Annotated in this window: 46 protein-coding genes and 1 pseudogene (2 of these 47 only partly in view); 26 read left to right on the top strand and 21 right to left on the bottom strand. The window is 71.1% G+C overall.

The features are described from left to right. Nucleotides 1-953: the 5' portion of an NAD(P)/FAD-dependent oxidoreductase gene (locus ACVGV0_RS14515; protein ID WP_459156214.1), read on the bottom strand. Its footprint begins 211 nt before the window's first position; 953 of the gene's 1,164 nt are visible here — the first part of the coding sequence; it begins with the start codon at nt 951-953; its stop codon lies beyond the left edge, outside the window. Then, a complete protein-coding gene (locus ACVGV0_RS14510) occupies nt 953-1,309 on the bottom strand; it encodes a bifunctional 3-phenylpropionate/cinnamic acid dioxygenase ferredoxin subunit (RefSeq protein ID WP_459156213.1) in 357 nt (118 codons plus the stop codon). The genes ACVGV0_RS14515 and ACVGV0_RS14510 overlap by 1 nt, the downstream gene beginning before the upstream one ends. Nucleotides 1,310-1,758: 449 nt before the next feature. On the opposite strand from ACVGV0_RS14510, the gene ACVGV0_RS14505 reads away from it, so the two are divergent. Beyond that, on the top strand, nt 1,759-3,198 hold the full coding sequence (locus ACVGV0_RS14505) for an MFS transporter (RefSeq protein WP_459156212.1): 1,440 nt from the start codon (nt 1,759-1,761) through the stop codon (nt 3,196-3,198). A 235-nt stretch (nt 3,199-3,433) separates the two neighbouring features. On the opposite strand, the gene ACVGV0_RS14500 is transcribed toward ACVGV0_RS14505, so the two are convergent. The 4 genes from ACVGV0_RS14500 to ACVGV0_RS14485 all read right to left on the bottom strand — a co-directional run bounded on the left by ACVGV0_RS14500 (nt 3,434) and on the right by ACVGV0_RS14485 (nt 9,966). Continuing rightward, a complete protein-coding gene (locus ACVGV0_RS14500; protein ID WP_459156211.1) occupies nt 3,434-4,579 on the bottom strand; it encodes an aromatic ring-hydroxylating oxygenase subunit alpha in 1,146 nt (381 codons plus the stop codon). A 543-nt stretch (nt 4,580-5,122) separates the two neighbouring features. Beyond that, nucleotides 5,123-5,971, bottom strand: a complete 849-nt coding sequence (gene purU, locus ACVGV0_RS14495) for a formyltetrahydrofolate deformylase (protein ID WP_459156210.1) — start codon at nt 5,969-5,971, stop codon at nt 5,123-5,125. Nucleotides 5,972-5,981: 10 nt separating this feature from the next. Beyond that, a complete protein-coding gene (locus ACVGV0_RS14490) occupies nt 5,982-7,355 on the bottom strand; it encodes an L-serine ammonia-lyase (protein ID WP_459156209.1) in 1,374 nt (457 codons plus the stop codon). A gap of 145 nt (nt 7,356-7,500) precedes the next feature. Continuing rightward, nucleotides 7,501-9,966, bottom strand: a complete 2,466-nt coding sequence (locus ACVGV0_RS14485; protein ID WP_459156208.1) for a GcvT family protein — start codon at nt 9,964-9,966, stop codon at nt 7,501-7,503. A gap of 750 nt (nt 9,967-10,716) precedes the next feature. Here ACVGV0_RS14485 and ACVGV0_RS14480 point away from each other — a divergent pair. The 9 genes and pseudogenes from ACVGV0_RS14480 to ACVGV0_RS14440 all read left to right on the top strand — a co-directional run. Then, the gene (locus ACVGV0_RS14480; protein ID WP_459156207.1) at nt 10,717-11,949 is read left to right on the top strand and encodes a sarcosine oxidase subunit beta family protein; all 1,233 of its coding nucleotides are present in this window, start codon (nt 10,717-10,719) and stop codon (nt 11,947-11,949) included. 103 nt (nt 11,950-12,052) lie between these two features. Continuing rightward, on the top strand, nt 12,053-12,322 hold the full coding sequence (locus tag ACVGV0_RS14475) for a sarcosine oxidase subunit delta (RefSeq protein ID WP_459156206.1): 270 nt from the start codon (nt 12,053-12,055) through the stop codon (nt 12,320-12,322). Further along, nucleotides 12,319-15,162 (top strand): 2Fe-2S iron-sulfur cluster-binding protein, encoded by a 2,844-nt coding sequence (locus ACVGV0_RS14470; RefSeq protein ID WP_459156205.1) that lies wholly within the window; start codon nt 12,319-12,321, stop codon nt 15,160-15,162. The genes ACVGV0_RS14475 and ACVGV0_RS14470 overlap by 4 nt, the downstream gene beginning before the upstream one ends. Then, nucleotides 15,152-15,742 carry a sarcosine oxidase subunit gamma gene (locus tag ACVGV0_RS14465; RefSeq protein WP_459156204.1) on the top strand — a complete coding sequence of 197 codons (591 nt, stop codon included), beginning with the start codon at nt 15,152-15,154 and terminating at the stop codon, nt 15,740-15,742. Before ACVGV0_RS14470 ends, ACVGV0_RS14465 begins: the two co-directional genes overlap by 11 nt. A gap of 92 nt (nt 15,743-15,834) precedes the next feature. Then, nucleotides 15,835-16,917 carry an S-(hydroxymethyl)mycothiol dehydrogenase gene (locus ACVGV0_RS14460; protein WP_459156203.1) on the top strand — a complete coding sequence of 361 codons (1,083 nt, stop codon included), beginning with the start codon at nt 15,835-15,837 and terminating at the stop codon, nt 16,915-16,917. After that, the gene (locus ACVGV0_RS14455) at nt 16,917-17,546 is read left to right on the top strand and encodes an MBL fold metallo-hydrolase (RefSeq protein ID WP_459156202.1); all 630 of its coding nucleotides are present in this window, start codon (nt 16,917-16,919) and stop codon (nt 17,544-17,546) included. The genes ACVGV0_RS14460 and ACVGV0_RS14455 overlap by 1 nt, the downstream gene beginning before the upstream one ends. Nucleotides 17,547-17,715: 169 nt before the next feature. After that, nucleotides 17,716-18,603, top strand: a complete 888-nt coding sequence (locus ACVGV0_RS14450; RefSeq protein WP_459156201.1) for a methylenetetrahydrofolate reductase — start codon at nt 17,716-17,718, stop codon at nt 18,601-18,603. Nucleotides 18,604-18,784: 181 nt separating this feature from the next. After that, nucleotides 18,785-18,949 carry a hypothetical protein gene (locus ACVGV0_RS14445; RefSeq protein WP_459156200.1) on the top strand — a complete coding sequence of 55 codons (165 nt, stop codon included), beginning with the start codon at nt 18,785-18,787 and terminating at the stop codon, nt 18,947-18,949. A 255-nt stretch (nt 18,950-19,204) separates the two neighbouring features. Next, a pseudogene (locus ACVGV0_RS14440) lies at nt 19,205-19,453 on the top strand (MBL fold metallo-hydrolase); the annotation flags it as partial. Nucleotides 19,454-19,570: 117 nt separating this feature from the next. Here ACVGV0_RS14440 and dapA read toward each other — a convergent pair. The 6 genes from dapA to ACVGV0_RS14410 form a co-directional block, all read right to left on the bottom strand. Further along, entirely contained in the window at nt 19,571-21,970 is a 2,400-nt protein-coding gene (dapA, locus tag ACVGV0_RS14435; RefSeq protein ID WP_459156199.1) for a 4-hydroxy-tetrahydrodipicolinate synthase, read from the bottom strand. A 231-nt stretch (nt 21,971-22,201) separates the two neighbouring features. Next, the gene (locus ACVGV0_RS14430) at nt 22,202-23,590 is read right to left on the bottom strand and encodes an LLM class flavin-dependent oxidoreductase (protein WP_459156198.1); all 1,389 of its coding nucleotides are present in this window, start codon (nt 23,588-23,590) and stop codon (nt 22,202-22,204) included. Nucleotides 23,591-23,974: 384 nt separating this feature from the next. Next, nucleotides 23,975-24,769 (bottom strand): IclR family transcriptional regulator, encoded by a 795-nt coding sequence (locus tag ACVGV0_RS14425; protein ID WP_459156197.1) that lies wholly within the window; start codon nt 24,767-24,769, stop codon nt 23,975-23,977. 848 nt (nt 24,770-25,617) lie between these two features. Continuing rightward, on the bottom strand, nt 25,618-27,147 hold the full coding sequence (locus ACVGV0_RS14420; RefSeq protein WP_459156196.1) for an aldehyde dehydrogenase (NADP(+)): 1,530 nt from the start codon (nt 27,145-27,147) through the stop codon (nt 25,618-25,620). Between the two features lie 49 nt (nt 27,148-27,196). Further along, nucleotides 27,197-27,697: a flavin reductase family protein gene (locus ACVGV0_RS14415; RefSeq protein ID WP_459156195.1), complete on the bottom strand. Its 501-nt coding sequence runs from the start codon at nt 27,695-27,697 to the stop codon at nt 27,197-27,199. A gap of 33 nt (nt 27,698-27,730) precedes the next feature. Further along, a complete protein-coding gene (locus ACVGV0_RS14410) occupies nt 27,731-29,032 on the bottom strand; it encodes a flavin monoamine oxidase family protein (protein WP_459156194.1) in 1,302 nt (433 codons plus the stop codon). Between the two features lie 432 nt (nt 29,033-29,464). Here ACVGV0_RS14410 and ribA point away from each other — a divergent pair, with 432 nt between their 5' ends. After that, nucleotides 29,465-30,679 carry a GTP cyclohydrolase II gene (ribA, locus tag ACVGV0_RS14405; RefSeq protein ID WP_459156193.1) on the top strand — a complete coding sequence of 405 codons (1,215 nt, stop codon included), beginning with the start codon at nt 29,465-29,467 and terminating at the stop codon, nt 30,677-30,679. A gap of 112 nt (nt 30,680-30,791) precedes the next feature. Here the strand turns inward: ribA and ACVGV0_RS14400 are convergent, their stop codons facing one another. Both ACVGV0_RS14400 and ACVGV0_RS14395 read right to left on the bottom strand, forming a co-directional pair. Next, nucleotides 30,792-31,643 (bottom strand): fumarylacetoacetate hydrolase family protein, encoded by an 852-nt coding sequence (locus ACVGV0_RS14400; protein ID WP_459156192.1) that lies wholly within the window; start codon nt 31,641-31,643, stop codon nt 30,792-30,794. A 188-nt stretch (nt 31,644-31,831) separates the two neighbouring features. Then, nucleotides 31,832-32,716, bottom strand: a complete 885-nt coding sequence (locus ACVGV0_RS14395) for a GAF and ANTAR domain-containing protein (protein WP_459156191.1) — start codon at nt 32,714-32,716, stop codon at nt 31,832-31,834. 481 nt (nt 32,717-33,197) lie between these two features. Here ACVGV0_RS14395 and ACVGV0_RS14390 point away from each other — a divergent pair, with 481 nt between their 5' ends. The 3 genes from ACVGV0_RS14390 (at nt 33,198) to ACVGV0_RS14380 (ending at nt 34,914) form a co-directional block, all read left to right on the top strand. Then, nucleotides 33,198-33,401, top strand: a complete 204-nt coding sequence (locus ACVGV0_RS14390) for a DUF2795 domain-containing protein (protein WP_459156190.1) — start codon at nt 33,198-33,200, stop codon at nt 33,399-33,401. A gap of 104 nt (nt 33,402-33,505) precedes the next feature. After that, nucleotides 33,506-34,540 (top strand): baeRF2 domain-containing protein, encoded by a 1,035-nt coding sequence (locus tag ACVGV0_RS14385; protein ID WP_459156189.1) that lies wholly within the window; start codon nt 33,506-33,508, stop codon nt 34,538-34,540. Nucleotides 34,541-34,587: 47 nt separating this feature from the next. Beyond that, the gene (locus tag ACVGV0_RS14380; RefSeq protein WP_459156188.1) at nt 34,588-34,914 is read left to right on the top strand and encodes a DUF2795 domain-containing protein; all 327 of its coding nucleotides are present in this window, start codon (nt 34,588-34,590) and stop codon (nt 34,912-34,914) included. 137 nt (nt 34,915-35,051) lie between these two features. Here ACVGV0_RS14380 and ACVGV0_RS14375 read toward each other — a convergent pair whose 3' ends face one another. Next, complete coding sequence (locus ACVGV0_RS14375; protein WP_459156187.1) at nt 35,052-36,194, bottom strand: hypothetical protein; 1,143 nt, start codon at nt 36,192-36,194, stop codon at nt 35,052-35,054. A gap of 199 nt (nt 36,195-36,393) precedes the next feature. On the opposite strand from ACVGV0_RS14375, the gene ACVGV0_RS14370 reads away from it, so the two are divergent. From ACVGV0_RS14370 to ACVGV0_RS14360, 3 genes are all read left to right on the top strand, one after another. Next, a complete protein-coding gene (locus ACVGV0_RS14370; RefSeq protein ID WP_459156186.1) occupies nt 36,394-36,876 on the top strand; it encodes a Dps family protein in 483 nt (160 codons plus the stop codon). 204 nt (nt 36,877-37,080) lie between these two features. Further along, nucleotides 37,081-37,269, top strand: coding sequence for a hypothetical protein (locus tag ACVGV0_RS14365; RefSeq protein WP_459156185.1), 189 nt, complete (start codon nt 37,081-37,083; stop codon nt 37,267-37,269). Nucleotides 37,270-37,582: 313 nt separating this feature from the next. Continuing rightward, nucleotides 37,583-39,535, top strand: coding sequence for an FAD-dependent monooxygenase (locus tag ACVGV0_RS14360; protein ID WP_459156184.1), 1,953 nt, complete (start codon nt 37,583-37,585; stop codon nt 39,533-39,535). A gap of 19 nt (nt 39,536-39,554) precedes the next feature. Here the strand turns inward: ACVGV0_RS14360 and ACVGV0_RS14355 are convergent, their stop codons facing one another. Next, nucleotides 39,555-40,586 (bottom strand): bile acid:sodium symporter family protein, encoded by a 1,032-nt coding sequence (locus ACVGV0_RS14355; RefSeq protein WP_459156183.1) that lies wholly within the window; start codon nt 40,584-40,586, stop codon nt 39,555-39,557. Between the two features lie 102 nt (nt 40,587-40,688). On the opposite strand from ACVGV0_RS14355, the gene ACVGV0_RS14350 reads away from it, so the two are divergent. Both ACVGV0_RS14350 and ACVGV0_RS14345 read left to right on the top strand, forming a co-directional pair. Then, on the top strand, nt 40,689-41,540 hold the full coding sequence (locus ACVGV0_RS14350; protein WP_459156182.1) for a LysR family transcriptional regulator: 852 nt from the start codon (nt 40,689-40,691) through the stop codon (nt 41,538-41,540). Between the two features lie 192 nt (nt 41,541-41,732). Continuing rightward, nucleotides 41,733-42,626, top strand: a complete 894-nt coding sequence (locus ACVGV0_RS14345; protein ID WP_459156181.1) for an LLM class F420-dependent oxidoreductase — start codon at nt 41,733-41,735, stop codon at nt 42,624-42,626. A gap of 107 nt (nt 42,627-42,733) precedes the next feature. On the opposite strand, the gene ACVGV0_RS14340 is transcribed toward ACVGV0_RS14345, so the two are convergent. Both ACVGV0_RS14340 and ACVGV0_RS14335 read right to left on the bottom strand, forming a co-directional pair. Continuing rightward, nucleotides 42,734-43,822: a sulfite oxidase gene (locus ACVGV0_RS14340; protein WP_459156180.1), complete on the bottom strand. Its 1,089-nt coding sequence runs from the start codon at nt 43,820-43,822 to the stop codon at nt 42,734-42,736. Nucleotides 43,823-43,889: 67 nt separating this feature from the next. Beyond that, entirely contained in the window at nt 43,890-45,257 is a 1,368-nt protein-coding gene (locus ACVGV0_RS14335) for an aspartate aminotransferase family protein (RefSeq protein ID WP_459156179.1), read from the bottom strand. Between the two features lie 259 nt (nt 45,258-45,516). Between ACVGV0_RS14335 and ald the strand changes: the two genes are divergently transcribed. The 3 genes from ald (at nt 45,517) to ACVGV0_RS14320 (ending at nt 49,657) form a co-directional block, all read left to right on the top strand. Beyond that, nucleotides 45,517-46,632, top strand: coding sequence for an alanine dehydrogenase (ald, locus tag ACVGV0_RS14330; RefSeq protein ID WP_459156178.1), 1,116 nt, complete (start codon nt 45,517-45,519; stop codon nt 46,630-46,632). Nucleotides 46,633-46,728: 96 nt separating this feature from the next. Then, nucleotides 46,729-48,210, top strand: a complete 1,482-nt coding sequence (gene pdxR / locus ACVGV0_RS14325; protein WP_459156177.1) for a MocR-like pyridoxine biosynthesis transcription factor PdxR — start codon at nt 46,729-46,731, stop codon at nt 48,208-48,210. Nucleotides 48,211-48,631: 421 nt separating this feature from the next. Next, nucleotides 48,632-49,657, top strand: coding sequence for a phosphotransacetylase (locus ACVGV0_RS14320; protein WP_459156176.1), 1,026 nt, complete (start codon nt 48,632-48,634; stop codon nt 49,655-49,657). A gap of 205 nt (nt 49,658-49,862) precedes the next feature. Here ACVGV0_RS14320 and ACVGV0_RS14315 read toward each other — a convergent pair whose 3' ends face one another. After that, nucleotides 49,863-51,422, bottom strand: a complete 1,560-nt coding sequence (locus ACVGV0_RS14315; protein ID WP_459156175.1) for an APC family permease — start codon at nt 51,420-51,422, stop codon at nt 49,863-49,865. 490 nt (nt 51,423-51,912) lie between these two features. After that, nucleotides 51,913-52,722, bottom strand: coding sequence for an IclR family transcriptional regulator (locus tag ACVGV0_RS14310; RefSeq protein ID WP_459156174.1), 810 nt, complete (start codon nt 52,720-52,722; stop codon nt 51,913-51,915). A 171-nt stretch (nt 52,723-52,893) separates the two neighbouring features. Here ACVGV0_RS14310 and xsc point away from each other — a divergent pair, with 171 nt between their 5' ends. Further along, nucleotides 52,894-54,702 carry a sulfoacetaldehyde acetyltransferase gene (gene xsc, locus ACVGV0_RS14305; protein WP_459156173.1) on the top strand — a complete coding sequence of 603 codons (1,809 nt, stop codon included), beginning with the start codon at nt 52,894-52,896 and terminating at the stop codon, nt 54,700-54,702. A gap of 112 nt (nt 54,703-54,814) precedes the next feature. Here the strand turns inward: xsc and ACVGV0_RS14300 are convergent, their stop codons facing one another. After that, nucleotides 54,815-55,612 carry an IclR family transcriptional regulator gene (locus tag ACVGV0_RS14300; protein WP_459156172.1) on the bottom strand — a complete coding sequence of 266 codons (798 nt, stop codon included), beginning with the start codon at nt 55,610-55,612 and terminating at the stop codon, nt 54,815-54,817. Nucleotides 55,613-55,727: 115 nt separating this feature from the next. Between ACVGV0_RS14300 and ACVGV0_RS14295 the strand changes: the two genes are divergently transcribed. The 3 genes in view from ACVGV0_RS14295 to ACVGV0_RS14285 are tightly spaced (at most 25 nt apart) and all read left to right on the top strand, a layout consistent with a single transcriptional unit that may run on beyond the window. Next, nucleotides 55,728-56,261, top strand: coding sequence for a thioesterase family protein (locus ACVGV0_RS14295; RefSeq protein WP_459156171.1), 534 nt, complete (start codon nt 55,728-55,730; stop codon nt 56,259-56,261). Nucleotides 56,262-56,286: 25 nt separating this feature from the next. Then, nucleotides 56,287-57,447: an acyl-CoA dehydrogenase family protein gene (locus tag ACVGV0_RS14290; RefSeq protein ID WP_459156170.1), complete on the top strand. Its 1,161-nt coding sequence runs from the start codon at nt 56,287-56,289 to the stop codon at nt 57,445-57,447. A gap of 6 nt (nt 57,448-57,453) precedes the next feature. Then, a protein-coding gene (locus ACVGV0_RS14285) for an acetate--CoA ligase family protein (protein WP_459156169.1) crosses the window boundary here: on the top strand, nt 57,454-57,671 show its beginning. The gene runs 1,864 nt beyond the window's last position; only the first 218 of its 2,082 coding nucleotides appear in the window; its start codon is at nt 57,454-57,456; its stop codon lies beyond the right edge, outside the window.

Below are 57,671 nucleotides of genomic sequence, written 5' to 3'. Positions count from 1 at the left end.
GGGAGCGCGTGGTGGGCGGGAGCGGTGTGCTCCCGGCCGAGCAGTGCCGCGGCGCTCGTGGCCGGTTGCTGCAGGGCGTTGGTCCAGTGCTCCAGCCGCATCGGTGCGGAGGTGTAGGTCCGGTAGGAGTTCGCGCAGTCACCGGCGGCCACGACCTCGGGGATGCTGGTCCTTCCCCGGGCGTCGGTGCGGACCCCGTTGTCCAACGAGATGCCCGAGCCCTCGAGCCACTCGACGTTCGGCCGGGCACCGATGCCGACGACCACCGCATCGGCCGGCAGCTCACGTCCGTCCGCGAGGCGCACCGCGGTGATGCGGGGATCTCCTACCAGTTCGGCCACTTTGGCCTCGGGGTGCATCCGCACGCCGTTCCGGGCGTGCAACCGGCCGCACACGGCTCCCATGTCCGCTCCCAGCGCCCGCTGCAGGGGCAGCGCCCCCGCGTCGACGACGTCGACCGCGCAGCCGAGACCGACCGCGGTGGAGGCGATTTCGGCCCCGATGAAGCCGGCTCCGACGACGACGAGGCGTGCTCCGGGCGTGAGCTCCTGCCGCAGGGCTTGGGCGTCGTCGAGGGTGCGCAGCGTGTGCACCCCTGCGGGCGCGGAGTCGGGGAACGGCCGGGCCCGGGCTCCGGTGGCGAGCACGACGCCGTCGGCGTCGATGCGGCTCCCGTCGTCCAGCAGCACGTGCCGTTCCCCGGGGGCGAGGGCGGTGGCTGCGCGCCCCAGCACCCAGTCGACCTCGAGTTCCGCGTCGTCGTCGTCCGTCAGGCGGATGTCGTCCTCGGACACTTCGCCGGCGAGGAACTCCTTGGACAGGGGCGGGCGGTCGTAGGGGGCGTGCTTCTCGGCACCGATGACGGTGATCCGCCCCGCGAAGCCGTGGTTCCGCAGGGCGCGTGCGCTGGCCAGGCCGGCGAGCGACGCCCCGACGACGGTGATCCGCTCCATCAACTCACCTCTTCTGCAACCGCGTCGGCCGCTGCGACGGTGTCGGCACCGGCACGGGTCGACTCGTGGACGTAGATCAACCCGTCGTGGAGGCTCACCTCGTGCGTCCGGACGGGCTTCTTCGCGGGCGGGCCATCGGGGCGGCCGGTCCGCAGGTCAAAACAGCTGGCGTGCAGGGGACATTCGACCGCGCATCCCTCCAGCCAGCCGTCGGAGAGCGACGCGTCCTGGTGCGTGCAGGTGTCGTCGATCGCGTGGAGCTCACCGTCCACGTTGAACACGGCGATCGCGACGTCGCCTTCGACCCGGACCGACTCCCCGGGAGGGAGGTCGGACAGCTCGCCCACGAAGATCATCCCGCCTCCTGTTGCGTAGTGCGAAACCTGTAGTGAATTACGCAACACACAGAATGCGGATCGATGCGCCGGTCGTCAACGGTGGATTTTCCGCGGCCGGCGGAGATCGCGCTTCCTGCCTCGTGTCGCTCGTCGAGTGCGTTCGCGTTGCGCCGAACGAGCGCCACCGGGAGCGGCCAGCTCGCGGTGCTCGTCGTCGCGTTCGGACTGGACGGTTCCCGCGGACCGGGGGCCGCGGTTCCGGGGGTGCTCGGGAGAGGTCGTTCTTCGGCGGGCCGAAGCGGGGGGTCGCTGCGTTGATCCCGCTGCTCGGGATCGCTAGGGCGTTGACCCCGCCGGGACCGTGCCTTATCTTGCACAGATATATCAATCGTCGATGCGCATCACAAGGGCGGGGGAGTGCTGGGACCGCGGTACGGTGTCGCGCCAGGAAGCACCGGGGGAGTTCCATGAGCGATCAGCCGAGGCGGCCGCGGTGGGGCATCACTCCACCCGTCGTCCAGGAGGAGCGCACCGTTCGCCGAGCGGTGGCGGCGGCGTCGGTGGGCAACATCGCCGAGTGGTACGACTTCGGGCTGTACTCCTACCTGGCGGTGGTGGTGCTCGACCGGGTGTTCTTCCCCGATGCCGGCCAGTGGACGACGACGTTGGCGCTCGCCGCCTTCGCCGCCGCGTTCGTGATGCGGCCGCTGGGCGGGTTCGTCTTCGGGTGGATCGGTGATCGCCTCGGTCGGACCAAGGTGTTGTCGGCGACCCTGCTGCTGATGGCGGTGGCGACGGTGCTGCTCGGCCTGGTGCCGAGCTACGGTGCAATCGGCCTCGCCGCCCCGGTGCTGGTGCTGATCATCCGCATGCTGCAGGGCTTTTCGGCCGGTGGGGAGTACACCGGGGCGCTGACCCTCGTCGCCGAGTACTCGCCGGACCGGCGCCGGGGGTTCTTCGGCAGCTGGCTGGAGTTCTGCACGCTGATCGGATACGCCCTCGGTGCGGGCGTGTGCGGGACGCTCATCGCCGTCCTGCCGGAGGACGCGCTGCTGTCGTGGGGATGGCGGTTGCCGTTCATGCTGGCGCTGCCGCTGGGGCTGACCGGTGTCTACCTGCGGATGCGGCTGGAGGACACCCCCGCGTTCCGGCAATTGATGGAACGCTCCCCGGCGCTGGTCACGATGTCGGTGCGGCGGGCCGTGCAGATCGTGCGGCGGCACTACCGCACGGCCGCTCTGGTGGCGGCCGGCGTGACCATCGCGTGGAACGTGACCAACTACGTGCTGACCAACTACATCCCCGCCTACCTGACGGGAACGCTGCCCCGCTACGACGAGAGCGGCACGAGCGACGCGGTGGCCACGGCCCTGCAGGTGGCGGTCATGGTCGTGATGGTCGCCGCGATCCTGCCCGTCGGGCGCCTGAGCGACCGGATCGGCCGCAAGCCGATCCTCATAACCGCCAGCGTTTCCCTCGTCGTCCTGGGACTGCCGGCGGTGTGGCTGCTCCGCGAGGGGCTGCTGGGGCAGATCGTCGGACTGCTGATCATCGGTCTGATCCTCATGTGCTTCGCGGCGGTGTCCCCCTCGGTGCTGCCGGCGCTGTTCCCCACGATGATCCGCTACAGCAGTCTCGCGGTCATCTTCAACCTGTCCGTGTCGCTGTTCGCCGGCACGGCTCCGACGGTCATCGAAACCGCGACGACGGCGACCGGCGACCTCGACTGGCCCGGCTACTACCTCATCGGTGCGGGCCTCGTCGGCATCGCCAGCACGTACTTCCTGCGCGAGCACGCCGGCCGGCCGCTGGCGGGTGCGGCGCCGCTGACCTCCAGCGCCGAGCTCCCCCCGCCGCCGCTGTCGGCGGACGGGGTCCCGATGGAGTCCCCGCGCGAGAATTCCTGAGATGTCGCTCGCCGGTGCGCGTGGCCCGCACCGGCGAGCGACCGGGCGTCGCGGAACGGTGCGGCCGGTTCAGGATCCGCACGACCGGTGAGCACGAGCGGGCTCCGCCGTGTCGAACGAGAGCTCGCGCGCAGTTTCCCGCGTGCAGGCCGTGCCCGGCGGAGCTCCCGCGCACGCGCCGAACAGCGAGCCCCGTGCGGACGGTCGCGTCCGCACGGGGCTCGTCAGTTGCGGATCAGCCGACGTGCTGGCGCACCCAGTCGTGGAACTCCCCGATGTGGTGCTCACTGGGGACCAGCACCCCGCCGTCCTTGTAGGAGCGCGAGTCCATCGCGAGCTGGCAGCGCTCGCAGGCGTCGAAGTCCTGCTGGTTGACGCGGTGGAACAGTTCCACCGAGCGCTCGATGTCGGCGCCCGAGTCGATGACGTCGGGCAGGTAGAGCCAGTCGCAGCGGACGATCGTCCGGTCTACGGCGACCGGGAACATCCGGTGGAAGACGACGTGGTCGGGGACGAGGTTGATGAACACCTGCGGGCGCACGGTGATGGCGTAGTAGCGCCGGTCCTGATCCTCGCTCACGCCCGGGAGCCGTTCGAACCCGGCCGACCCGTCGACGGTGAAGCCCTGGACCTCCTCGCCGAACTCCGCGCCGTGCCCGACGAAGTACTGCGCGGCGAGCCCGTCGGCGAACTCCGGCAGCACCTCGGTCAGCTCGGGGTGGATGGTCGCGCAGTGGTAGCACTCCATGAAGTTCTCGACGACCTGCTTCCAGTTCGCCTTGACGTCGTACTCGATCCGGCGGCCGAGCTTGAGCTCGTCCACCTGGTAGCCGACGATCGCCTCCGGCGTGCCCAGGCGGTTGGTGACGTCGTTGATGACGGTGTCCTCGAACGACGGCGGTTCCTCGGCCAGGCACAGCCAGACGTAGCCGAGCCACTCGCGCACGTGCACGCGGTGCAGCCCGAACTCGGACCGGTCGATGTCCGACATCGCGGTGAGGTTCGGCGCGGAGACGAGCTTGCCCTCCAGGGAGTAGGTCCAGGCGTGGTACGGGCACTGGAAGGCGCGCCGCACCTCCCCGCTCTCCTCGGTGCACAGCCGGGCGCCGCGGTGGCGGCACACGTTGAGGTGGGCGTTGATGGTGCCGTCGCGCCCGCGGACGACGATGACGCTCTCACGTCCGATCTGCACGGTCTCGTACTGCCCGGGGCGGGCGAGGTCCGCGCTGAGCACGGCGCAGAACCACCCGGATTCGAAGATCGAGCCCTGTTCCGCGCGGAAGATGTCGGGATCGGTGTAGTAGTGGCCGGGGAGGGTCTCGCGAAGGCTCTCCGGGAGCCCCTGGTCCTCGGTGGAAGCGGCGATTTCACCAGTCGTCATGGCAGCGCTCCTCGAATCGGGTGGGATGGGGAATGTGCGTTACCGGCGTCAGCCCGGGTGCGGACCCGGGACGCCCGGGACGTCGATTGACGCGGGCGCCACGGTGCGGGGCACGAACCGGTCGGGTGTGCGAAGGGTGTTCGGATGTCGGGTGTGCCGGCGGTCCCGGCGCGATCGCGGGGGATGGCACGCCGCCCACCGGAAACATGTCATCGGCGGTCCTCGCGGGGCGATCGGGCTGTTGGTGACGGTGCGGTTCCCGATGAGGTCGTTTCGCGCGCTCCGCGAGCGAGCTCTCACGGAAGTCCCGCCTTCGCAGCGCGCGAAATTCCACAGTGGAAGATCATGGGCCAGCAACCTCCGGAGGCGTTGCGGGTGTCGGTGAAGACCACGGGCACGGACAACGGGGTGCGGGCTCCGGTCCCCGGAGACTACCGCAGGGGGAGAAACCGGTCGAGTGTCCGCAGGCCCGCCGAACCCGGCGTGACGTGCGGCGTCCACGGCGTCCACGGGGGCACGGGTGCGCGGTGTCTCCCGCGGTGTTCACCGGAAGACGACGGTGCCGTGGCCGTTGAGCAGTACCCGGTGCTCGCAGTGCCAGTGCACCGCTCGGGACAGCGCGAGCGCCTCGGCGTCTCGCCCGACCGTCTGCAGCGCGGCGGGGTCGTGGGTGTGGTCGATGCGGATCACCTCCTGCTCGATGATCGGCCCCTCGTCGAGGTCCGAGGTGACGTAGTGGGCGGTGGCCCCCACGAGCTTGACCCCGCGGGAGTAGGCCTGGTGGTAGGGTTTCGCACCTTTGAACCCCGGCAGGAACGAGTGGTGGATGTTGATGGAGCGCCCGTGCAGGGCTTTGCAGGTCTGCTCGGACAGGACCTGCATGTAGCGGGCCAGCACGACGAGGTCCACGTCGTACTCGTCGACCAGTTCGAGCAGGCGGGCCTCGGCCTGCGGCTTCGTCTCCGGGGTCACCGGGATGTGGATGAAGGGCAGATCGGCGGCTTCGGCCATCGGGCGGAGGTCGTCGTGGTTGGACACGACGGCGGCGATGTCGGCGCTGAGGCTGCCGGCGCGCCAGCGGTAGATCAGGTCGTTGAGGCAGTGGCCGAGCTTGGAGACCATCACGAGCACGCGGGCGTTGCGGTCGGGGGAGAAGCTGAAGCTCATCTCGAAGTCGGCGGCGATGGCTTCGAAGCCGCGGGAGAGTTCGTCGAGGTCGACGTCGTGGGCAGCCGCGGCGTGCGTGCGCAGGAACAGGCGTTCGCGGACCGTGTCGTCGAACTGCTGGTGCTCGCGGATGTCGCAGCCGTGCTCGAGCAGGTAGGAGCTGACGGCGTGGACGATGCCGGTGCGGTTGGGGCAGCTCAGGGTCAGGATGAACGAGCGGGTCACGGGGTTCTCCTCAGCATTCCACGATGGTGAGAGCCAGCCCGCCGCGGGCGGTCTCCTTGTACTTGTCCTGCATGTCCGCTCCCGTGGCGCGCATCGTGGCGATCGCCTTGTCGAGGGAGACCACGTGGGTGCCGTCGCCGTGCGCAGCCATGCGAGCGGCGGTGATGGCTTTGACCGAGGCGACGGCGTTGCGCTCGATGCAGGGGATTTGCACGAGCCCTCCGACGGGGTCGCAGGTCAGCCCGAGGTTGTGTTCCAAGCCGATTTCGGCGGCGTTCTCCACCTGCTCGGGTGCGGCCCCGAGGAGCTCGGCGAGTCCGGCGGCGGCCATGGCGCAGGCCGAGCCGACCTCGCCCTGGCAGCCGACCTCGGCCCCGGAGATCGAGGCGTTCTCCTTGAACAGGATCCCGATCGCGCCGGCGGTGAGCAGGAACCGCACGGCCGCGTCGGGGGTGAAGGTGGGCAGGAAGTTCCGGGCGTAGTGCAGCACGGCAGGAACGATCCCGGCGGCGCCGTTGGTGGGGGCGGTGACCACGCGGCCGCCGGCGGCGTTCTCCTCGTTCACGGCCAGGGCGTAGAGGGTGACCCACTCCAGCGCGGGCAGGGCCTCGTCCGTCGCGGTGGTGGACTCCAACCGCTGGCGCAGGTCCTCGGCGCGGCGGCGGACCTGCAACGCCCCCGGCAGCGTGCCGCTGGTGCTCGTGCCGCGGTCGACGCAGTCCTGCATGACCGACCAGATGTGCAGCAGCCCGTCGCGGATCTCCTGCTCGCTGCGCCAGGTGCGTTCGTTGGCGAGCATGATCTCGCTGATGGTCAGCCCGGTGTCGCGGGCGTGGGCGAGGAGCTCCTCGGCGGTGTGGAACGGGTGGGGCACCGGGGTGCTGGTCTCGACCGGAGCGGGGTTGCGGGCTTCGTCCTCGTCGAGGACGAAACCGCCGCCCACCGAGTAGTACTCGCGCTGCTGGAGCACGTCCCCCGCATCGTCGTGGGCGGTGAAGCGCATCCCGTTGCTGTGGAAGTCGAGCCGTTCCTCGCCGTGCAGGAGGACGTCCTCGTCCGGCGTGAACGCGATCTTGCGCTCCCCGCCGAGGCTGAGCACCCCCTCCTCGCGCGTGGCCCGCACCGCGGGTTCCGCGGCGACCGGGTCGACCAGGTGGGGTTGTTCGCCGGCGAGACCGAGCACGACGGCGGGGACGCTGCCGTGGCCGCGCCCCGTCGCTCCGAGCGAGCCGAACAGATCGCAGCGGACGCGGGAGACGCGGGGGAGTTCTCCCGACTCGCGCAGCCGGGTGACGAACAGGTAGGCGGCCCGCATCGGACCGACGGTGTGCGAGCTCGACGGGCCGATGCCCACTTTGAACAGATCGAAGACTGACAGGGTCAATGCGCGCTCCCAACTGGGCGGGGTGCGAGCCGCGCCGGTCCCGGCCGGCCCCGCCGGTGGTCGGCAGTGCCGACCGGGACCGGCCGACCGGGACCGCTCGCGGGCACGCTGAGCGGTGGCCGTTGCGGCGGGGACGGGTGGGCGGTCATCGACGGATGCGGTTCATATCCGGGTCCACCAGTGGTTCTTCGGCGACGGTGGCGCGCACCCGGCGGCCGAAGTACTGGATGTCGACAGGGGTGCCCGGGGTGGCCGTGGCGGGCAGCCAGGCGTAGGCGATCGGTGTGCCGAGCGTGTGCGAGAACGCGGCGGAGGTGACGTAGCCGGCGGGCTCACCGTCGAGCAGCACGGGTTCGGAACCGAGCACGACGCTGCGCCCGTCGTCGACGGTCAGGCAGCTCAGGCGGCGCGACAGCGCGTCGGTGTCGATGCCGGCGAGGGCCTCGCGCCCGACGAAGTCGCCGTTGTTCCACCGGACGGCGAAACCGACACCCGCTTCGTAGGGGTTGTGCTCGGTGGTCATGTCCGCGCCCCACGCGCGGTAGCCCTTCTCCAGGCGCAGGCCGTTGAACGCGGCGCGTCCGGCGGCCACGACGCCGAGGTCGCGCCCGGCCTCGAACAGGACGTCCCAGAGCCGCTGGCCGTACTCGGCGCTGGTGTAGATCTCCCACCCGAGTTCGCCGACGTAGGACACGCGCATCGCCGTCACGGGGATTCCGGCGATGTGGGCGCGCTGGCACCGGAAGAACTTCAACCCCTCGTGGGAGAAGTCGTCCCGGCTGAGCGGTTGCACCAGGTCGCGCGCCAGCGGGCCCCACACGCCGATGCAGCAGGTGCCGCCGGTGATGTCGCGGACCTGCACGCCGCCGTCCTCCGGCAGCTGGCGGTGGAAGTAGTCGAGGTCGCGGTTGCCGTTGACGCCGAGCTGGAACGACTGCTCGCCGAGACGGGCCACGGTGATGTCGCTGCGCACGCCGCCGGCGTCGTCGAGCATCAGGGTGTAGGTGACCGCGCCGACCGACTTGCCCATCTTGCCGGTGGTGAGCCGGTCGAGGAAGGCGAGCGCGCCGGGGCCGGTGACCTCCAGCCGCTTCAGCGAGGTCATGTCGTACATGGCCACGGCGTTGCGGGTCTTGTACGCCTCGACCGCCACGACGGGCGAGTGGTACATGGCCGACCAGGAATCCCGCTGCGGCGGCTGCCACTCCACGGGCAGATCCTTGACCAGCGGCGCGTTGGCCTCGTACCAGTGCGGCCGCTCCCAGCCGTGGGCCTCCAGGAAGACGGCGCCGAGCTGCTTCTGCCGCGCGTGGAAGGGGCTCACCCGCAGATCGCGGGGGGAGAACTTCGGCTGCAGCGGGTGCTTGACGTCGTAGACCTCGACGAAGTTCTGCTGCGCGGTCTCCTCCACGACGGCCTCGGTCGTCTCGATCTCGTCGAACCGCGCCGCGTCGCAGCCGTGCAGGTCGACCTGGCTGCGACCGTCGACGAGCAGTTCGGCGACGGCGCGGCCCACCCCGGAGGAGTGCGTGACCCACACCGCTTCGGCGATCCAGAAACCGGACACGTCGGGGGATTCGCCGATCAGCGGTCCGCCGTCGGGGGTGAACGACATGATCCCGTTGAAGCCGGTCTCGGCCTTCGTGGACCGCAGCGCGGGCAGCAGGCGCTTGCTGTGCTCCCAGGACGGGGCGAAGTCCTCCTCGGTGAACGGCAGCATCGACGGCATCGACGCCTCGTCGACGTCCCCGTCCTGCGGCAGGTTCGCGGGGTCCACGGGCATCGGCCGGTGCGCGTAGGAGCCGATGCCGATGCAGTCGTTGTGCTCGCGGTAGTACAGGTCGGCGTCCTGGTGGCGCAGGATCGGCAGCTGAGCCTCGACGTGCTCGTCGTTGCGCCCGATCAGTTCGGGGACCTGCCCCGTGCGCGCGTACTGGTGGGCCATCGGCAGCAGCGGCACGCGCATGCCGACCATCTCGCCGATGGCCTTGCCCCAGAAGCCCGCGCACGAGACGACGATGTCCGCGGGCACCTCGCCCTGGTCGGTCTGCACACCCGTGACGCGCCCGCCGTGCTGGTCGATGCCGAGCACGCGGGTGCGGCCGTGGAAGCGCGCACCGCGGGCCTCGGCGCGTCGGGCGAGCGCGACGACCGCCCGGGTGCCCTTGGCCAGCCCGTCGCCGGGGGTGTGGAATCCGCCCAGGATCTCGTCGGGGTCGAGCAGCGGGTGCAGCTTCGCGCACTCCTCGGGGGACAGGATTTCACCGGACACGCCCCAGGAACTCGCCCAGCCCTGCTTGCGGTGCAGGTCGTCGAGGCGCTGCGGCGTGGTCGCGATCTCGAGCCCGCCGACCTTGTTGAAGCACCACCCCTCTTCGGAGTCGAGGCTGGCGAGCTTGTCGACCGTGTAGGTGGCGAACTCGGTCATCGCCTTGGAGCCGCTGGTCTGGTAGACGAGCCCGGGCGCGTGCGAGCTGGACCCGCCGGTGAGCGGCAGCGGACCCTGGTCGAGGACGGTGACCTGGTCCCATCCGCGTTCGGTCAGCTCGTCGGCCAGGTTGGCGCCGACGATCCCGGCTCCGATGATGACGACTCGAGGGGTCGTGCTCATGCTGGTCTCCTAACGGGCGGGCTGTGCGGACCGCTGCGAGAACGGCGCTTTCGCCGATCAGCTGCCGTGAGCGGTAGCTGATCGGGACGAGGGGAAGGGCGGCTGCGAACCGCGGTGCACGGGTGCGTCGCGGATCGCCGACGTGGTTGGTGGGAGGGCCGCAGCGAAGTGCGGGGAGCCGTCGCGCGGAGCGGGCGCGGGACGGGGCGGTGAACCTGGTCGATGACTGGGCCAGGACCTACCTCCGCGACCGCTCCGGCGCCGACCGACAACTAAAAGCAGATTGATATATCAACTGGATGGCAAGATAAGCAGTGGTCGTGACGGGGTCAACACCTCGATCGAAATCGGCCTCGCCCGGAGCTGTGCGGCGCGGTTCCCCGACCTCGGCGATGTCGGGCGCCCCGGTGCGTCGCTGGGGGCGGGTGCGCGTTCGACTCCTCGGGGGCGATTCCGATGTCGCGACCCCTTGACCTCGCCGCCGGCGCTGCTAGTGTGAACGACATCTGATATTTCAGTTGAACAGCAATTGTGTACCCAGCAGCCCCGTGGGCAGGAGCGCTGTGCGCAGCAACCGCGGTCCGGTGCCTGGTTGTTGTCCGCCGCCCCTCCTCTGCTGGTCTTCCAGCGCGGAAGGAGTCCGATGAGTCCGCCCAGCACGGGAGGCGTCGCCGAGGTCTTCGAGCAGTCGGCGATCGAGGCGCTGGCCGCAGCCGAACCGCTCCACCCCGACCTGAACGGAGGATTCTGATGGCACCGCGCACTCCGGGGGCCGATCTGCCGGAGCACCCCGACTGGTTGTGGCGCTCGGCGGATCCGAAGCCCTCCTACGACGTGGTGATCGTCGGTGGCGGCGGGCACGGTTTGGCGACCGCCTACTACCTGGCGGTCAACCACGGCATCACGAACATGGCCGTGCTGGAGAAGGGCTGGTTGGCGGGCGGGAACATGGCCCGCAACACGACGATCATCCGGTCGAACTACCTGTGGGACGAGAGCGCGGGGCTGTACGAGCACGCGTTGAAGCTGTGGGAGGGGCTGGAGGAGGAGCTCGACTACCCGCTGCTGTTCTCCCAGCGGGGCGTGCTGAACCTGGCGCACTCGCTGCAGGAGGTCCGCGACAGCGTGCGGCGGGTCGGGGCCAACCGGCTCAACGGCGTGGACGCCGAGTGGCTCGACCCGGACCAGGTGGCCGAGATCTGCCCGATCCTGAACACCTCGCAGGACTTGCGGTACCCCGTGCTGGGGGCGACGTGGCAGCCGCGGGCGGGCATCGCCAAGCACGACCACGTCGCGTGGGGTTTCGCGCGGGCGCTGGACCGCATGGGCGTGGATCTGGTGCAGGGCTGCGAGGTCACCGGGTTCGAACGCGTCGGTGACCGGGTGGTCGGCGTGGAGACCACGCGCGGTCCGATCCGGGCCGGCAAGGTGGCGTTGGCGGCGGCGGGGCACACGTCGGTGCTGGCCGACGACCTCGGGTTGCGCCTCCCGATCCAGAGCCACCCGTTGCAGGCGATGGTCTCGGAGTTGCTGGAGCCGGTGCATCCGACGGTGGTCATGTCGAACGCGGTGCACGTGTACGTCAACCAGGCCCACAAGGGCGAACTCGTCCTGGGGGCGGGCATCGACTCCTACAACTCCTACGGCCAGCGCGGGGCGTTCCACACCATCGAGCGGGAGCTGACCGCGGCGGTGGAGCTGTTCCCGATGTTCTCGCGGGCGCACGTGTTGCGCACCTGGGCCGGAGTCGTCGACGTGACGCCCGACGCTTCGGCGATCATGGGGCTGACGCCGTTCGAGGGCCTCTACGTCAACTGCGGTTGGGGGACGGGCGGGTTCAAGTCCACCCCGGGGGTGGGGTGGTGCTATGCCCACACCATCGCCCACGACGAACCGCATCCGCTCAACGCGCCGTTCAACCTGGACAGGTTCACCACCGGTGCCCTGGTCGACGAGCACGGCGCCGCGGGCGTGGCCCACTGAGAGCACTCACTCCCGCCGGCCCGAGTCCGCTGTCCGTGGCCGGGCCTGCGGTGTCCCCGTTCGGCGCCGTCCACACGATCCATGCGAGGAGGTCCTGCGCACCATGATGTTGATTCCGTGCCCGTGGTGCGGGCCGCGCAACGAAGTCGAGTTCCACTGCGGAGGTCAGGCCGGTGTGTCCTACCCGGCTGATCCGCACGCGGTGTCCGACGTCGAGTGGGCGGAGTTCCTGTTCTACCGGGCGAATCCCAAGGGCGTGTTCACCGAGAGGTGGTTCCACCAGGCGGGTTGTCGCCGCTGGATCACCGTCTGCCGGGACACGGTCACCAACGAGATCCACGACGAGACCACGGCCGGGGCGGTGATCCAGTGAGCAACGAGTTCAGGCTCGCCGACGGCGGGCGGATCAACAGGGACCGTCCCGTGCGCTTCCGCTTCAACGGCAGCGAGTACGAGGGCTACGAGGGAGACACCCTCGCTTCGGCGTTGCTGGCCAACGGGGTGCACCAGGTGACCACCAGCATCCGGTACGGACGGCCGCGCGGCATCATGGCCGCCGGGGTCGAGGAGCCCAACGCGCTGGTGCAGGTCGAGGAGCCGTTCCCGGAGCCGATGCTGCCGGCGACCGCGGTCGAGCTGCGCGAGGGGCTGGTGGCCACGGGACTTCCGGGGCAGGGCTGGTTGTCCGCCGAGGCGGATCCCGCCCGCTACGACGCGATGCACGCGCACTGCGACGTGCTCGTCGTCGGTGCCGGCCCGGCGGGGTTGGCCGCCGCGCGCAGCGCCGCGGCCAGCGGGGCCCGGGTGATCGTGGCCGAGGCCGACACCGAGTTCGGCGGCAGCCTGCTGGGCAGCGGCGAGCTCCTGGACCGCGCACCGTCGCAGCGGTGGATCCGCCGCGTGGTCGAGGAACTGGAGGCCGCCCCGGAGGTGACCGCGCTGGCGCGGACCACGGTGGTGGGGCACTACGACGACAACTACCTCGTCGCCGTCGAGCACCGGGGCGAGCAGGCGCACACCCGCCAGCGCACCTGGCACATCCGCGCGCGGCAGGTGGTGCTGGCCACCGGTGCGCACGAACGGCCGCTGGTCTTCTCCGGCAACGACCGCCCGGGCACGATGCTGGCCGGATCGGCCAGGACGTACCTGCACCGGTACGGCACCCTCCCGGGGCGGCGCGCGGTCGTTTTCACCACCAACGACAGCGCCTACGCCGCCGCGGTCGACCTGCACGACGCCGGTGCGGAGATCGCCGCCGTCGTCGACGTCCGGCCCGAGGCCCCGACGGTGTGGGCATCCCGGTGCGTCGAGCGGGGCATCCCCATCCACACCGGTGCTGCCGTGCGGGCCACCTCGGGAACCGAGCACGTCTCCGGTGTCGACGTGCAACCCCTGCCGGCGGGAGGTGCCACCACCTCGGAGGGGCAGTACCACGTCGGGTGCGATCTGCTGCTGGTCTCCGGGGGGTGGAACCCGGCGGTGCAACTGCACGGCCAGGCGCGCGGAACCCTGCGCTACGCGGCGGAGATCGGCGCGTTCGTCCCCGCCCGCGGCGCGCGCGGTACGCACGCCGTCGGCGCGGTCGCCGGCAGCTTCTCCACCGTCACCTGCCTGCGGACGGGGGCCGAGGCCGGCAGCGATGCCGCCAGGGCTGCCGGATTCGACGCGGATTTCGCCGAGGTGCCCGCAGCCCGGTCCCAGCCCGTGATGGAACCGCAGCCCACGTGGCTGCCCCACGCGCCGGCGGACTCCACCGGATCCGAGGAGTTCGTGGATCTGGCGCGGGATGCGACGGTGGCGGACGTCAGCAAGGCCGTCGGCGCGGGGATGACGTCGGTGGAGCACGTCAAGCGCTTCACCACGATCGGCACGGGGCACGACCAGGGCAAGACCTCGGGGACGTTGTCGACGGGCGTCGTCGCGGAACTGCTGGGCACGGACGTCTCGGAGGTGGGGACGACGACGTCCCGCCCGCCGTACGCACCGGTTCCCTTCGCCGCGTTCGCCGGGCGGGACCGGGGTGACCTCTACGACCCGATCCGGGTGACGGCCATGCACGACTGGCACGTCGCGCGCGGCGCGTTGTTCGAGAACGTGGGCCAGTGGAAGCGCCCGTGGTACTACCCGCAGGCCGGTGAGGACATGGAGACCGCGGTGCTGCGCGAGTGCCGCGCGGTGCGCACCGGGGTGGGCATGCAGGACGTGTCCACACTGGGCAAGATCGACGTGCAGGGTCCGGACGCGGCGGAGTTCCTCGACCTCGTCTACACGAACAAGATGAGCACGCTCAAGGTGGGGCGGATCCGCTACGGGGTGATGTGCCGCGCCGACGGCATGGTCTTCGACGACGGCACCGTCGTGCGCACCGGTGAGCACCGCTACCTGATCTCCACCACGTCCGGCGGAGCGGCCGGGGTGCTGGAACACCTGGAGGACTGGCTGCAGACCGAGTGGACGCACCTGCGGGTGCATCTCACCTCGGTGACCGAGCACTGGGCCACGATCGCGCTGGCCGGTCCCGACGCCCGGGCGGTGCTGGACCGGGCGGGCACGGACATCGATCTGGGCAACGACGGCTTCCCGTTCATGTCCTTCGTGGACGGTGTCGTCGCGGGCAGGAAGGCGCGGGTGTGCCGGATCAGCTTCTCCGGCGAGCTGGCCTTCGAGATCAACGTGCCGTGGTGGTACGGCCACGAGCTGTGGCAGGCGCTGCACACCGCGGGCGAGCCGTTCGGCATCACCCCCTACGGCACGGAGACGATGCACGTGCTGCGGGCGGAGAAGGGCTTCCCGATCGTCGGGCAGGACACCGACGGGACCGTCACCCCGCACGACCTGGGCATGAGCTGGGCCGTGTCGAAGAAGAAGGACGACTTCCTCGGCAAGCGCTCCTTCACCCGCCCGGACACGGCCCGCAGCGACCGCAAGCACCTGGTCGGCCTGCTGCCGGCGGCGGAGTCCCGCGTCGTTCCCGAGGGCACGCAGCTCGTGGCAGACGACGTGCTGGGCGAGCCGCCGGTGCCGATGCTCGGGCACGTGACCTCGAGCTACCGCAGCGCCGCGCTCGGCAGGCCCTTCGCGCTGGCGCTGGTCAAGGCCGGCCGCGACCGCATCGGCGAGACGATCTACGGCCACGTCGACGACCAGCTCGTGCCGGTCGAGATCACCGAGCCCGTCTTCTACGACAAGGAAGGAGCGCGTCGTGACGGTTGAGCTGTACGGCGAATCCCCCCTGGCCGCCTACACCGACGAGCTGGCCCGGCAATCGGTGCCCGGCGCGGTGCGCCTCGCCGAGGTGCCGTTCACCTCGCAGGTCACCCTGCGCGTGGATCCCAAAAGCCCGGCGGCGGAGCGGATCGGGACCGCCCTCGGCGTCATGCTGCCGAACCAACCGGGCCAAGTGGTGCGGACGGACAGCCTGCACGTGCTGTGGATGGGGCCCGACGAATGGCTGCTGGTCGGCCCGGAGGGCAACGCCCGCGACACCGGGGATCTGCTCAACGCGGCCCTGGACGGCGAGCACGGCGCGGTGGTCGACGTCTCCGCGCAGCGGACGATCCTCGAGGTCTCCGGGACCCAGGCCCGCGAACTGCTGAACAAGGGCTGCGCCCTGGACCTGCACCCCCTCAGCTTCGAGAGCGACCAGTGCGCGCACACCCTGCTGGCCCGCACCGGGGTGACCCTGCTGTGCCGCAACGCGCGCACGCCGAGCTTCTGGCTGTTCGTGCGCGCCTCCTACGCCCGCTACCTCGCCGACTGGTTGATCGACGCCGCCGCCGAGTACCACCGCTGAACCCCACCGATGCAGAAACGACCGACCCGCCCGCGGGGCGTGTCCCCTCGAGGGCAGGTCGCCAACGTTGATCCGACGAACTGGAGTTGCTCGTGACCGAAGTACGAGGAGTTGTGGCGACCGGCAAGGGAAAGCCGGTCGAAGTCACCACCATCCACGTCCCGGACCCCGGCCCGGGCGAGGCCGTGGTGCAGGTGCAGGCCTGCGGCGTGTGCCACACCGACCTGGCCTACCGCGAAGGCGGCATCAGCGATGACTACCCGTTCCTGCTCGGGCACGAGGTGGCGGGCGTCGTCGACTCGGTCGGCGAGGGGGTGCACAACGTCGAGCCCGGTGATTTCGTCGTGCTGAACTGGCGCGCGGTCTGCGGTGACTGCCGGGCGTGCCGGCGCGGCCGCCCGCAGTACTGCTTCGACACGCACAACGCGGCGCAACCCATGACGCTCGAGGACGGCACGCCGCTCTCGCCGGCCCTGGGAATCGGCGGGTTCGCCGAGAAGACCCTGGTCCACTCCGGACAGTGCACCAAGGTGGACCCCGGGTGCGCACCGGAGGTCGCCGGTCTGCTCGGATGCGGAGTGATGGCCGGCATCGGAGCCGCGGTCAACACGGCCCCGGTCCAGCGCGGGGACACCGTCGCCGTCATCGGCTGCGGCGGGGTCGGCAGCGCCGCGGTCGCCGGTGCCGACCTCGCCGCTGCTCGGCGGATCATCGCCGTGGACATCGATCCGAACAAGTTGAAGTGGGCGCGGGAGTTCGGCGCCACGCACGAGGTCAACGCTTCCGAGACCGACACCGTGCAGGCCGTCCGCGAGCTCACCGACGGCAACGGCGCCGACGTCGTCATCGACGCCGTCGGGATCCCGCAGACCTACGAGCAGGCGTTCTACGCGCGGGACCTCGCGGGCACGGTCGTGCTCGTCGGCGTCCCCGACCCGCAGGTGCGGCTGGAGCTGCCGATGATCGACGTGTTCGCCCGCGGCGGCGCGCTGAAGTCCAGCTGGTACGGCGACTGCCTGCCCGAGCGGGACTTCACTGAGCTGACCGAGCTGCACCAGCAGGGCAAGCTTCCGCTGGAGAGGTTCGTCACCGAAGAGGTCGACCTCGACGGTGTCGAGGGCGCTTTCGAGAAGATGCACCGCGGGGAGGTCCTGCGTTCGGTGGTGACGTTGTGATGGGCATGCGCATCGACCACGCGACAACGCAGGGCAAGTTCTCCCTCGACGGCGAGGTCCACGACGTCGAGAACAACGCCTGGGTCGTCGGCGACGACCAGACCTGCATGGTCATCGACGTACCGCACGACGTCGAGGCCATCCGCGAGCTGATCGCCGGCAGAACCGTTCTGGCCGTCCTCGCCACGCACGCCCACGACGACCACGTGGCGGTCGCGTTGCAACTCGCCGACGCGGTGGGAGCACCGGTGCACCTGCACCCCGCGGACCTCCCGGTCTGGGAGCTGACGCATCCCGAGGAGAAGCCGCACGGCGAGCTCGCCGACGGGCAGCGCTTCGCCTTGAGCCGGGCCGAGATCCAGGTCATCCACACCCCCGGTCACTCGCCCGGGTCGGTGTGCCTGTACTGCCCCGATCTCGGGACGGTGTTCACAGGGGACACCCTGTTCGCCGGTGGCCCCGGGGCGACCGGGCGGTCGTTCTCGGACTTCGGCACCATCACCGCGTCGATCCGGGATCGGCTGCTCACGTTGCCGAGCTCGACCAGGGTCCGGCCGGGGCACGGGCCGAGCACGACGATCGGGGAGGTCGTACCGCACTTCGACGAGTGGGTGGCGCGGGGTTACTGAAGCGCCGCCGTTGTCGGGGGGCGTGCCGAACTGCACCGCGGCACGCCCCCGACGCGCTGGTTCGCACTGAGATCCCGCTTCCTGCCTCGTGGTGTCCGCTCGCACCTTCGCGGCCCACCGGTGGAGAGGAACGCGGCCACCCCTTCGGACAACGGAAAGTGGTGCATCGATGGGACGCCCAGATCGCTCGAAGCGACCGGACGATGGGATCGCCGCGGCAGCTCCCTGGAGAGCAGCAGCGGCCGAAGCGTTGCGCGCGGCGACCTACGAGGTGCTGCCGTTCGACAGCACCGAGGACGGAGTGCTCGCCCACGTGCCGAGCGACGTGGCGCTGACCGTCACCGCGACGGAAGCGAAGGGGATTGACGCGACCGTGGACCTGGCCGTTCGGCTCAGCAAGAACGGGTACCACGTGGCACCGCACCTTCCAGCGCGCCTCGTCCGCGACCGCGGGCACTTGGCCGATCTCGCCGCGCAGCTCCAGGACGCGGGGGTGGACGAGATCGTCGCCATCGGTGGCGACGCCGCCGTCCCCGTCGGCGCGTTCGCCGATGCGAGGAGTCTGCTGGTCTCCTTGGAGGAGCAGGGCCACGCCTTCTCGAGCGTCGGCGTCGCCGGTTATCCGGAGGGGCACGGCACGATCGGCCACGACGTCATCGAACGCGCCCTCCACGAGAAGGCCGCCCGCGCCGACGTTCTCATGACCCAGCTGTGCTTCGACGCGAGAGCCACCATTCGCTGGGCGCGGAACGTGCGGGCCGGTGGGGTGCGTCTTCCGGTGCGCGTGGGGATCCCCGGTGCGATCAACCGCCAGAAGCTGATCCGCGTCTCCAGTGGTCTCGGTCTGGGTCAATCCGCCCGGTTCCTGAAGAAACAGTCGAACATGCTGTGGCGGTTCTTCCTGCCCGGTGGCTACAGTCCGAACAGGATCGTCCGGGCGGTGGCGCCCCACCTGGCGCGTTCCGACAGCAACCTCAGCGGGTTCCACGTCTTCACGTTCAACGATCTCGCCAGCACGGAGGCGTGGCGCCAGCGTTGGCTCGCCCACCTGCCGTGATCCCGCCCGGCGAATCGTGTCCACGCGTGCGCGGCTGCGACTCCGCCCTACGGCCGGTACTCGTGCGCGGGGGCCGCACCACGTCGCTGTTGGTGGAGGGTGCTGTTCCGCCGATCGTCGCTCGTGCGCGGCACCGGCCGGCTTTCCCGGGGCAGCAGGGTGCACGTGGTTGAGACCAGTCATGGCGATCAGGTACGACGAGACCGGACAGGAGATGCCGTCGGCCCACGCCACGAGTGAAGTGGTGATCAGCGGTGCGGTGCCGCCACCGAGGACCGTGGCGACCTGGACGCCGAGGTTGGCCCCCGTGCCCCGCACGTCGGTGAAGAACGCGCCGTGGGGCTGATACATCAGCACGTTCGCCACGCCGATCGCCACCCCGGCGAGCACCACTGCTCTCCTACGGGATGATGCGCATCGGGATGTCACAGACCACTGTTCTGCCGGCGAAGCTGATGTCCTCCGCGTTCCTGATAGTCGCGATCTCGTGCCGTAGAGGGAGAAGTCGTACCACTCGATCGTCGTGCCGACCAAGCTGGCGACGGCCGCCTTCGTCATGCGTCTGCAGGTGGACGAACCTGTCCGAACCGCGGTCATGTCCCACTCGCCCGGGTCGGTGTGCCTGTACTGCCCCGATCTCGGGAGGGTGTTCACAGGGGACACCCTGTTCGCCGGTGGCCCCGGGGCGACCGGGCGGTCGTTCTCGGACTTCGGCACCATCACCGCGTCGATCCGGGACCGGCTGCTCACGTTGCCGAGCTCGACCAGGGTCCGGCCGGGGCACGGGCCGAGCACGACGATCGGGGAGGTCGTACCGCACTTCGACGAGTGGGTGGCACGCGGGTACTGAGCGCGTCGCGGAGGACATCGAGGGGTTCGATGTCCTCCGCGACCCCCGTGCTTTCGACCCCGGTCTTCCGAACCGAGAGCACGATCAGCACGCGGCACGCGCTGACCACCGGGATGGTCAGCGCGTGTGGTTGTGCATGATGTGTTTGGTGCGGGAGTAGTCGTCGAGGGCGTAGATGGATAGGTCGCGGCCGTAGCCGGAGCTTTTGAAGCCGCCCCAGGGCAGTTCGCTGGCCAGGGCCAGGTGGGAGTTGACCCAGACGGTGCCGGCGTCGATGCGGGCGGCGAGGTCGTGGCTGCGGCGGGCGTCGTTGGTCCAGACGGAGGCGGCCAGCCCGTAGGGCACGTCGTTGGCGCGGCGGAGGGCTTCGTCTTCGGTGTGGAAGGTTTCGATGGTGACGACGGGGCCGAAGACTTCCTCGCGGGTGATCTCGGCGCCGTCGGGGACGTCGACCAGCACCGTCGGAGCGATGAAGTAGCCCGGCCCGTCGAGCGGGCCGCCGCCGATGACCGGGCGGGCGCCGTCCTGGTGGGCGCGGTCGAGGTAGCCGAGCACGCGCTGGTAGTGCTCCTGCGAGACCACGGGGCCGAGTTCGACCTCGCCGCCGGCGCGGGGTTCGCCGACGGTCAGGGTGCTGACCTCGCGGACGAGGTGGTCGGTGAACGACTCGGCCACGGATTCGTGCACGAGCACGCGGCAGCCGGCGCCGCATTCCTGCCCGGAGTTCCAGTATCCGGCCGCGCGCATGGTCGAGGCCGCGGCGGCGAGGTCGGCGTCGGCGCAGACCACCACGGGGGCCTTGCCGCCGAGTTCGAGGTGCACGCGCTTGAGCCCGTCGGCGGCGTTGCGGGCCACCGCCCGACCGCTGCCCATCGAGCCGGTCAGCGCGATCATGTCCACCTGTGGGTGTTCGGACAGCCGGGTGCCGACCCCGTCGCCGTAGCCGGTGACGACGTTGAGCACCCCGGCCGGGAGCAGGTCGGCGACGAGTTCGGCGAACTTCAGCGTCGTCACCGGGGTCTGCTCGGAGGGTTTGACCACGCAGGTGTTGCCCGCGGCCAGCACCGGGGCGATCTTCCAGGCGGCCATCATCAGCGGGTAGTTCCACGGGGTGACCACGCCGACGACGCCGAGCGGTTCGCGCTGGATCACCGACAGGTGCTCGTCGACGTAGTCCCCACAGGCCATGGACGTGCTCGCGCGCACCGCGCCGGCCATGAACCGGAAGGAATCGAGGGTGCCGGCGAGGTCATCGCGGGCCACCTGCAGCGGTTTGCCCGTGTTGGCCGCCTCGAGGTGCACCAGCAGGTCGGTGTGCTCGCCCACCCGGTCGGCGATCGCGTGCAGCAGGTCCGAACGGTCCTTGGCCACCCGCGCCGCCCACGCCGGCTGGGCCGCCACCGCCGCAGCCACCGCCCGATCCACATCAGCGGCCGCGCCCGCAGGCACACCACACAACACCTCCTCCGAACACGGATCAACCACCTCGATCACGCGGTCCGACGAGGCCTCCACGAACTCCCCGTCCACGAAGTGCTGGGCCGGTGGGAAGCTCGTCGTGGTGCGCCAGGGGGGCACGTCGCCGGCGCGGCGAACCGCGGCGGTCGTGCTCCCCACCGAGGTGCCCGGGGAGTGCGGCTTCAGCGCGGACACCTGAGCAGAGACCTTCTCCGCCGCGGCGGAGTCGAGCTCGAGCAGCGGCTGCCGGGGCCTGCCGCTGGGCAGTCCGAGCGCGTTCAGCGCCGTCTTGATGGCCGGGATGAACGGTACGGACATCAGCACATCCAGCAACGGGGAGATCCGCGACCACTCGGCGCGGGCGCGGTCGACCTCACCGTCGCGCAGCGCCTTGTGGACGGTGGACAGCTCGGCCGGGAGCACGTTCGCGCTGCCCGCCACGACACCGGCGGCGCCCTCGGTGAGCGCGGACAGCGTGAGCGTGTCCCACCCGCCGAAGGTGGAGACGACGTCGCCGCAGTGGTGGATCAACTGCCGGAGCTGGGAGAGGTCGGCACCGGTGTCCTTGATGTAGCGGATGTTGGCGACCTCGCGGGCGAGCTGCCCGACCAGCTCGGGCGTGAGGTTGACGCCCGTGGCGTCCGGCAGGTTGTAGAGCATGACCGGCAGGTCGACGCTCTCGGCCACCGTGCGCAGGTAATGCAGCGTCTCGTCGTGGGTGAGCGGTTCGTAGTACGGGGCGACGAGCATCAGGACCGAGGCGCCGGAATCCTGCGCGTGCCGCGACAGTTCGATCGCTTCGGTCGTGCTCACCGCACCGGTCTGCGCCACGACCGGCACGCGCCCGGCCGCCTGCTCGACCACGGTCTCCACGACCAGGCGCCGTTCGGAATTGCTCATCGCGGCGAACTCGGCGGTGGAACCGCAGGCGACGACACCGTCGACGCCGCCGTCGATGCTGTGGTCGACCAGGCGGCGCAGGGCGTGCGCATCGACCTGCCCGTCCGGTGCGAACGGAGTGGGAAGGGCGGTGAGAATACCGCTCAACTGTGCTGACATGCGGGAATCCTCGCTCCTCTGGCAGCGCTGTGCCGTGACCGGCAACTGCGAGCACCTGCGCGGCGGGTGGAATGATCGGAGTTCGGGAACGCGGTTCGACGGCGGGTCCTCGCCGAAGGCGCGGGAACGCGTGAACCGGCTACTGGGGGACGGGTGGCCGCGGGGTGCGGCACCCGTCCTCGAACGCGGTGGATCGTGCGAGCACCGGGCCGTGCCCGCACGCCGCCCGCATCAGCCGTGCGCGGAGGCGGTCTCGCGGATGGAGAACCGGTGTCCCGGGTGGTCCTCCTGCAACCGCGCGGTTCCGGGGCCGTACAGCTTCTCGCGCATCGTCGAGCCCTCGTAGTCGGACCACATGACGCCGCGCTTCTGCAGCTCGGGCACGACGAGCTCGGCGAAGTCGGCGATGTCCTGGTACTTCACGGCATGTCCGAGGTTGAACCCGTCGATGCCCGTTTCGTCCATCCACCGGATCAGCTCGTCGGCGACGGTGGTGGGGGAGCCCACGATCGTCGGCCCGCTGCCGCCGATTCCCAGGAAGTCCGCGATGTCGCGCGGTGTCCACTGCTTGTCCGGGTCCATCTTGGCGAAGAGGTCGATCATGGTCTGCCCGGCGTCGGTCTTGACGTGCTCGAGGGGGACGTCCGGGTCGAACTGGGCCATGTCGAGGGCGGTCCAGCCGCTGTAGCGGGCCATCGCCCCGATGTAGCTGACGAGTTCGCGGTAGGACTCGTACTTGGCGCGGGCGAGTTCGTCGGTGGGCGCGCACACCACGTTGAGCATCTGCAGGACCTTCAGGTTCTGCGGCTCGCGCCCGTGCTCCGCGGCGAGCTCGCGCAGCGAGTCGACCTGCCGCTTGAGCGCGGGCGTGGACACGGCGTTGACGAACACCGCTTCGGCGCTCGACGCCGCGAGCGCCCGGCCCCGGGGGGATCCGCCTGCCTGGAAGATCACGGGGGTCCGCTGGGGGGAGGGCTCCCAGAGGGCGAAGCCGGGCACGTCGAAGTACCGCCCGTGGTGCTCGATGTCGTGGACCCGCGAGGGGTCGACGTACATGCCGCGCTCCGCGTCGCGGACGACCGCGTCGTCCTCCCACGAGGACTCCCACAGCTTGTAGCAGACCTCGAGGTACTCGGCGGCCATGTCGTAGCGCTCGTCGTGGGGGACCAGGTTTCCGCTCGCGAAGTTGCGCGCCGCGCTCTGGGCGTAGGAGGTCACCAGGTTCCAGCCCACCCGCCCGTTCGTGAGGTGGTCGAGCGAGGTGAACTTGCGGGCCAGGGCGTACGGGGTCTCGTAGGTGGTCGAGCCGGTCACGCCGAACCCGAGGTTCCGCGTCACGCCCGCCATCGCCGAGATCACCAGGGTCGGATCCAGGGAGGGGATCTGCGCGGCGTCGGAGAGGGCGGCGTTCGCGTTCCCCTCGTAGACGTCGTGGTACCCGTGCGAGTCGGCGAAGAAGATCCCGTCGAACCGGGCCTCTTCGAGCATCTTGGCGTACTCGGTCCAGAACGTGAGGTCCTTGTAGCGGTGGCCCTGGTCGTGCTCGTGCCGCCACATCCCCGCGGAGAGGTGCGCTGGACCTTGGAACTCGAAGGCGAACAGCCGCATCCGTCGTGTCATGACACCATCCGTTCAATATACGAACGTAATGTTCATTTGATGGAGGTCAATGTATGACGGGCACGTGCCCTCGTCAAGAGCGCTCGGAGCCGGCGCGACCCGCCGCGGGGGCGCGACAGGTCGCGCGGAGGCGGGGAGCGGAGTCGCGGGGGCACCTCCCGGCCCGGTGGGGACGGACCGCGAGCCGGGGGAGTGCGGAGCTGCGCGACGGGGAACTGCGAGTGCGGGGCTCGCTGGTCGGTGCTCGACGTGCAGGTCGACGCGCGTCGGCTCTCGACGGGCGGGGGCCGCCCGCGAGCGGCAGCGGAGGGGCTCACCGCGAGGCGTGGTGGTGCACCGGCACCCGGGGAGGGGAGTCCGGCGAGGCGCGGACCGGCGGCGAGCTCAGCCGGACGCGGTGTCGCGCCAGAACAGGTCGATCAAGCGGTCGACGATGCTCTGCATCTGGTGCAGGGCATCGGGGATGTGGGCGCGGCCGAACCGGTTCCGCGGACCGTTGAGGGTCAGGATGGCGACGAGCGTTCCCGCCGAGTCCCTGATCGGGCGGGAGAGCGAGAGCAGCTCGTACTCGAGCTCGTTGTCGATGATGGCGAAGCCCTGCTCCCGCACCTGCTCGAGCTCTTTGAGCAGGGTGGCCCGGTCGGTGATGGTGTGCGGGGTGAAGGCGTCGAGCTCCTCGGGCAGCATCCGCTGCAGCTTGTCGGCGGGTTGCTCCGCGAGCAGCACCTTGCCCGTGGAGCTGGCGTGCATCGGGTAGCGCTGGCCGACCATGTTGCGGGAGAGGACGCCGACCACGTGCGAGCCGGCGGCTTCGGCGATCAGGTCGAGACCGTCCTGCGCGTTCGGCACGGAGAGGGTCACCGACTCGTTGAACGCGTCGGCCAGTTCCTGCAGCAGGGGCTGGGCGTGGGCGACCAGCCCCGCGTAGGGGTCCGCGTGGCGCCCGAGCCGGGCGAGCTCCCAGCCGAGGACGTAGTTGGTGTCGAGCCGGTCCACCAGACCGCCCTGCTCGAGGCTGTGGAGCAGGCGGAACGCGGTCGGCCTGGTCAGCCCCGCCGCCTTCGCGAGGGTGGTGACCGTGGCCCCCGTGCGCGGTTGTGCAGCCAGTTCGCGGAGCAAGCGGACGGCTTTGGTCACCGACTTGTTGGTCATCTCCGCCTGCTCGGGCGCCTCGCCCACTACCGCCTCCTCGAACGCATCGATGTCCTGGACCGCTCGGGCCAGGGCACACGTTCAGTATAACGTCTGCGTTCACTTAATGGACGCGGGTCGGGTGCGTCGCTGCCCGGGAGGGGTTCGGACCGCGGCACCGGGGAGCGCGCGGTTCGCGCGGGAGGCCCGCGCGCTCGATCCGCGTCGCGGTGCGGACGTGGAGCTCGGGGAGGCGAGTCGGGTGCGCGGTGCGCGTTCCACGACCCGCCGCTGAGGAGGTGGGTGTCGTGCTGGCTGAGACCGCTTCAGCCGCGGACCAGCGGTGCCTCGCGCGCGCTGGTTTCGCTGCAGCCCGCCGAGATGCGGGCCGGAGCCGAGGGCGCGACGGCGGGCGGGCGCATGCGGTGAGACGGCATTGTCTCCCCCATTTGTCGATCGAACATTTTGTTCGACATGCGAACGTAACTGTGGAGGTGGTGGAGCGGCCCGCCAGCACGAGGCGCTGGTGCGCCGAGCGGTGGGACGTGGGCGCGCGGGGCGGCGCGGTGTTGCCGGCCCCGGGCGCATCGGTGCTGCGCCCGTTGTTCGGGCGATCGCCGGGCGGATCACCGCGGAGGCACCGGCGACCCGCCCGCCTGAGGGCGGTACCCGTGATCGGGACGCGCTCGTGCCGGCCGAAGTCCCTGTCCGGCCGGCACGAGCGAGGAGCGGCTGTTCACGCGCTCCGGGCGCCAGCGCCCCCGCCGTCGCGCGCGAGGGCCACGACCGTCGACGAGCGGCCGCGTCGCTGCGGACGCCGGCGGTCGTTCCCAGCGGTGCACCGATCCCGGGTGCCGGGGTGGGACCACCCCGGCACCCGGCAGGTGCCGCGGGTTTCACCGCTGCGGCGAGTCCCAGCGGCGCGAAACCCCCGCCTCGTTGACCGTCCTGGGCAGGCCGAGCGGGTTCGCCTCGCGGAGAGCGGGCGGCAGCAGGGAGTCCGGCGTGTTCTGGTAGCTCACCGGGCGCAGGAACCGGTCGATGGCCGCCGTCCCCACCGAGGTGTGCGAAACCGCGGTGGTGGCGGGGTACGGTCCGCCGTGCTGCTGGGCCGGGGTCACCGACACCCCGGTCGGCCACTCGTTGAACACGACCCGGCCGGAGTGCGCTGCTGCCAGTTCCACGATCCCGGAGAGCCGTTCCCGCTCGGCGTCACCGGGTTGGGCCGCGGTGTGCGCGGTGACGGTCAGGCTCCCGGCCACGGCGGCGAGGAGCTCCTGCACGTCCTCCGCGGAGTCGTACTCGGCCACCACGGCGGAGGGGCCGAAGGTCTCCTCCAGGAGGGCGGAGCTGTGCTCGTTCAGGTTCTTCACCGAGCCGGCGTGGAACAACGTCGGCGCGAAGGCGGGGACGCCGGACGGGTCCGCGGACTCGCTCCCGTCGGCGAGCACCTCGACCCCCGGGGTCTTCGCGATCTCGTCGACCCGCTCGCGGTAGCGCTGGGCGATCCCGGAGGTGAGCAGCCTGGCGGCGGGGGCTCGCCCGAGCAGTTCGCCCAGACGTGCCGGCAGTTCCGTGCCCCGCGGCAGCAGGAGCACTCCCGGCTTGGTGCAGAACTGCCCCGCCCCGAGGGTGAAGGATCCGGCGAACCCCTCGGCGATCTGCTCGCCGCGCTCGCGCTCCGCCTCGGTGGTGACCACCGCTGGATTGATGCTGCCGAGCTCGCCGAAGAACGGGATCGGGTGCTCGCGGGAGGCGGCGATGTCGAACAGCGCCCGGCCGCCGGCCACCGAGCCGGTGAACGCGCCCGCGGCCACGCGGTGGTCCTGCAGCGCCCGCGCACCCGCCTGCCGGCCGGTGATCACCTCGAAGGTCCCCTCCGGGGCGCCGTTCGCGGTCAGGACCGAGCGCACGATCTCCGCCGTTCGCTGCGAGGTGCGCGGATGCCCGGGGTGGGCCTTCAGCACCACGGGGCAGCCGGCCGCGAGCGCGGAGGCGGTGTCCCCGCCGGCGACCGAGAACGCGAACGGGAAGTTGCTCGCCGCGTACACGAGCACCGGGCCGAGGGGAGCCAACCAGCGGCGGAGGTCGGGGCGGGGACCGAGGATGAAGTCGGGGTCGTGCCGGTCGATGACGATCCGCAGGTAGGACCCGTCGCGCAGCACGTCCGCGAACATGCGCAGCTGGACCGTGGTGCGCTTCAGCTCACCGGTGAGCCTGCCTTCGCCGAGCCCGGTCTCCCGCACGGCCTCGGGGACCAGGGTCGCCGCCTCGGCGTCCAGCGCGTCCGCGACGGCCGAGAGCGCGTACGCGCGCTGGTGCGGGGTCTGCTTCCCCCAGACGGCCCCCGCTGCCGCGGCGGCGTCCAAGCACCGGTCGAGCTGCTCCTGCGTTTCTTCGGGTTCGGTCTGGTCGATCGTGGTCATCCGGGTGCGCTCTCAGTTCCTCGCGTCGCGTCGGGTGTGCTGCTGGGGATCAGATGTCGCGGTACCCGCCGAGGCGGCCGCGGTGGAAGACCAGGGGCTCGCCCTCGCCCTCGTCCATGGCGGAGACGTGCGCGATCACGATGAGGTGATCGCCGCCGTCCAGCTCCTGCTCGACGGTGCAGTCGATCCAGGCGTGCGCCCCCGAGACCCGCGGAGCGCCGTCCGCGGATTCGTGCCAGTCCACCGCGGCGAACTTGTCGTCGCGCTTGCTGGACAGCGCCCGGCACACGTCGTTCTGCTCGCTGGCGAGGACGCTGGCGCTGAACCGCGCTGCCGGGCGGATCTTCGGCCAGCTGCTGGAGCTCCGGTCGACGCTGAAGCTGACCAGGGGCGGGTCCAGCGACAGGGATTGGAAGGTCCCGACCACGAGTCCGACCGGACCTCCGGTGGGTACCTCGCGCCCGGCCACGACGACGACGCCGGTGGGCAGGTGTCCCATCACGTTCCGGTAGTGGTGCTGGTCGATGGTTGTCGAAGGCGAGATGGTCACGGTCGGATCCCTCCCACTCTCGGGTTGGTTCGGTCAGCGTTGCGGGTCGAGCTGCGCGGTGATTTCGCCGGCGACGTGCAGGCCGCTCTCGATGGCCCCGTCGATGAAGCCGCCCCACACGTTGGCGTAGTCGCTCCCCGCGAAGTGCAGTGCGCCCTCGGGGCGCTGCTGCGCCCGGAAGTACCGGGTGAGCTGGTGCGGTCGCTGGATCAGCCACGTCTCCCGGGAGTACTGGTCGGCCATCCAGTCGTGTCCGGTGACCTCGAGCACCTCCAGGTCGTCGCGCCACACGCGCAGCGCCTCCTGGACGGCACCGCGGTCGTGGGGGGAGATCTTCCCGGCATCGGCGCCGAACGAGACGAGGACGGCGTCCTCGTTCCCGACGAACTCGGTGCGCACGACCGACAGCGGGTGGCTCGCGGACGAGTAGGCGAAGAACGGCTTGATCGGACCGCGCACGCGGATCCACACCTTGACCCCCCGCGAGGCCGTCCCCTCGCGGCTCGCGGCGCGCTTCTCGGCGCACAGCGCGGGCGAGACGTCCAGCTCACCGAGGACGTTCTGGGGCAGCGTCACGACGGCGCGCCGCGCGTTGATCGTCTCCCCGGCCGCGGTGGTCACAACAGCACCGCTCGCGTCGTGCTCGATCCTGCGCGCCTCGGTGGAGGTTCGGATGTCGGCGCTGGTCTCCGATGCGATCGCCTCGACCAGCGAGCGGGTGCCGGAAGCGAGGCGGAACACCGCGGAGGCCTCGTGCATCAGGTGCCAGGAACCGGCGGTGGCGGCGGTCCAGCGCAGGGCGCTGGCGAACGCGGCCTCGTCGGGGGAGGCGTTGAGGTGCCCCACCCACGCGGCCTCGTTGGCGTTGTACTCCTCCACCGGCAGGTCGAGCTCGTCGAGCTTGTCCCGCACGGTGGCGCCGTCGACCGACGGGAGTCCCTCTTCCGATGTCGGCCTGTCAGGACGGGGGACCCATCGCATCGTGCCGGCCAGGAGTCGGCGCATGCCCGGATCGATGAGCTCCATGAAGCCGTCGAGCGTTCCGGTGCGGACCTCGTCGCCGGCCAGCCAGTAGGCTTCTTCGGGGCGCGGACCCCGGGTCACCTCGAGGCCGTAGCGGGTGATCTCGGCCCAGACGTGCGGTTGCACCCAGTGCAGCCACGTGCCGCCGATCTCCAGGTCCCGGCCGAGCCGGTGGTCCGTCCACACGCGCCCGCCCAGCCTGTCCCGGGCTTCGAGCACGACGACGCGCAGTCGACGCCGGCTGAGCTCGCGAGCGGTGATCAGGCCGGCGATCCCGCCGCCCACCACGACGACATCAGCTTCCTCGGTCACGGGCACTCCCTGGTACTCGGCGTTCGCGGGTGGTTCTCCGGGCAAGGCATCGTTGGCACTATATCATTGGACGCTTTGTTCATTATATGAACGTAACTGCCGATATTGTGGTCCGCGCTACCCCGTTCGTCAAGACCTCGCGGGAACGGAAAATCCGAGGCGTGCACGGCGGGGACTGGTCATGGGCACTTGACGCCCAGTGAAGCGATGCCTATCGTACCTGAATACAGTGTTCTAAATATGAACACTTTATGGGCGCTCTGCGAGCGCTCTACGGGTGCTCCTGGTGGGCACGATTGATGAACACTCCCGCGGGTGCTCACCGTGCGGCCGCCGCCTCTTCGTGGTGCTGCGGACGAGGCGTCGGCGGGAACCAGCCACGCGCGGTGGAGGGCAGTCACCCGGAACCGATCTACGTCGCAGGAGAAGCCGATGTCGTCGCCCCGTGTCGCGGAAGCTGTCGCTGCGCTCGCAGCCGGAGGGAAGGTCCTGGTCGTGGACGACGAGGACCGGGAGAACGAGGGCGACCTGATCATGGGCGCCGAGCACGCGAGCACTGACGACGTCGCCTTCTTCCTCGAGTACACCTCGGGTTTCCTCTGCGTCGCGCTCGACGAGCAGCGCGCCGAGGCGCTCGACCTCGACCTGATGGTCGCGGCCAACACCGAGAGCCAGGGCACGGCCTTCCTCGTCAGCGTCGACTACCGGCACGGGACGTCCACGGGGATCAGCGCCGGGGACCGGGCTGCGACCACCCGCGCACTGGCCGATCCGCTGCTCGAACCGGCGGACCTGGCGCGCCCCGGCCACGTCATGCCGCTGCGGGCCAGGGCGGGAGGGGTGCGGGAACGCACCGGGCACACCGAAGCGGGGGTGGACCTGTGCCGCCTGGCCGGGCTGAACGGCCCCGCTCTCCTGTGCGAGGTCGTGACCCCCGACCGGCGGCAGATGATGCGCCGGCCTGGTCTCGACGACTTCGCCGCGCAGCACGGCATCCCGATGGTCTCCATCGCCGAGCTGGTCCGGTGGGTGCGCGACGACGACACCGGCGTCCGGCGGACCGGCCAGGCCGCGATCCCCACCGACCTCGGCGTCTTCCGGGCCGTCACCTACCGGTCCGAGTCCGACGGGGTCGAGCACCTCGCCCTGGCGATGGGGGACGTCGAGGGCGCCCGGGACGTGCCCGTCCGCTTGCACAGCGAGTGCCTCACCGGTGACCTCCTCGGCTCGCTGCGCTGCGACTGCGGCTCGCAGCTGCGGATGGCGATGGAATCGATCGCCGCCGAGGGGCGGGGCGTCGTCGTCTACATGCGGGGGCACGAAGGACGGGGGATCGGCTTGGGGCACAAGCTGCAGGCCTACGAGCTCCAGCAGCACCACGCGTTGGACACCCTCGAGGCGAACCGGGCGCTGGGCCTGCCGATCGACGGCCGCGATTACCTCCCGGCCGCTCGCATCCTCGCCGAGCTCGGCGTCTCCTCGGTGCGGCTGATGACGAACAACCCGGACAAGTGCCACGCGCTCGGGGAGTGCGGGATCGCGATCAGCGAACGGCAGTCCCTCGAAGCCGTGCCGAACGAGCACAACGCCACCTACTTGGCGGCGAAGCGGGATCGCATGGGGCATCTCCTCCAGCAGCTCGCGTGAGAGGGCCCCTCGTCCTCGGCACCGCCGGCGCGGGACCGGGCGCACCGCGGACAGCTTCGCCGCCGGGTGCGCGCCACTCCCACCCGCGCCCGGCGGCGAAGCCGAGTTCGGTTCAGCGCTCGGCGATCATGTGGTGGTGCATCTCGCCGATGCCGCGCACGTAGCTGGTGAGTTCGTCGCCGGGGGAGAGGAACTGCTGGGGGCTGCGCCCGAGTCCGACGCCGGCGGGGGTGCCGGTGAAGAGGACGTCGCCGGGCAGCAGCGGGGTGACGCGGGAGAGGCGGGCGATGAGTTCGGGCACGGGGAAGACGAGGTCGGAGGTCCTGCCCTTCTGCCGCTGCTCGCCGTTGACCAGGCAGCCCAGCTCCAGGTCGTCGGGATCGTCCAGTTCATCGGTGGTGACCAGTACCGGGCCGACCGGGCCGAAGCCGGGGTGGGACTTGCCCAGGCTGAACTGCGGGGCCGAGCCGGCCAGTTGCCGGTCGCGTTCGGAGAGGTCCTGGCCCGCGGTCAGGCCGGCCACGTGCTCCCACCCGGCCTCGGCGGTGACGCGGTGCGCGTGACGGCCGATGACCACGACCAGTTCGACTTCCCAGTCCACGCGTCCCGGGGGCAGGGCGATCGCGCCGCGGGGCCCGGTCAGCGAGGTGGGGTACTTGGTGAACACCACCGGTTCGTCGGGCACGGCCTGGGCGGATTCGGCGGCGTGGTCGGTGTAGTTCAGTCCGATGGCGAAGATCTGCCGGGGGGCCGGGACCGGGTTGTCGAACGCGTGGGCGGGTGCTTCGACGATCGCCGAGTCGGCGGGGTCGAGGTCGGCGGCGAGTTCCCGCAGTTCGTCCCAGTGCTGGTAGGCGGCCTGCACGTCGGCGGGGAGGTGTCCGCCGCTGGCGCGGGCGATGTCCACGACTCGTCCGGTGTCTTCCACCAGGCTCGGACGCCCGGCGACGTTCGCAAAACGCACGGAGACCCCTCGTTCGTTGCGTCCGGCCGGTGCCGGCTGACCACACGTGTGTACAAGAGGGAGCGCGTTTCGATCAATGCGAACTCGGAAGTTGGTCCGACAAGCGCAAACCGGTGGCGTGCGACTGCGGTGAACGGCGGTGTGCGGACGGAGCCGGCGGTCTGAGGGGGCGGCGGGCCCGCCCCGCGTCACTGCGGAGGGGTCTCCACCGCCGGGTCGCCTCCGACCGCTCGGTCGACGACCTTCCGAGCTACGTCGCGGAGCTTGATGTTGTTGTCCTGACTGGTGCGGCGCAGCAGCGAGAACGCCTCCCGCGCGTCGCAGCCGCGTTGGGCCATGATGATCCCCTTGGCCTGGTCGACCACTTCCCGCGAGGTCAGGGCCTGCTGCAGTTGCTCCTCCATGCGCTGCTTGTCCGCGTGGCGCAGGAGGCACCACAGTCCTGTGGCCGCGAGGTTCGCGACGAGCGTGCCCAGCACGTGGTGTTCGGGGAAGGCGCGGGGGCGGGAGGAGTACAGCGTGATGGCGCCGAGCGGCTTGTCGCCCGCCAGCATGGGCAGGGTCAGCGATGAGCCGATGCCCGCCTCGCGGGCGTGGCGCGGGTACTCGCCCCAACGCCGCTCGGTGGCCGTGGAGCTGACCAGCACCGGGTGGTGTTCGCGCATCGCCTCGAGGATGGGGCCCTCTTCGGCCGCGTACTGGGTGTTCTCCAGCTTCGCGTGCGGGGAGCGGTCGGGCAGGATCGACACGAGCGCGTCATCGCGGATCACCGTGACCCCGCACGACTCCACGGTCTCGTCGGCTCGCACCGCCAGCAGCGCCGTTTCCCACAGCACTTCGTCGATCTCCGCCGTGCCCAGCAGCAGGTTGGGGAGCCGGCCGATCCCTGCCGCGAGGTCGGGGATCTCCACGGGGACCTCGCCCGCAGCGGCCGGTCCGGTCGCATCGGGCTCCGGTGCCGCGTCCTCGGGAGTGCGCCCGCGTGCCGCCGAGGAGTCCGCTTCGGGCGAACGCCGGCCGGTCGCCTCCGAGGCCGTCCGGGATGCGTCCGGTCGGTTGGCGTCCTCGGGCACTGGTGAGCTCCTCTCCTGGGCAGTCGAGTCGTTGCACGGTGCGTCCGCTGAGCGCGGGCGCTCCGGTGCGCCGCGCTCGGGTGAGGGCGAAGCGCGTGCTCCCTCCGAGCGCAGAGGGCTCGCCGCGTGGCCGAGCGAGCCCCGGTGCTGTTGCGAGCATCGTACGGGGCGGCCGGTTGCTCCTGCGCAGCCCGGTGTCGAGCGGTGGTGCGCGCACCTCTTCCGCGTGGTTCCCGCTGCGGATCGCCGGAGCTGCTCCTGGCTCCGACCCGGGAGTTCTGCCGCGGTACCTGCGCCGGGTGGGAGTTCGTGGTTTGGAGTGCGCGCTCCGCGGGTAGTACTTCCTGTCAGCAGCAGCGCCGTAGCGCGCCTCGCGCAGCGGTTCGCCGCGCGCGAGCGGGCTCCGGAGGAGCTGGGGGCGGTGTTGCACCAGTCGTCGAGGGCCCAGTTGTCGAGAGAGATGCGCAGCGAGGAGGTAACTGTGACGGATGCCGACGAACGGCGGGTCCGCAAGGTACTGCAGGGTCTGGAGTTCCCGGTGAGCAAGGGCTACTTGCTCGAGTACGCCGACACCCGCGAGGCCGATGCGAAGACGATGCGGGCACTGCGGGGGCTCGCGGACCGCGAGTACACCAGTACCGAGGACGTCGAAGCCGCTGTTCCCCAGCGGCCGGAGCAGTCGTGAGCCCGCCGTCCCGGGCGGAGTGATGAGCTCGTGGCGGTGCTGCAGGAGAGCCCCTCGTCCAGCGCCGGCACCCGACGTCGTACCGACGATGAGGAGGAGAACACGTGGACTTGGCGAAGTTGCGCCCGGTGTACGAGAACGAGGGACCGTTTGCCACGGTCTACCTGGAGGGCCGTTCTCCCGGTGAGGACGCCCAGCAGCAGGTGCGGCTGCGGTGGAAGGGGCTGCGGGAAGCCCTGGCCGCTGAGGGCGCGACTGCCGGAGCGCTGGACGCGATCGAGGAGGCGCTGAACCGCTCCGAGTCGGGCGAGGAGCACGGCGACGGTCGTGTTCTCGTCTCGGTGGAGGACGGACTCGTGCTCGACGAGCCGTGGGACGCCGCGCTCGGCACCGGAGATCACGCGCACTGGACGCGTCTGCCGGAGTTGGCCGCCTACGTCCGGGAGGAGGCCCGGTCGGTGCGCATGCTGGTCGCCGTCATCGACCAGGAAGGCGCGCAGATCCGCCAGGAGGTCTGCGCGGCGCAGCACACCGCGCGCGAGCTCGACGTCGAGAGCCTCGAAGGCGGCGCCGCGGAGGGGGTGCACAAGCCGCGGGGCGGAGCGCTGGCGCACAAGCAGATCCAGCGGCGGGCCGACGAGGCGCTCGAGCACAACGTCGGCGACATCGCCGAGCGGCTGAGCACGCTCCGGAACGAGTTCCACCCCCGAGTGCTGGTGCTGGCCGGCGAGGTGCAAGCGCGCAGCGCGCTGCGGGACAAGCTCCCCGAGGAGCTGGCCGATCTCGTCGTCGAAACCGACAGCAGCGGCCGTGACGACAACGCTTCGGAGGAGGCCCTGGCCGAGCAGATGAGGCGCATCGCCGGCGAGCACAGCGCCAGCAGCGCCGAGGAGCGCGCGGAGCAGCTCAACGCCGGGATCGCCCACGGGCGGGCCGTGCACGGCGATGCGGCAGTGGCCCGGGCCGCCGAGATGGGCGCCGTCGACACGCTGCTGTTCGAGCACGGCAGGCCGGCTGCGCGCGAGGACTTCCTGCTGAAGGCGTGCGCCGCAACGGGCTCCAGCGTCGACCTGGCCGCCGAGGGCACCGGCATGACCGACGGTGTCGGGGCACTGCTGCGCTTCCCCGTCGACGGCTGAGCCAGCACGCCGCACCGCGCCGAGACCGATCAGTTGGGAGAGAAGCGATGAGCACTGACCGCGCGAGCCTGGAAGCGGCCCTGTCCGAAGTGGACTTCCCCGCTTCCAAGGAGGACCTGGTTGCGCACGCGCAGAACCACGGCGCTGACGAGGAGACGGTCCGCTCCCTGCGCGCGTTGCCGGTGGCCGAGTACGAGAACCTGACCGAGATCGTCCGCTCCGTCCCGCTGGACATGGCCGAGGAGGAGGGGCAGTCGAGTTCGGACAAGGCTCAGCAGGCGAGCCGGCACCAGCACAGCGGGCTGGCGGAGCACCAGCGGGAGACCCCGGACAACCCGATCGTCGAGGAGCTGGGCGAGAACCGGGGAAGCTGAGCCCGGAGGAGCGCACCCGAACGTCCTGTCGTGCTGCGCCGAGGGGGTTGTGCGCACGTGGAGACCCACGCGCACGACTCGTCTCGGCGCAGCCCCTTCGGTGCGGCCGCAGCGCTCCCGGCGCAGCCGCAGCGTCGTCAGGAACTGCTGCCGGAGTTGCTGCTGTGCTGGGCGCGGCGCTGCTGTTCGCGGTAGCCGTAGGCGGCCTGGCGCACGGCCCGGTCGGACTCCAGGCTCGACCCCAGAGCGCCGGCGATGACTCCCATGGTGGTGAATCCCCAGGCCAGGTTGATGTAGGTGCTGACGTGCTCCTGGTGCTGCAGGGTTGAGCTCAGCACGCTGCCGGGGACGAGGAAGGTGGCTGCGGCGATGTTGATGAGGAACAACCCCAGGTACAGGCAGGCGACGCCGATCGACAGCGTCAGCGCGGTCGAGGTGTTGTAGAGCCGGCGCAGCGCGGGGGAGTTGGTGCCGCGCCGCCGTTCCCAGAGCCCGTGCGCGGCGATGAGCCAGAACACCAGCAGGATGATGGACAGCACCGCGGCCAGCACTTGCCGCGGTGCGGCGATGTTGTCGGCCAGCTGCCAGATCGTGCTGGAGGACAGGCCGAACGCGCTCGTGGCGATGGCTGCGACCAGCGCGCTCGACAACCCGAAGACCAACCGCCAGGGGCGGTTGGTGCGCACCATGCCGGAGAGCAGCCGCAACCATCCGCTCACCCGGTTGGCGGTGTAGAGCAGTCCTCCTTCGGTGCTGCTGTTCGTGCGGTGCACCGGCGCCAGCGCGTTGGTGAGCCAGCTGTGCAGCCGGTGGTTGCTCGGAGCCGCGGTCGCCTGCTCGCCGCCGTGCTGGAACTCCTCGAGCAGCTGGATCAGCATCTGCCGCATCCGGCGGTAGGGCTGCACCCCGCCCAGAGCAGGCAGCGACACGAGAGCCACGCGGCGGGGCGGGTTGACTCCCGCGATGAGGGGGCGTCGGCGCAGCAGCACGGGCAGGTCCGTCAGGCAGATCGCGTAGACCCACTCGCGTTCGGCGCGGTAGCTCTCCAAGTGCTGCAGCAGCGTCTCGCGTTCGGTCAACCCCGCGGTCAGCGGTTCCGCGACGACTTCGATCGTCCAGGCGTGCCCGGTGCTCTCGTCCAGCCAGTCCGTCAGCTGGGCCGCCAGGCGGGCCCCGACCTGCGCGGGCATGTCCGGGTCGGCGACGATGCCGAGGACGAGCGCGCCCTCGCCTTCGCGCGCTCGCACGTCCTGGTCGTCACGCTGGCCGTCTCGGTCCACGGGAGCTCCTGCGGGGTTCGAACAGCAGTGGGCCGTGCCCGGTGATTGTGGCTCGTCGCCGGGGCTCGCGCCGGAAGCGCTGTGCCGGGTCACTTCGGGGAGTGCTGCTGATCACACCTCCGTTCGTCATAGAACGGGAGGATCACGGGTATGCGCGGAGCGCAGCGGAAAGACCCGATCGTTGGGAGGACGAGCGAGGATGAGCGGCAGCGCCGAGATCACGAGTCCGTTGAACGATGCGGAACGGGACACCGCTCTCCGCGTGCTGCAGAGCACTCTCGTCGATCTGGTGGACCTGCACCTGGTGGGCAAGCAGGCGCACTGGAACGTGGTGGGGGAGAAGTTCCGCGACGTGCACCGGCAGCTCGACGAGCTGGTCACGGCAGCCCGCGGGTTCGCCGACGAGGTGGCTGAACGCGCGGTCACCATCGGCGGCTCGCCGGACGGGCGGGCGAGCACCGTCGCGGGGAATTCGGAACTCGCCTCGCTCGAGGCCGGCTGGAAGGGCGACCGCGAGGTCATCGAGGTGGTCGTGACGTCGCTGGCGGGCATGATCAGCCGCCTGCGCGAGCGGATCGACGAAACGGGCAAGGCTGATCCCGTCACGCAGGACCTGCTGATCAGGATCAGCGGGGAGATCGAGAAGTCCCACTGGATGTGGCAGGCCCAGCTCGCCGGATGAGACCGCCCGGCGGCCGATCGGCTCCGCCGCGAAGGCGGGGCCGGGCGGTCTTCGCCGGAGAGCGCGCCGGCGGCGGTGCCTCCTCCTCGAGGTGCACCGCGCGGAGCGGGCGGGTACTCCTGTGAGCGGGATCGCCAGGTCCGGTGGATCTGCGGGCGGACCAGCGCACCACACCACGAGCGCGTCGGACGGAGGAGAAGCGCGATGGACGAGCAACGCGAGCACGGCGACGTCGTCGAGGCGTGCGACTGGTGCGGTCAGACCGTGGACCGGGACAACGCTCACTACGAGCGGCACTACGACGAGCAGAGCGAGTCGAACGTGGTGCTGACGTTCTGCAGCGAAGAGCACGGGCGGTTGTTCCGCGAGCACAACGGTCGGGGGTCGGGCTAGCAGCACCGCTCGCGGGGAGGTCGCTCGCAGGGCCGCGCCTCTGCCCGCGGGAAGCTCCGGCTCGAGGGGCCGCACCTGCACTGGCCGCATCAAGGCCTCCGCGGCAACGGCGTCCTGTTCGTCGACCTGGTCGGAGGAGTGCGGCCACGTGGGACCTGCGGTCCCGGGAAACATGTTCTGCACAGCAGAACGTTCTGTCCCGCAGGGCGCAATCGCCGCACGATGGGGCGTGCCACCGCGGAGCTCCGCGGTGGGATCGGCGACCCTCCGCCCCGAGGGCCCGAGGAGTTCGACGCCCGGAGGAGCCAGACCAGTGCAGTTCTACCTCGACGGTTACAAACCCGGGAACCCGTTCGTCGCGGAGCCCCACCCCTCCCTGGACGAGCGTCCCGCCGGTCTGCCGGACACGGCCGATGTCCTGATCATCGGCTGCGGTCCTGCCGGGTTGCTCCTGGCGGCCCAGCTCGCCGAGTTCCCCGAGCTGCGCACCGTGATCGTCGATCGGCGGGACGGGCCGCTCCAGGTCGGCCAGGCCGACGGCGTCGCGTGCCGCACGGTGGAGATGTTCGAGGCGTTCGGCCTGGCCGACCAGCTCATCCACGAGGGCTACCAGGTCAACGAGGTGACCTTCTGGCGGCCGGACCCCGGGGACGGCGCCTCGATCGTCCGCACCGGACGCATCAACGACGTCGAGGACGACCTCTCCGAGATGCCGCACATGATCGTCAACCAAGCGCGGATGCTGTCCTACCTGCGCGACCACATGCACCGCTCCGCCACGCGCGCCGAGCCCTTCTACGGGCTGCACGCCACCGACGTGCGGGTCGACGCCGACACCACCGCCGAGCACCCGGTCGCGGTCACGCTGCAGCACCTCGAGGACTCCGAGCCGACCGGCGGGACCTCGACGGTCCGCGCCCGGTACGTCGTCGGCTGCGACGGCTCCCGCAGCGCCACCCGGCAGGCCATCGGCCGCCGCCTCGAAGGCGACGCGGCGAACCAGTCGTGGGGCGTCATGGACGTCCTCGCCGTCACCGACTTCCCCGACGTCCGGCTCAAGTCCGCCATCAACTCCGAGCAGGGCAGCATCCTGATCATCCCGCGGGAGGGCGGTTACCTGGTCCGGCTCTACATCGAGCTCGACAACGACCGCGACGCCGAGATGCTCCGCGAGCGCAGCGCGACCCCGGAGAAGCTCACCGCGGTCGCCAACCGCATCCTGCACCCCTACAGCATCGACGTGAAGCACGTCGGCTGGTGGGCGGTCTACGAGGTCGGCCAGCGCCTGTGCGAGCGCTTCGACGACGTCGACGAGGGCGACACCCGCCTGCCGCGGGTCTTCATCGCCGGCGACGCCTGCCACACGCACAGCGCGAAGGCCGGGCAGGGGATGAACGTCTCGATGGCCGACGCCTGGAACCTCGGGTGGAAGCTCGGCACCGTGCTCCGCGGGACCTCGCGGCCCGAGGTGCTGCGCACCTACTCCGCTGAGCGGCAGGAGGTCGCCCGGCAGCTCATCGACTTCGACCGGGAGTTCGCGGCGCTGTTCAGCGAGCGGCCGGACGGCGAGGACGCCGACCCCGCCCGGTTCCAGCGCTACTTCCGCGAGCAGGGGCGGTTCACCGCCGGTGTCGCGGTCCGCTACGAGCCCTCCGCGCTCACCGCGGCACCGACCCACCAGCACCTGGCGGAGGGCCTGCCGGTCGGGATGCGGTTCCACTCCGCGCCGGTCGTCCGGCTGGCCGACGCCAAACCGATGCACCTCGGCCACGCCGCCCGGGCGGACGGTGCCTGGCGCCTCTACGCGTTCGCCGACCGGCCCCACCCCGGCTCCCCCTGTTCCCGGCTGCGGGAACTGGCCGGTTTCCTGGCCTCGGCCGACTCGCCGATCGCCCGGTTCACCCCCGCAGGCGCCGATCCCGACTCGGTGCTCGACCTCCGGGCGGTGCTCCAGCAGGGGCACCGCGAGCTCACCGTCGAGGACCTGCCGCCGGTCCTCCTGCCCCGCAAGGGGCCGTTCGGGCTCGTGGACTACGAGAAGGTCTTCTGCCCCGACCCGGCCAGCGACGTCTTCGACCGGCGCGGCTTGGACCGGGAGCGCGGAGCCCTCGTGGTCGTCCGGCCGGACCAGTACGTCGCGAACGTGCTCCCGCTCGACGCCCGCGCGGAGCTCGTCGACTTCCTCCGCGGAGCGCTGGTCGAGGTCGCAGCGCCCACGACCGCACCCGGCGGAGGAGCTCGTCCGTCCCGTTCGGACTCGCGGTAGCCCCGCGCCCGCCGCCGAACTACCCCTCGCGGTCCCGCGGGACCGCGGAGCTCGTGAGATCTGGTGCCGCCTCCTCCGGGGCCGCGGCCCTGCGGGCCTGGCCCCGCGCGTACACCGCCGAGACGATCAGCTGCAGCAGGTGGTAGAGCATGACGGGGACGATGACGGCCCCGACCTGCGGCCCGGGGAACAGCGCCCCGGCGATCGGGAGGCCGGTGGCGAGGCTCTTCAACGACCCGCACAGCACGATCGTGCTGCGATCCGTCCGCGGCAGCCGGAGCAGGCGCGTCCCGCCGTGCAGGAGCGCCATCACCGAGGCGAGCAGCACCGCGCCGAGCAGCGCCAGCGACGCCACCTGCGCCGCCCCGACCTCGGACCACGTCCCCGCGGTCACGCTGCTGCTGAACGCCACGTACACGATCAGCAGGATCGAGCCGCGTTCGTAGTGGCTGAGCGCCCGGCGGTTGTTCTCCACGCGCTCACCGATCCACCGCCGCGCGAGCTGCCCCGCGGCGAACGGCACGATCAGCTGGGTGAGCAGGGACGCGATCGATGCCGCGGAGAAGGAGGAACCGGTGGACAGCAGCACCGCGACGAGGACCGGGGTGGTGACGACCCCGAGGACCGTCGACATCGACGCCGAGCAGATCGCCGCCGGCACGTTCCCCCGCGCGGTCGAGGTGAGCGCGACCGAGGACTGCACCGTGGACGGAAGCGTGCACAGGAAGAGGAAACCGACCGCGAGCTGACCGGGCAGCAGGTGCGAGACCACCGGTGCCGACACCAGCCCGAGGACCGGGAACAGGGCGAACGTGCTCGCCAGGATCACCACGTGCAACCGCCAGTGGCGCGCCCCCGCGAGCACGGCGCGCCGCGACAGCCGCGCGCCGTACAGGAAGAACAGCAGCGGCACGGCGAGGTCCGCGAACCACGCCGCGATCGCGGCCGCGGATCCCCGCGCGGGCAGCACCGCGGCCGCGAGCACGGTCGCGAGCAGCGCGACCACGAACCCGTCCGGACGCCACCCCCGCAGCGATACGAGCTGACGCATGATCCTCCTCCGCTGACTGCGCCGAGTCTGCGCTGCGCACGCGGCGGGAGGAACCGCGGAGCACGCACTGACTGCTATCACGGAACGCGATAACCTCGGTGCGTGTTCGACCCCGTTCTGCTCCGGACGTTCCTCGTCGTCGAGGAGGTGCGCAGCTTCACGCAGGCGGGCGCGCGGCTGGGAGTGCGGCAGTCGACGGTGAGCCAGCAGATCCGCAAGCTCGAGCAGACCGCCGGACGCGTGCTCTTCGACAGGGACACCCACGCCGTCGACCTCACCTCCGACGGCGAGGCGCTGGTCGGGTTGGCCAAGAACATCCTCGACGCGAACGAGCGGGCCTGGAACTACTTCGCCGAGTCCGATCTGCGCGGCCGCCTGCGCCTCGGGATCTCCGAGGACTTCGCGCTGACGCGGCTGCACGAGGTGCTCGCCGACTTCCGCCGCGGGCACCCCCTGGTCGACCTGGAACTCACGGTGGGGCTCAGCGGCACCCTCGACGAGCGCCTCCAGCACGACCAGCTGGACCTGGTGCTGGCCAAACGCCGCCCCGGGCAGCGCCGCGGCCGCCTGCTGTGGCGCGAGCAGCTGGTGTGGATCGCCGCCCCGGGCGTCGTCCCGAACCCGGGCGAACCCGTCCCGCTCATCCTGTACCCGCCGCCGAGCATCACCCGCGAGTACGCGACCGAAACCCTGGAACGGCACGGGTCGCCCTGGCGGGCCTCCTGCACCTGCACCGGGCTCAGCGGGCTGCGTGCGGCCGCGCTGGCCGGCCTCGGCATCGCGGTGCACGCCCGCAGCCTCATCCCCGGCGGGCTGGTCGAGGTTCCCCGCACGGCCGGACTGCCCTCCCCGGGGGAGGTGGAGGTCGTCCTGCTCGCGCGGGAGGAGGCGGGTGACGCCACGGTCGAGGCGCTGAGCGCGGCGATCCTCGACAACGGGGACCGCTTGCGCTGACGGTGCCCGAGCGGTCGGCGCGGGGCGGTGCCTCGGGCGCGCCGGAGCACGCCGCGTCCGAGGCCGCGGTGCGGTTGCCGAGGACCCGCCCGCCCACGAGCGGGACGATCCAGCGGCACGGCGAGGCACTTCCGGACAGCCGTGCCGGGTTGAGCGCGCGGAGCTCCGGCGGTGACCGGTAGTCTCCGCGGCATGGCCGACATCGACTTCCGCTCCCGCATCGGCGTCTGGTGGACCAGCGACAGCTGGTCGATCAACGACGTGCTCGCCCGCGCCCGCGAGATCGAGCAGCTCGGTTACGCCTCCCTGTTCTACGGCGAAGCGGGTGGCAAGGAGAGCTTCACCCAGGCCGCCGCCCTGCTGGGCGGCACCGAGCGGCTGGTGGTCGGGACCGGCATCGCCAACATCCACGCCCGCAGCGCCCCGGCCGCCGAATCCGGCGCCCGCACCCTCGCAGCGCTGCACCCGGGACGTTTCGTGCTCGGGCTGGGCGTCAGCCACGCCCCGCTGGTGGAGCGCAGCTACGCCGGCACCTACGACAAGCCCCTGAGCACCATGCGGGAGTACCTGCGGACCATGGACGCGGTCCCCGAGCAGGTCGAGCCGGGCGCGCAGCGGCCGGCCCGGCTGCTGGCCGCGCTGGGGCCGAAGATGATCGAGCTGTCCGGTACCGCCGCCGACGGGGCGCACCCGTACCTGGTGACCCCGGAGCAGACCGCGCGCACCCGCGAGCAGCTCGGACCGGACGAGTGGGTGGTCAGCGAGCAGGCCGTCGCGCTCACCGCGGACCGGGAGACCGGTCTGCGGCGCGCGCACCAGCACCTGCACATGTACTCGCAGCTGCCGAACTACCGGAAGTCCTGGCTGCGGCAGGGATTCGACGAGTCCGACGTGGTCGTCGGCGGCTCGACCCGGCTGGCCGAGCACATGGCCGCGATCGGTGGCACCGAGGCGGTCGCGGCGCACGTGGAGCGGCACCTGGACGCCGGCGCCGACCACGTGGTGGTCCAGGTGCTCGGTGACGATCCCGCCGCCGACCCGATGCCCGCGCTGCGCGAGCTCGCCCCGGCCCTCGGGCTGAGCTGAGCGCGCCCGCCCCTGCGGCCCTCCCCGACCCGGTGGCCCGTCCGCCCCGCAGCGCGGAGGGGCCACCCGCATCCCTCCCGGCACGTCCGCGCCGTTCGGGACGTCGGTCACGCGCTCGCGACGGTGAGCCCGATGCGGTCCCAGGCGGTGTTGAAGTAGCCTTTGGGGTTCCAGAGCGAGGACTCGTGCTCCGGTTGCACGGTTCCCGCGGTGTCCCAGGCCCGCGCGGTGATCTCCACCTCGCCGGGTGCCAGGTCGAGGGTGACGTGCCAGTGGCACCACGACCACGGGCTGGACGGGGAGTCGAGCTCGGCCCGGTGCCAGTTCCGGCCGCCGTCGGCGGAGACGTCCACGCGGGCGATCCCGCGGCCGTCACCGGCCACTGCATACCCCTTGACGGTGGTGGGACCGGCGGTGACTGCGGCCCCGTCCTCGGGGGTCAGAACGGCCGAGTTGACGGCGAGCGGTCCCAGGGCCAGCCCCTCACCGGGCGGGGCGGTGTCGGGATCGACACCTGGCGGCAACAACCGGTACGCGGTGGCCTGGAAGAAGTTCTCCGAAGGGCGTTCCCGAACGGTGATGCGGTCGACCCACTTGACGCTCCGGGCGCCGATGTAGCCGGGGACGACGACGCGGACCGGTGCTCCGTGGACGGCGGAGAGGGGCTGCCCGTTCATCTCCCAGGCCAGCAGCACTTCCTCGCCGGTGGCCTTGGAGAGCGGGACGGAAGCGCCGAAGCGCTGCGGTGGCACGGCCTCGGGGGCGACGTCGGGGGCCTCGAACGCGACGTGGCCGGCTTCGCCGGAGAAACCGGCGGCGCGCAGCACATCGGCCAGGCGCGCACCGGTCCAGGTCGCGTTGGAGGTCGCGCCCCGCCCCCAGGGGTGCCCGGGGATGTCACCGATCTTCATCAGGCCGGAGCGCCGGTTGCCGGCGCACTGCAAGGTGGCCACCACCTGGTGGTGGGTGAAATCGCGTTGCAGCTCCCGCAGCGACAGCTCCAAGGGCCTCTCCACGAGCCCGTCGACCGCGAGCCGCCACGAGTTCGGATCCGGCTCGGGCACCGGGCCGTGGTTGCGCACGTAGAATTCCCCGGCGCTGGTCAGCGGCGACTGCGCCAGCACGGCCTGCGAGGGCTCCGCGTTGAACGGTTCCTGCTGGTGCACGGTCACGTCGCTGCTCTTGTCCCACGACATCGCTGTTCCTCCGGTCATCATGGCCTTTCTCGTCGAGGGATTCGCACGTTCTTGGAGGGGCGGGCGGTCAGGCGGGAATCGCGCTCTCGACGTCGGTGAGCATCCCGTCGATGCCGGACAGCAGCTCGTCCAGCACGTCGCCCTCGGCGATCAGCGGCGGCGAGACCATGAGCATGGTGGCGCCGCGGTCGTCACCTCGCAGGATCACGCCCGTGCGGTGGAACGCCTGCGGCAGGACCTCCCGCAGCACTCGGCGGGACTGCTCGTCGGTGAGTTCGCGTCCCGTTCCGCGGTCGGCCATCAGCTCGATCGCGTAGAAGTAGCCGGTGCCGCGGACGTCCTTGACGCACCGGTGCGCCTGCTGCAGGGAGTCCAACCCCTCGCGCAGCACCGGCCCCCGTGATTCCACATTGGCCAGAACGGATTCCTCGCGCATGGCGTTGATGGTGGCGGCTGCGACGGCCGTGGCCATCGGATGCCCGCCCCACGTCGCGCCGTGGGTGAAACCGCCGCGGTCTCCCGCGTCGAAGAGCTGCTCGACCAGGGGCTCGCGAGCGATCACCCCGCCGAGCGGGGCGTAGCCGGCGGTGGATCCCTTCGCGAAGGTGACGAGGTCGGGCGTGACGCCGTAGCGCGCGCTGCCGAACCACGAGCCGAGCCGTCCGAACGAGCAGATGACCTCGTCGGAGACCAGCAGGATGCCGTGCTCGTCGCAGATGCGGCGGAGCTCCTGCCAGTACCCCTCCGGCGGGACGAGCGCGCCCCGCCCGTTCTGCACCGGTTCGGCGAAGATCGCAGCGATGCTCTCCGGGCCTTCCTCGGCGATCACTTGCTCGATCCGCCTGATGCACTCGAGCTGCGCGGCGGGACCGCAATCCCCCAGCAGTCCCAGGGTGTTCGGCACGTGCCGAACACCGTCCAGCAGGGGTTCGAAGGACTGCCGGATCTTGGGGATTCCGGTGACCGACAGCGCCCCCAGAGTTGTTCCGTGGTAAGCCATTTCGCGACCGATGATCTTGGTCCGGTTCGGCTGTCCGCGGTTGCGGTGGTATTGGCGCACGAATTTCAGCGCGCTCTCGACCGCTTCGGAACCTGAGTTGACGAAGAACGTCGTGGTCAGGTCCCCGGGGGCCAGTTCGGCGATCAGCGAGGCGGTCTCCACGGCGGGCGGGTGCGCCGATCCCCAGTTGGTCGAGTAGGGCAGCAGGTCCATCTGCTTGGCGGCCGCGGAGACGATGTCGCCGCGGCTGTGCCCCAGGTTGACGCAGAAAAGACCGGACAGCCCGTCGAGGAAGCGCCGTCCGTCGCCGTCGAACAGGTGGCATCCCTCGCCGCGCACGAACACGGGCATGCCCCCGTTGCGCCACTGGTCGCCGCGGGTGAAGTGCGGGCCGAGGTGGCGACGCGCCTTGTCCTTGAGCTCTGCGGTGTCCACGCTTCCTCCTTCAGCACTCGTGCGGGGTGCGGCCGGCACCGGGGTCCGTCCCCGGGCCGCCGCCGACTTCGACGATGCCGAAGCTGCGCGCCCTCCGGGGAGAGCCAGTGGCGGAGCGCTCGGCGGGGCCAGATGCCGCGGTGGCTGGACCCCTCCGTGAGTCCGCTTCTGGTGCTTCTCGTGGAACCAGTCGTCACCTCATCGTCGAGCCACCCCGCTGATGGGGTGGCTGATAGACCAGGGCAGATGGGAGCGGAAGATGAAGATCGGTGTTCCTCGGGAGCTGAAGAACCAGGAATTCCGGGTGGCCGCCACGCCGGCGGGCGTCCACGAGCTCACGTCCCGCGGGCACGAGGTCGTCGTCGAACGCGCGGCCGGTGCGGGCTCGTCCATCAGCGACGACAACTACGCGGCCGCAGGGGCGAAGGTGCTCGACTCGGCCGAGGACGTGTGGGCGACGGCCGAGCTGGTGCTCAAGGTCAAGGAACCCGTCGCCGAGGAGTACGGCAGGATGCGCCGGGGCCAGGTGCTGTTCACCTACCTGCACCTCGCCGCCGAGCAGGAGTGCACCCGCGCGCTGCTGGATTCCGGCACCACCGGCGTCGCCTACGAGACCGTGCAGCTCCCGGACGGATCACTGCCGCTGCTCTTCCCGATGAGCGAGGTGGCGGGACGACTGGCGCCCTTCGTCGGTGCGCAGTCGCTGATGCGGACCAGTGGTGGGCGCGGCACGCTGCTGGGCGGGGTTTCCGGTGTGCACCCCGGCCGGGTGGCGGTGCTCGGTGCCGGCGTGGCGGGGATGAACGCGGTCGCGGTGGCCGCCGGAGCCTGGTCGGACGTGGAGCTGCTCGACAAGGACGTGGACAAGCTGCGCGCCGCGGACCGGATGTACCAGGGGCGGATCCGCACCACGACCTCGAACAGCTACGAGATCCAGCGGGCCGTCGCCGAGGCCGACCTGGTGATCGGGGCGGTGCTCGTGCCCGGGGCGAAGGCGCCGAAGCTGGTCACCAACGAGATGGTCGCGCGCATGAAGCCGGGCAGCGTGCTCGTGGACATCTCGGTGGACCAGGGAGGTTGCATGGAGGACTCCCGCCCCACCACCCACGAGGACCCCACCTTCCGGGTGCACGACTCGGTGTTCTACTGCGTGGCGAACATGCCGGGATCGGTGCCGAACACCTCGACGCACGCCCTCACCAACGTCACGCTGCCCTACGTGCTGGAGATCGCGGACCGGGGGCTGCGCGGTGCGGTGGCGGCCAGGGGCGAGCTGGCCGGTGGTGTCAACACGGTGGCCGGGCACGTGACGAACCCCGGTGTGGCCGAGGCGCTCGGGCTGGAGTGCGCCTCCGCGGAGCGGCTCCTCGGGTGACCGCCGGGAGGAGGGCGCCGAGGGGTGGTGGCAGCGCTGCGGTGAAGCTACTGTGCCACCCACTCGGTGCGTGCCCGAGGACGTGCGGGAGGAACCATGCCGAGAACGTTGATCGAAATCGACCGAACGTCCGACGAACCGCTGTACCAGCAGGTGCGGCGGGCGATCGAGCACGGGATCGCGGTGGGCACCTTCGACCCCGTGCACCGCCTGCCGAGTTCGCGGGAGCTCTCCGAGCAGTTGGACGTGTCGCGCAACACGATCAACCTCGCCTACCAGGAGTTGATCGCCGAGGGCTTCGTGGACAGCCAGGAGCGGCGCGGGTTGTTCGTCAACTCGGAGATGCGGCCGCACTGCACCGCCCAGGAGCACGACACGACCCCCCGCATCGACTGGTCCCGCCGGATCCGCCGTGCACCCGACGCCGAGGTGCCGCACATCGAGAAGCGCGCGGACTGGCCCCGCTACCCCTACCCCTTCCTCGCGGGGCAGGTCGACGTGAGCGCGTTCCCGGCGCGGTCGTGGGCACGCTGCTTGCGCGATTCCCTGTTCCACCCGCACATCTACCACAGCCTGCAGGACAGCGTCGCCTCCGACGACCCGAAGCTGGTGGACATGATCCGCAGGCACCTGCTGCCCTCCCGGGGCATCGAGGCGGCTCCGGAGGAGGTGCTGGTCACGGTCGGTTCCCAGCAGGGCCTGGACCTGCTGAGCCGCGTGCTGCTGGGGCCGGGGCAACGGGTGGACATCGAGGACCCCGGATACCTGGACGCCCGGCACATCTTCCTCCGCAGCGGTGCCGCGGTGCGCGGACGGGACGTCGACCAGGCCGGGATGCAGACCCCGGCCTCGCTGCGGGGCACGGATCTGCTGTACCTGACGCCGAGCCACCAGCACCCGACCAACGTGACGTTGAGCATCGGCCGCCGGCACGAGCTGCTGCAGCGCGCCGGGGAGAGCGGCACGGTCGTGGTGGAGGACGACTACGACAGCGAGTTCCGCTACCAGGGGCGTCCGACACCGGCGCTGAAGGCGCTCGACCGCACCGGTGATGCGGTGTACCTGGGCACGTTCTCGAAGTTCCTGTCCCCCGGACTGCGCCTGGGATACCTGGTGGGGCCGGCGCCGCTGATCGCGGAGCTGCGGCAGGTGCGCCGCTACGTCTGCCGGCACCCGGCGGGCCAGCTGCAGCGGGCGCTGGCGCTGCTGATCGAGACCGGGGAGTACCTGCGGTCGCTGCGCCGCTACCGCACCAGGCTGATGCGCAAGTGGGAAGCGGTGTGCGAGGGGGTCAGGCGGCACCTGCCGTGGGAGGAGGCGGTGTTCCCACCGGGAGGCGTGAGCCTGTGGATGACGGGTCCTCCCGAGCTCGACTGCAGGCGGCTCGTCGAAAGAGCCGAGCAGCGCGGGGTTCTCGTCGAGCCGGGGGACATCTTCTTCATGGACCCCGAACGCGGGCGCAACCACTTCCGCATCGGTTTCCCCGCTGTTCCGCTGCGCCGGATCGACGAAGGCCTGCGGGTGCTGGGGGACGTCGCCGGTGAACTCCTCGACGGGAGTTCGAAGAGGACGGGCTGAGCACCTGGTCCCGGATGGAGGATGCCGTCTGGACCTACCCGCGGTGCGCGAACCGAGGTCTCATCGAGGTCCAGTGCGTTCCGACGCGCACCTCCACCGACGAACTGCGATCCCCGCCGCCGAGGCGACGGTGCTCGGCGGCGGGGTCGTGCTCGCGGCCGGATCAGCCGCGGACTCGTCCCAGGGGGGCGGTGTTCCCCTCGGCGCTCTCCTGCGCCCGGCGACCCGCCGCTCCTGCCGCGCTCGCACGTGCTCCGCAGTCCACTCGGGACGGGCGGACCGGGACCGCGGGGTCGACCGAGCCCCACCGGGACGCCGGGGCTCGGTGACGGGTCCCGGCGGGGAGGCCGGTGCTCCGGTGCGCCGCACCGCGGGAGGTTGCCGTCGGACGTCCGCTTCGACGAGGAGGGAGCGTTCCGCGATGCGCGGCGCGATCAGGTCCGAACAGGTGCACGGGGCAAGCGGGTCCGGAGCGGTCGACTCCGGTCCCGTGGTGCGGTGGCGCGAACGGGTGGCGGGGCGGGGCGTGCGCGTCGCCCTGGCCGACGGTGCGGATCCGCGCGCCGTGCGAGCCGCGATCGACCTGCACGAGGAGGGCTTGCTGGTTCCCCGCCTCGTGGGGCGCGGGGAGGAGGTCGAACGGGTCGCCGGAGGCGCGGTGCCCGCGGGCGTGGTCTGCGAGCCGGATGACCTCGCGCGGGATCCGGCCGTGGTGCGGGCGCTGGACGCGGCCTTCGCCGGGCGGTCCCCGGAGGAACGCCGCTCGGCCGCGGCCGACCCGGTGGCGCTGACCGCGGCGGCGCTGCAGGCCGGGATCGTGGACTGCGGTGTGGCAGGAGCTTCGCGCTCGACCTCGGACGTGCTGCGCGCCGGCCTCCGCGTGGTCGGCCTGCAGGAGCACGTGACCACGTTGAGCAGTTCCTTCCTCATGGTGCTGCCGGACGGCCGCGCGCTGACCTTCGCCGACTGCGCGGTCCTGCCGGATCCGGACGAGCGGCAGCTCGCCGACATCGCCACCGCCGCGTCGGCGACGCACGAGGCGCTCACCGGTGCGGAGCCGCTGGTGGCCATGCTCTCGTTCAGCACGCTGGGCAGTGCCGAGCACGAGGTGGTCAGCAGGGTCCGCTCCGCGACGCAGCTGGTGCGCCGGCGCCTCCCGGAGATCCGCGTCGACGGGGAGCTGCAGTTCGACGCCGCGGTGGTCGAGGCCGTCAGCTCCCACAAGGCGCCCGGATCGGAGGTCGCGGGACGCGCGAACGTCCTCGTGTTCCCGAACCTGGGTGCGGGGAACATCGGCTACAAGATCACCGAACGGTTCGGCGGCGCAGTGGCCCTGGGGCCGATCCTGCAGGGGTTGCGGGCACCGCTGAACGACCTCTCCCGCGGGTGCAGCGCGGCGGACATCGAGGTTCTCGCCCTGGTCAGCGCGGTGCAGGCGCTCCGCTGACCAGGCCGGGCTCCAGTTGGCCAGGCCGGGGCTGGTGCTCCCACCGCGGGACCGCACCAGCTCCGGCGCGAGTGCGGACAGAGCCCTCGCGCTCGACCGGTTCCGCTGCGCCGTTCGGCCCGGGCCGAACGGCGCAGCGGAACCGGGCCGACAGCGGCGACTGCCGGCCCGGTTCCGCTCATCCGGCCCGCGCTGCGCAGCGCCGTCAGGTCTGCGGGGGCGACGGGTGCGCGTCGGCGGCAGCGGCCCCCGTCGTCGGTCGCCGCGCCTCCTCGCGGCCGGTGCGCGCTTGCGGAACCTCGGGCCCGTCCTCCGCGGGGTAGGGCATGTCGAGGATCAGGTAGTCCAGGTCCCGGGCCGGGATTTCGCGGATCCTCCGCGCCCGCACGAAGTAGAAGGCGGCGCCCAGGGCGGACCAGGCGAGCAGGGCGATCCAGGACGGCGTGCTCAGCGCCGCGGGCGAGGCGGGGACGAGGAGGAGCCCGATGAAGGTGCCGCCGAACAGGGCGCCGAGCAGGCTCAGGGACTTCTTCACCGGTGCGACCGTCGGGGTGACGGGATCCCGGGGGGAGGCGGTCCCAGCGGTGCTCCAGCGGAACAGCCGGTAGGCGACCAGGCACGTGTACGTGTAGGCGATCGCGACTCCGATGGCGGACATGTCCACGATCCACAGCAGGGCCTCCCGGCCGAACCACGGGGTGATCAGGCAGATCAGGCTCGCGAAGATGATGCCCGCCGCGGGCGTGCCGAACCTCGGGTGCACCCGGCCGAAGAGGCGCGGCAGGATGCGCGCCCTGCCCATGGAGAACATCAGGCGGCTCGCGGCGACGTAGAAGCCGTTGAGTCCGGTGAAGATCCCGGCGCACAGAGCCGCGGCGAGGACGAGGGTGCCGAGGCCGCCGAACAGGGTGGCGACGGCACTTCCCGTGCCCCAGGTCGGTTCTGCGGCGAGGAGGCTCTGCCAGGGCACGGCCGCGGCGGTGGCCACGACCATCATCGAGTAGAACAGCGCCGCCGAGACCAGGGCGAGCACGATCAGCCGGAAGGCCTTGCCCGGGGCGAAGTTGAACTCCTCGGCGGCTTGCGGGACGTTGTCGAAACCGACGTAGGCCCACGGAGCGATCGCGACGATCGCGAGCACGGCCGACCACGGCGGGGTCTCCGGGGTGAACGCGGGCAGGAGGTTGCTCGGCGCGGTGGCGGGATGCGCGAGAACCCCGATGGTCACCAGCACGGCCCCGGCGATCATGGCGAGCACGAAGGCGAACTGCAACTGGCCCGAGACGGTGGAACCGCGCACGTTGAGCACGGCGAAGGCGACGAGCGCCAGGCTGGTGATCAGCACCTCGCCGAAGTGGACCTCCCAGCCCGCGACCTCGTACATGCGCCCCCACTCGACGAGCCAGGGCGCGGTGAACTTCGCGAGCACCCCGAGGGCCGAGGCGTTCAGCGCGACGATGGAGAAGTAGCCCAGCGCCAGGAACCACCCGCACACGTACGCGTGGGTGCGCCCGAGGCCCAGGTAGGTGTAGGCGAACTCACCGCCGGAGACGGGGAGCTTCCGGATCAGGAACCCGTAGCTCACCGCGATCACGATCATCAGCGCGCTGCCGATGAGCAGGCCCAGGACGGTGCCGAGGGGGCCGGCGGTGGCGATCCAGTCGGCCGGCAGGACGAAGCTTCCCCATCCGACCGCCGATCCCAACGCGATGGCCCAAACCCATTGCGGTTTCAGCGTTTTCGAAAGCTGTGCTCGTTCTTCCACGTCTGGAACTCCTTCTGGCTGTCGCACCGGGATGACGGGGCGTCGAGCAGCGCGGAGGGCGCCCGCTGCCACGGGACCGGTCGGCTGCGTTCGGCGGTGACATCGCGACGCGAGGCCGCGGGCGGGTCGCGTCGGCGGGAGTCCCCTGCGGGGTTCTGCGGATGCGTGCGGCCGCCGCGGTGGTGCCGGACCCGGTCTGCGCGTTGTGTCGCGGGTCATAGTAGGGACGACGGGCCCGGCGGCGGAGGTCCAGTTCCCGGGAAAGTGAGCGACCCAGAGTCCTGCAGCGCTGGTGGGGGAGCAGGACCGCGGTCTGCTCGCCGGGGCCGCGGCCCGCTCCCGCCCGGGTCGTGGCCAGCACCCGCCTGCGGCGGGAGGGCTCGCCGGGGCCGCGGCGCGGATCGGCGGGCCCCGCCGCGGGCGATTCGCCGCAGCGGCGCGCCCCGCGCGCTCCGGCGTTCGGGATCAGGGGTTTCGCTGCTGCGCGGGGTCAGTCGGCGGAGGCGGACGCGCCCTCCGACTCGATGCGTCCCAGCGCCTCGGCGGCGCGCTGCAGAGCGGGGACCAGCTGCGGTGCCTGCTCGACGCCCAGGCGCATGATCGGTGCCTGGACGGCCACGCACAGGTTGGAGCGACCGGTCCCTGCCGGGACGAGGACGGCTGCGCAGACCAGGCCGGGCAGGAACTCCTCGTCGTCGATGGCGTAGCCGTTCGCGCGGACGCGTTCGAGCTCGTCCTCCAGGGCGTCGAGATCGGTCGCGGTCTTCGGGGTGTACTGCTTCAGCGGCGCGTGGGCCAGGAGTTTGCGCCGCTGCGCCGGGGTCAGCTGGGACAGGATCACCTTGCCGCTGGCCGAGGCGTGCACCGGCACGCGGGAGCCGGGGCGCAGGTAGAACCGCAGCGGTTCGGGCGTCTCGACGCGGTCGAGGTAGACGACCTCGTCGCCGGTCAGGGCGGTGATGTTGCAGCTCTCGCCGATTTCCTCCACCAGCTCGCGCAGCACCGCGTGCCGCGCGCCGTGCTGGGTGGAGTTGAGCAGCAGGTTCTGGGCCAGCCGGCGCAGGCGGCTTCCCGCGGCGTAGTGGCGACCGTCGGCCTGGCGGACCAGCAGGCCGCCGCTCTCGAGCTGCTGCAGCATGCGGTGCAGGGTCGGCTTGGGCACGTCGGTCTCCTCGACGAGTCCCTGCAGCGAGACGAACTCGTCCTTGGCGGCGATCAGCTCCAGCAGCGCGAACAGCCGCATCGCCGGTGTCTCGCCGCCGAGCTCGGCGGCGATCTCGATCTCACGAACTGGTTCCATCGTGCCGCCAGGTTACAGGTACCGGAAATCAGGATGCCAAGTACCGGTCTTCGGTACATCCGTTGACTCGGGTGTGGCTGCGCCTTACCTTTGAGTCCAGTTTCAGGAACTGTGCGTACCGATTATTCGTACTCGATATCTGTTCCGTGCTTCCGGTGAGAGAGGAATCCGATGACTGACAGCACTGCCGGGGCGAACCGAGAGGTCGTGGTCGGCCAGCAGGAGATGACCCCCTCCGAGGCGTTCGTGGAGACGCTGGTCGCCAACGGCGTCACCGACATCTTCGGCATCATGGGGTCGGCGTTCATGGACGCGATGGACATCTTCGCCCCCGCCGGCATCCGCCTGGTGCCGGTGGTGCACGAGCAGGGCGCCGGCCACATGGCGGACGGCTACGCCCGGGTCAGCGGCCGCCACGGTGTCGTGATCGGGCAGAACGGGCCCGGCATCAGCAACTGCGTCACAGCGATGGCCGCGGCGTACTGGGCCCACAGCCCCGTCGTCATCGTGACCCCCGAGGCGGGGACCATGGGCACCGGCCTGGGCGGTTTCCAGGAGGCCAACCAGCTGCCGATGTTCCAGGAGTTCACGAAGTACCAGGGCCACGTGAACAACCCGGCCCGGATGGCCGAGTACACCGGGCGATGCTTCGAGCGCGCGCTCTCCGAGATCGGGCCGACGCAGCTCAACATCCCGCGCGACTACTTCTACGGCGAGATCAGCACCGAGATCCCGCGGCCGCGCAGGCTCGACCGCGGTCCGGGCGGGGAGCAGTCCCTGTCGGAGGCGGTGGAGCTGCTGGCCGAAGCCGAGTTCCCCGTGATCATCTCCGGCGGGGGCGTCGTGATGGCCGACGGCGTGGCGGAGTGCGAGGCCCTCGCCGAGCGCCTCGGCGCCCCCGTGGTGAACAGCTACCTGCACAACGACTCGTTCCCCGCCAGCCACCCGCAGTGGTGCGGCCCGCTGGGGTACCAGGGCTCGAAGGCCGCGATGAAGTTGCTCTCCCGGGCGGACGTCGTCCTCGCCCTGGGCACTCGCCTCGGTCCCTTCGGGACCCTGCCGCAGCACGGTCTCGACTACTGGCCGACCAACGCCAAGATCATCCAGGTCGACGCCGACCACAAGATGCTCGGCCTGGTCAAGAAGATCGCGGTCGGTATCTGCGGTGACGCCCGGGCCACCGCCGAGGCGTTGACCGAGCGGCTGTCCGGGAAGTCGTTGACCTGCGACGCCACCCGCGAGCAGCGCGCCGATGCGATGCAGGCGGAGAAGGACGCCTGGGAGGCCGAGCTGGACGAGTGGACCCACGAGACCGATCAGTACAGCCTGGACGTGATCGCCGAGCAGGAGGGCGAGCCGGGCAACTGGCTGCACCCGCGGCAGGTGCTGCGCGAGCTGGAGCGGGCCATGCCCGAGGACGTGATGGTCTCCACCGACATCGGCAACATCAACTCGGTGGCCAACAGCTACCTCCGGTTCGAGAAGCCGCGCAGCTTCTTCGCACCGATGAGCTTCGGCAACTGCGGCTATGCGCTGCCGACGATCATCGGCGCCAAGGCCGCGGCCCCGGACCGGCCGGCGATCGCCTACGCCGGGGACGGCGCGTGGGGGATGAGCATGGGCGAGATCATGACCTGCGTGCGCCACGACATCCCCGTCACGGCGGTGGTGTTCCACAACCGCCAGTGGGGCGCGGAGAAGAAGAACCAGGTGGACTTCTACGACCGCCGGTTCGTGGCCGAGGAGCTGGAGAACGAGAGCTTCGCCGCGATCGGGCGGGCCATGGGGGCCGAGGGCGTCGTGGTCGACAAGCTCGACGACGTCGGTCCGGCCCTGCGCAAGGCCGTCGACAAGCAGATGAGCGAGGGCAGGACCACCGTCCTCGAGGTCATGTGCACGCGCGAGCTGGGCGACCCGTTCCGCCGCGACGCGCTGCGCGAACCGGTGCGGTACCTCGACAAGTACAAGGACTACGTCTGATCCGCGCGCGAGGCGCGATCGCCGCCGTCTCCGCGGCCCCGTCCCGGGCTTCCGGGGCGGGGCCGCGTGTCTGCGGGGTGCGAAGAGAGCTCGACGTGCGCGGGTCCCGGCGCTATTCCAGCGTGGCGGCGACCTGCTGAGCCGCTCGGCGTGCCAGGAGGCCCAGTTCGCCGAACCTGCTCTCCGGGACGCGGTCCTTCGGCCCCCACACGCTGACGATGGCGAACGGGCGCCGGGAAGCGTCGAAGACGGGCGCGGACACGCCGTACAGGTGCGGTTCGAGTTCGCCGACGCTGGCGCTGTAGCCCTGCTCGCGGATCTCGGCGAGTTCGGTGCGCAGCGCGGACGCGTCCGTGCGGGTCGTCCCGGTGTACTCGGGCAGGGGGGCGGCCAGGATCGAGTCGACCTCCTCCTCGGGCAGCCACGCGAGGAACGCCTTGCCCGCCGAGGTCGCGTGGATCGGGGTCTGCCGTCCCAGCCAGCGCGCGCTGAGCACCACCGGCGGCGTGACCTCGTCCACGTAGGTCAGGCCGAACCGCTGCGCCACGGCGAGGTTGGCGGTCTCGCCGGTGTCGCGGGACAGCTGTTCGAGGATCCCGTGGGACCGGCGCACGAGACCGGTCACGCTCGCGTTCGTGGCCATGCGGGTGACCGCGAAACCGACGGAGTAGCGGTTGGTCGCCGGATCCCGGTCGACCATGCCGTGGTGCTCCAGCGTGGCCAGCAGGCGCCAGGCCGTCGCCCGGTTGAGCTCGCAGCGAGCGGCCAGCTCGGCCGCCGAGAGTCCGTGCGGGGCGGCGGACACCGCGTTGAGCAGCGCTACGGCGCGGTCGAGCGACTGCACCCGCCCGGTCGACGAGGACCGGTGCTGGTCCTGGTCATCGGAGCCGGGGGCGATGTCTGCGTTCATCGTTCCCAGCCTAGTCCGCTCGGACGAGCGGTCTTGACTCGCGTCGTCGGCGGCCCTATGTTGCAGGATGCGAACATGGAACGCACGATGTGAAATAACATGGGGTGGGAGGACAGTGGACCGGGTCGTTACGCCGTACGAGGGAAGCGGCAGTCGCGAGTGGGACGGTGCTGCGGAGGTCCCCGCACCGCTGCAGCTCCACAGCACCCCGGTGCGCCCCGAGTGGGTCGATTACAACGGGCACATGAGCGAGTCGAGCTACCTGCTCGTCTTCGGCGACAACAGCGACGCCTTCTTCCGCTACATCGGTATCGGCGAGCAGTACCGGGAGAGCGGGCGCTCGCTGTACACAGTGGAGTCGCACATCCACAACAAGCGCGAGGTCGCCGAGGGGGAACCGCTCGCGGTGAACCTGCGGGTGCTCGACCACGACGTCAAGCGGGTGCACATCTTCCACGAGATGTGCCACGGCGGGACCGGCGACCTGCTGGCCACCGCCGAGCAGTTGCTCGTGCACGTCGACAGCGAGCAGGGCAGGTCGTGCGAGATGCCCGAGCACCTGCGGCACCGCCTGGACGCGATCCAGCGCGCGCACGCGGTGCTTCCCCGCCCCGAGGTCATCGGCCGCCCGATGGGCATCCGCCGCTGACCGCCGAGCGAACCGAGGAGCGAACGTGGACTACGAGCTCAGCGACGAGCAGCGCATGGTCGTCGACACCGTCCGCGGCTTCGTGGAGGCCGAGCTGCTGCCGCACGAGGACGAGGTCGAACGGCTGGACGAGGTGCCGGACGGCCTCGCCGCGCACATCCGCGGCAAGGCGCTGCAGGCCGGTCTCTACGCGGCCAACATGCCGGCCGAGCTCGGTGGCGGCGGGCTGGACGCGGTCAGCGCGGTCCTGGTGGAACGCGAGCTGGGCCGGGCGAGCTTCGGACTGCAGATGCTGGTGGCCCGCCCGAGCAACATCCTGCAGGCCTGCGAGGGCGAGCAGCGCGAGCGGTACCTGTTGTCGACCATCCGGGGCGAGCGGCACGACTGCCTGGCCATGACCGAGCCGGGAGCGGGATCCGACGTGCGGTCCATGACCACCCGAGCGCTGCGCGACGGGGACGACTACGTCCTCAACGGCACCAAGCACTTCATCAGCCACGCCGACGTGGCCGACTTCGTGATCCTGTTCGCCGTCACCGGCACGGAGGAGGGACCGCGCGGTCCGCGGAACGCGATCACGGCCTTCCTGGTCGACCTCGACGCGCCGGGACTGACCGTCACGCGCGGGTCGGACTGCGTCTCGCACCGCGGGTACCACCAGTGCGAGCTGTCGTTCTCCGACTGCCGCATCCCGGCTGCGCAGCGCCTGGGAGCCGAGGGCAGCGGTTTTGAGCTGATGGGCGAGTGGCTCGGAGCCAGCCGGCTCAGCGTCGCGGCGACCTGCGTCGGCCGCGGTCGTCGCGTGCTGGACATGGCCACGAACTGGGCGGCCGAACGCTCCCAGTTCGGCCAGCCCGTCGGCCGGTTCCAGGGAGTCGGGTTCCAGCTGGCCGACATGGCCACGGAACTCGAGGCCGCGGACCTGCTCACGCTGCAGGCGGCCGCGAAGCTCGACCGCGGGGAGATGACCGACCGCGACGCGGCGATGGCGAAGCTGTTCGCCTCCGAGGCGCTGGCCCGCCTGACCGACCGGGCGGTGCAGATCTTCGGCGGCATGGGGCTGATGGCCGAACTGCCCATCGAGCGCTTCTGGCGCGACGCGCGCGTCGAGCGGATCTGGGACGGCACCAGCGAGATCCAACGGCACATCATCTCCCGTTCGCTGCTGCGTCCGCTGGGGGCCTGACCGGTGATGGCGACGAGTGACGACCGGCGCCGGCTGATGGCACCCCGGCACATCGCGATGATCGGCGGGGACGCCGCCGCGGAGGCCGTGCGGCAGTGCCGGGAGGTCGGTTTCTCCGGCGAGATCTGGCCGGTGAACCAGCACCGGAGCAGCATCGGGGGACTGCCGTGCTATTCGAGCGTGGGCGAGCTCCCGGCCGGCCCCGACGCGGCGCTGGTGGCAGT

The organism is Salinifilum ghardaiensis, from assembly GCF_054491345.1.
Note: the sequence above shows the minus strand (reverse complement) of the source record. Positions and strands in the feature narration are given on the sequence as shown.

What these genes read in the sequence shown, in the direction of transcription:
- ACVGV0_RS14320 (WP_459156176.1), top strand. Translation starts at nt 48,632, where the DNA reads ATGCGCGGCGCGATCAGGTCCGAACAGGTGCACGGGGCAAGCGGGTCC.
- ACVGV0_RS14485 (WP_459156208.1), bottom strand. Translation starts at nt 9,966, where the DNA reads ATGAGCACGACCCCTCGAGTCGTCATCATCGGAGCCGGGATCGTCGGC.
- ACVGV0_RS14370 (WP_459156186.1), top strand. Translation starts at nt 36,394, where the DNA reads ATGAGCGGCAGCGCCGAGATCACGAGTCCGTTGAACGATGCGGAACGG.
- ACVGV0_RS14345 (WP_459156181.1), top strand. Translation starts at nt 41,733, where the DNA reads ATGGCCGACATCGACTTCCGCTCCCGCATCGGCGTCTGGTGGACCAGC.
- ACVGV0_RS14300 (WP_459156172.1), bottom strand. Translation starts at nt 55,612, where the DNA reads ATGAACGCAGACATCGCCCCCGGCTCCGATGACCAGGACCAGCACCGG.
- ACVGV0_RS14445 (WP_459156200.1), top strand. Translation starts at nt 18,785, where the DNA reads ATGGCGATCAGGTACGACGAGACCGGACAGGAGATGCCGTCGGCCCAC.
- ald (WP_459156178.1), top strand. Translation starts at nt 45,517, where the DNA reads ATGAAGATCGGTGTTCCTCGGGAGCTGAAGAACCAGGAATTCCGGGTG.
- pdxR (WP_459156177.1), top strand. Translation starts at nt 46,729, where the DNA reads ATGCCGAGAACGTTGATCGAAATCGACCGAACGTCCGACGAACCGCTG.
- ACVGV0_RS14505 (WP_459156212.1), top strand. Translation starts at nt 1,759, where the DNA reads ATGAGCGATCAGCCGAGGCGGCCGCGGTGGGGCATCACTCCACCCGTC.
- ACVGV0_RS14500 (WP_459156211.1), bottom strand. Translation starts at nt 4,579, where the DNA reads ATGACGACTGGTGAAATCGCCGCTTCCACCGAGGACCAGGGGCTCCCG.
- ACVGV0_RS14455 (WP_459156202.1), top strand. Translation starts at nt 16,917, where the DNA reads ATGGGCATGCGCATCGACCACGCGACAACGCAGGGCAAGTTCTCCCTC.
- ACVGV0_RS14510 (WP_459156213.1), bottom strand. Translation starts at nt 1,309, where the DNA reads ATGATCTTCGTGGGCGAGCTGTCCGACCTCCCTCCCGGGGAGTCGGTC.
- ACVGV0_RS14430 (WP_459156198.1), bottom strand. Translation starts at nt 23,590, where the DNA reads ATGACACGACGGATGCGGCTGTTCGCCTTCGAGTTCCAAGGTCCAGCG.
- ACVGV0_RS14365 (WP_459156185.1), top strand. Translation starts at nt 37,081, where the DNA reads ATGGACGAGCAACGCGAGCACGGCGACGTCGTCGAGGCGTGCGACTGG.
- ACVGV0_RS14420 (WP_459156196.1), bottom strand. Translation starts at nt 27,147, where the DNA reads ATGACCACGATCGACCAGACCGAACCCGAAGAAACGCAGGAGCAGCTC.
- ACVGV0_RS14340 (WP_459156180.1), bottom strand. Translation starts at nt 43,822, where the DNA reads ATGTCGTGGGACAAGAGCAGCGACGTGACCGTGCACCAGCAGGAACCG.
- dapA (WP_459156199.1), bottom strand. Translation starts at nt 21,970, where the DNA reads ATGTCAGCACAGTTGAGCGGTATTCTCACCGCCCTTCCCACTCCGTTC.
- ACVGV0_RS14310 (WP_459156174.1), bottom strand. Translation starts at nt 52,722, where the DNA reads ATGGAACCAGTTCGTGAGATCGAGATCGCCGCCGAGCTCGGCGGCGAG.
- ACVGV0_RS14480 (WP_459156207.1), top strand. Translation starts at nt 10,717, where the DNA reads ATGGCACCGCGCACTCCGGGGGCCGATCTGCCGGAGCACCCCGACTGG.
- ribA (WP_459156193.1), top strand. Translation starts at nt 29,465, where the DNA reads ATGTCGTCGCCCCGTGTCGCGGAAGCTGTCGCTGCGCTCGCAGCCGGA.
- ACVGV0_RS14475 (WP_459156206.1), top strand. Translation starts at nt 12,053, where the DNA reads ATGATGTTGATTCCGTGCCCGTGGTGCGGGCCGCGCAACGAAGTCGAG.
- ACVGV0_RS14355 (WP_459156183.1), bottom strand. Translation starts at nt 40,586, where the DNA reads ATGCGTCAGCTCGTATCGCTGCGGGGGTGGCGTCCGGACGGGTTCGTG.
- ACVGV0_RS14450 (WP_459156201.1), top strand. Translation starts at nt 17,716, where the DNA reads ATGGGACGCCCAGATCGCTCGAAGCGACCGGACGATGGGATCGCCGCG.
- ACVGV0_RS14380 (WP_459156188.1), top strand. Translation starts at nt 34,588, where the DNA reads ATGAGCACTGACCGCGCGAGCCTGGAAGCGGCCCTGTCCGAAGTGGAC.
- xsc (WP_459156173.1), top strand. Translation starts at nt 52,894, where the DNA reads ATGACTGACAGCACTGCCGGGGCGAACCGAGAGGTCGTGGTCGGCCAG.